General features: G+C 69.3%; 50 protein-coding genes (2 of these 50 running past the window's edge). 33 read left to right on the top strand and 17 right to left on the bottom strand.

The genetic code is table 11. The features are described from left to right. Window positions 1–943: the 3' portion of a glycosyltransferase gene (locus tag PW734_03600; GenBank protein ID MDE1170284.1), read on the top strand. Its footprint begins 284 nt before the window's first position; only the last 943 of its 1,227 coding nucleotides appear in the window; its start codon lies off the left edge, out of view; the stop codon is at window positions 941–943. 50 nt (window positions 944–993) lie between these two features. Then, on the top strand, window positions 994–1,725 hold the full coding sequence (locus PW734_03595) for a hypothetical protein (protein MDE1170283.1): 732 nt from the start codon (window positions 994–996) through the stop codon (window positions 1,723–1,725). Here PW734_03595 and PW734_03590 read toward each other — a convergent pair. Together PW734_03590 and uvrA are read right to left on the bottom strand one after the other, a co-directional pair. Beyond that, entirely contained in the window at window positions 1,722–4,349 is a 2,628-nt protein-coding gene (locus PW734_03590; protein ID MDE1170282.1) for a tetratricopeptide repeat protein, read from the bottom strand. The genes PW734_03595 and PW734_03590 overlap by 4 nt on opposite strands. A 550-nt stretch (window positions 4,350–4,899) precedes the next feature. Further along, window positions 4,900–7,752, bottom strand: coding sequence for an excinuclease ABC subunit UvrA (uvrA, locus tag PW734_03585; GenBank protein ID MDE1170281.1), 2,853 nt, complete (start codon window positions 7,750–7,752; stop codon window positions 4,900–4,902). A gap of 93 nt (window positions 7,753–7,845) precedes the next feature. On the opposite strand from uvrA, the gene trpE reads away from it, so the two are divergent. Genes trpE through PW734_03560 form a run of 5 tightly spaced genes read left to right on the top strand, consistent with a single transcriptional unit; the run spans window position 7,846 to window position 12,632 of the window. Continuing rightward, window positions 7,846–9,336 carry an anthranilate synthase component I gene (gene trpE, locus PW734_03580; GenBank protein ID MDE1170280.1) on the top strand — a complete coding sequence of 497 codons (1,491 nt, stop codon included), beginning with the start codon at window positions 7,846–7,848 and terminating at the stop codon, window positions 9,334–9,336. Next, a complete protein-coding gene (locus tag PW734_03575) occupies window positions 9,333–9,896 on the top strand; it encodes an aminodeoxychorismate/anthranilate synthase component II (GenBank protein ID MDE1170279.1) in 564 nt (187 codons plus the stop codon). Before trpE ends, PW734_03575 begins: the two co-directional genes overlap by 4 nt. Before the next feature lie 3 nt (window positions 9,897–9,899). Then, entirely contained in the window at window positions 9,900–11,153 is a 1,254-nt protein-coding gene (locus tag PW734_03570; GenBank protein MDE1170278.1) for a Glu/Leu/Phe/Val dehydrogenase, read from the top strand. Between the two features lie 7 nt (window positions 11,154–11,160). Then, complete coding sequence (locus PW734_03565) at window positions 11,161–11,973, top strand: dienelactone hydrolase family protein (protein MDE1170277.1); 813 nt, start codon at window positions 11,161–11,163, stop codon at window positions 11,971–11,973. Beyond that, the gene (locus PW734_03560) at window positions 11,970–12,632 is read left to right on the top strand and encodes a biotin/lipoate A/B protein ligase family protein (protein ID MDE1170276.1); all 663 of its coding nucleotides are present in this window, start codon (window positions 11,970–11,972) and stop codon (window positions 12,630–12,632) included. The genes PW734_03565 and PW734_03560 overlap by 4 nt, the downstream gene beginning before the upstream one ends. Before the next feature lie 12 nt (window positions 12,633–12,644). Here PW734_03560 and PW734_03555 read toward each other — a convergent pair whose 3' ends face one another. Further along, complete coding sequence (locus tag PW734_03555; GenBank protein MDE1170275.1) at window positions 12,645–13,439, bottom strand: OmpA family protein; 795 nt, start codon at window positions 13,437–13,439, stop codon at window positions 12,645–12,647. A 71-nt stretch (window positions 13,440–13,510) separates the two neighbouring features. Here PW734_03555 and PW734_03550 point away from each other — a divergent pair, with 71 nt between their 5' ends. Beyond that, on the top strand, window positions 13,511–16,114 hold the full coding sequence (locus tag PW734_03550; protein ID MDE1170274.1) for a valine--tRNA ligase: 2,604 nt from the start codon (window positions 13,511–13,513) through the stop codon (window positions 16,112–16,114). On the opposite strand, the gene cimA is transcribed toward PW734_03550, so the two are convergent. Continuing rightward, on the bottom strand, window positions 16,111–17,682 hold the full coding sequence (gene cimA / locus PW734_03545; protein ID MDE1170273.1) for a citramalate synthase: 1,572 nt from the start codon (window positions 17,680–17,682) through the stop codon (window positions 16,111–16,113). The genes PW734_03550 and cimA overlap by 4 nt on opposite strands. A gap of 91 nt (window positions 17,683–17,773) precedes the next feature. Here cimA and raiA point away from each other — a divergent pair, with 91 nt between their 5' ends. The 5 genes from raiA to PW734_03520 all read left to right on the top strand — a co-directional run bounded on the left by raiA (window position 17,774) and on the right by PW734_03520 (window position 24,311). Then, window positions 17,774–18,127: a ribosome-associated translation inhibitor RaiA gene (gene raiA, locus PW734_03540; GenBank protein ID MDE1170272.1), complete on the top strand. Its 354-nt coding sequence runs from the start codon at window positions 17,774–17,776 to the stop codon at window positions 18,125–18,127. A 4-nt stretch (window positions 18,128–18,131) separates the two neighbouring features. Beyond that, entirely contained in the window at window positions 18,132–18,707 is a 576-nt protein-coding gene (locus PW734_03535) for a Maf family protein (protein MDE1170271.1), read from the top strand. Between the two features lie 100 nt (window positions 18,708–18,807). Beyond that, entirely contained in the window at window positions 18,808–22,410 is a 3,603-nt protein-coding gene (locus tag PW734_03530) for a DUF1800 family protein (protein MDE1170270.1), read from the top strand. A gap of 14 nt (window positions 22,411–22,424) precedes the next feature. Continuing rightward, complete coding sequence (locus tag PW734_03525; GenBank protein MDE1170269.1) at window positions 22,425–23,705, top strand: DUF1501 domain-containing protein; 1,281 nt, start codon at window positions 22,425–22,427, stop codon at window positions 23,703–23,705. Window positions 23,706–23,759: 54 nt separating this feature from the next. Continuing rightward, complete coding sequence (locus PW734_03520) at window positions 23,760–24,311, top strand: hypothetical protein (protein MDE1170268.1); 552 nt, start codon at window positions 23,760–23,762, stop codon at window positions 24,309–24,311. Here PW734_03520 and PW734_03515 read toward each other — a convergent pair. Then, window positions 24,308–25,393 (bottom strand): Gfo/Idh/MocA family oxidoreductase, encoded by a 1,086-nt coding sequence (locus tag PW734_03515; protein MDE1170267.1) that lies wholly within the window; start codon window positions 25,391–25,393, stop codon window positions 24,308–24,310. The genes PW734_03520 and PW734_03515 overlap by 4 nt on opposite strands. Window positions 25,394–25,493: 100 nt before the next feature. Here PW734_03515 and PW734_03510 point away from each other — a divergent pair, with 100 nt between their 5' ends. From PW734_03510 to PW734_03480, 7 genes are read left to right on the top strand one after another with little or no spacing between them, the layout of a single operon-like run. After that, a complete protein-coding gene (locus PW734_03510) occupies window positions 25,494–25,985 on the top strand; it encodes an adenylyltransferase/cytidyltransferase family protein (GenBank protein MDE1170266.1) in 492 nt (163 codons plus the stop codon). Next, on the top strand, window positions 25,982–26,956 hold the full coding sequence (gene rfaD / locus PW734_03505; GenBank protein ID MDE1170265.1) for an ADP-glyceromanno-heptose 6-epimerase: 975 nt from the start codon (window positions 25,982–25,984) through the stop codon (window positions 26,954–26,956). Before PW734_03510 ends, rfaD begins: the two co-directional genes overlap by 4 nt. Window positions 26,957–26,974: 18 nt before the next feature. Then, window positions 26,975–29,353, top strand: a complete 2,379-nt coding sequence (locus tag PW734_03500) for a S8 family serine peptidase (protein ID MDE1170264.1) — start codon at window positions 26,975–26,977, stop codon at window positions 29,351–29,353. A gap of 52 nt (window positions 29,354–29,405) precedes the next feature. Next, window positions 29,406–30,065 carry a LemA family protein gene (locus PW734_03495; GenBank protein ID MDE1170263.1) on the top strand — a complete coding sequence of 220 codons (660 nt, stop codon included), beginning with the start codon at window positions 29,406–29,408 and terminating at the stop codon, window positions 30,063–30,065. A 14-nt stretch (window positions 30,066–30,079) separates the two neighbouring features. After that, window positions 30,080–30,835: a TPM domain-containing protein gene (locus PW734_03490; GenBank protein MDE1170262.1), complete on the top strand. Its 756-nt coding sequence runs from the start codon at window positions 30,080–30,082 to the stop codon at window positions 30,833–30,835. A 1-nt stretch (window position 30,836) separates the two neighbouring features. Then, window positions 30,837–31,241 (top strand): TPM domain-containing protein, encoded by a 405-nt coding sequence (locus tag PW734_03485; GenBank protein MDE1170261.1) that lies wholly within the window; start codon window positions 30,837–30,839, stop codon window positions 31,239–31,241. After that, on the top strand, window positions 31,238–31,585 hold the full coding sequence (locus PW734_03480; GenBank protein MDE1170260.1) for a hypothetical protein: 348 nt from the start codon (window positions 31,238–31,240) through the stop codon (window positions 31,583–31,585). The genes PW734_03485 and PW734_03480 overlap by 4 nt, the downstream gene beginning before the upstream one ends. A gap of 68 nt (window positions 31,586–31,653) precedes the next feature. Here the strand turns inward: PW734_03480 and glnA are convergent, their stop codons facing one another. Beyond that, window positions 31,654–33,084 carry a type I glutamate--ammonia ligase gene (gene glnA, locus PW734_03475; GenBank protein ID MDE1170259.1) on the bottom strand — a complete coding sequence of 477 codons (1,431 nt, stop codon included), beginning with the start codon at window positions 33,082–33,084 and terminating at the stop codon, window positions 31,654–31,656. A gap of 125 nt (window positions 33,085–33,209) precedes the next feature. On the opposite strand from glnA, the gene PW734_03470 reads away from it, so the two are divergent. The 4 genes from PW734_03470 to PW734_03455 all read left to right on the top strand — a co-directional run bounded on the left by PW734_03470 (window position 33,210) and on the right by PW734_03455 (window position 37,714). Next, window positions 33,210–34,265, top strand: a complete 1,056-nt coding sequence (locus PW734_03470) for a phosphate acyltransferase (protein ID MDE1170258.1) — start codon at window positions 33,210–33,212, stop codon at window positions 34,263–34,265. Further along, a complete protein-coding gene (locus PW734_03465; protein MDE1170257.1) occupies window positions 34,266–35,390 on the top strand; it encodes an AAA family ATPase in 1,125 nt (374 codons plus the stop codon). It abuts the gene before it with no gap. Beyond that, a complete protein-coding gene (locus PW734_03460) occupies window positions 35,387–36,640 on the top strand; it encodes an SGNH/GDSL hydrolase family protein (protein ID MDE1170256.1) in 1,254 nt (417 codons plus the stop codon). The genes PW734_03465 and PW734_03460 overlap by 4 nt, the downstream gene beginning before the upstream one ends. Before the next feature lie 264 nt (window positions 36,641–36,904). Continuing rightward, on the top strand, window positions 36,905–37,714 hold the full coding sequence (locus PW734_03455) for a hypothetical protein (protein ID MDE1170255.1): 810 nt from the start codon (window positions 36,905–36,907) through the stop codon (window positions 37,712–37,714). Between the two features lie 3 nt (window positions 37,715–37,717). On the opposite strand, the gene recF is transcribed toward PW734_03455, so the two are convergent. Beyond that, window positions 37,718–38,767 carry a DNA replication and repair protein RecF gene (gene recF, locus PW734_03450; GenBank protein ID MDE1170254.1) on the bottom strand — a complete coding sequence of 350 codons (1,050 nt, stop codon included), beginning with the start codon at window positions 38,765–38,767 and terminating at the stop codon, window positions 37,718–37,720. 65 nt (window positions 38,768–38,832) lie between these two features. Here recF and PW734_03445 point away from each other — a divergent pair, with 65 nt between their 5' ends. Further along, on the top strand, window positions 38,833–39,525 hold the full coding sequence (locus PW734_03445) for a type 1 glutamine amidotransferase (GenBank protein ID MDE1170253.1): 693 nt from the start codon (window positions 38,833–38,835) through the stop codon (window positions 39,523–39,525). Here the strand turns inward: PW734_03445 and PW734_03440 are convergent. The 9 genes from PW734_03440 to PW734_03400 all read right to left on the bottom strand — a co-directional run bounded on the left by PW734_03440 (window position 39,515) and on the right by PW734_03400 (window position 48,603). After that, on the bottom strand, window positions 39,515–40,210 hold the full coding sequence (locus PW734_03440) for a histidine phosphatase family protein (GenBank protein MDE1170252.1): 696 nt from the start codon (window positions 40,208–40,210) through the stop codon (window positions 39,515–39,517). The genes PW734_03445 and PW734_03440 overlap by 11 nt on opposite strands. 36 nt (window positions 40,211–40,246) lie before the next feature. Beyond that, on the bottom strand, window positions 40,247–41,221 hold the full coding sequence (locus PW734_03435) for an aldo/keto reductase (GenBank protein ID MDE1170251.1): 975 nt from the start codon (window positions 41,219–41,221) through the stop codon (window positions 40,247–40,249). 12 nt (window positions 41,222–41,233) lie between these two features. After that, complete coding sequence (gene dnaN, locus PW734_03430) at window positions 41,234–42,328, bottom strand: DNA polymerase III subunit beta (GenBank protein ID MDE1170250.1); 1,095 nt, start codon at window positions 42,326–42,328, stop codon at window positions 41,234–41,236. 491 nt (window positions 42,329–42,819) lie between these two features. Beyond that, on the bottom strand, window positions 42,820–44,235 hold the full coding sequence (dnaA, locus tag PW734_03425; protein ID MDE1170249.1) for a chromosomal replication initiator protein DnaA: 1,416 nt from the start codon (window positions 44,233–44,235) through the stop codon (window positions 42,820–42,822). A gap of 23 nt (window positions 44,236–44,258) precedes the next feature. Then, a complete protein-coding gene (locus PW734_03420) occupies window positions 44,259–44,552 on the bottom strand; it encodes a hypothetical protein (GenBank protein MDE1170248.1) in 294 nt (97 codons plus the stop codon). A gap of 156 nt (window positions 44,553–44,708) precedes the next feature. Further along, on the bottom strand, window positions 44,709–45,560 hold the full coding sequence (locus PW734_03415; protein ID MDE1170247.1) for a prepilin peptidase: 852 nt from the start codon (window positions 45,558–45,560) through the stop codon (window positions 44,709–44,711). Continuing rightward, window positions 45,557–46,441, bottom strand: coding sequence for a hypothetical protein (locus tag PW734_03410; GenBank protein MDE1170246.1), 885 nt, complete (start codon window positions 46,439–46,441; stop codon window positions 45,557–45,559). The genes PW734_03415 and PW734_03410 overlap by 4 nt, the downstream gene beginning before the upstream one ends. Then, the gene (locus tag PW734_03405) at window positions 46,428–47,432 is read right to left on the bottom strand and encodes a sugar phosphate isomerase/epimerase (protein ID MDE1170245.1); all 1,005 of its coding nucleotides are present in this window, start codon (window positions 47,430–47,432) and stop codon (window positions 46,428–46,430) included. Before PW734_03405 ends, PW734_03410 begins: the two co-directional genes overlap by 14 nt. A gap of 7 nt (window positions 47,433–47,439) precedes the next feature. Next, window positions 47,440–48,603, bottom strand: coding sequence for a Gfo/Idh/MocA family oxidoreductase (locus PW734_03400; GenBank protein MDE1170244.1), 1,164 nt, complete (start codon window positions 48,601–48,603; stop codon window positions 47,440–47,442). A gap of 154 nt (window positions 48,604–48,757) precedes the next feature. On the opposite strand from PW734_03400, the gene PW734_03395 reads away from it, so the two are divergent. The 6 genes from PW734_03395 (at window position 48,758) to PW734_03370 (ending at window position 52,539) form a co-directional block, all read left to right on the top strand. Then, entirely contained in the window at window positions 48,758–49,513 is a 756-nt protein-coding gene (locus PW734_03395; GenBank protein ID MDE1170243.1) for a hypothetical protein, read from the top strand. 21 nt (window positions 49,514–49,534) lie between these two features. After that, window positions 49,535–50,020: a hypothetical protein gene (locus tag PW734_03390; protein MDE1170242.1), complete on the top strand. Its 486-nt coding sequence runs from the start codon at window positions 49,535–49,537 to the stop codon at window positions 50,018–50,020. Window positions 50,021–50,124: 104 nt separating this feature from the next. Then, window positions 50,125–50,604, top strand: coding sequence for a hypothetical protein (locus PW734_03385; protein MDE1170241.1), 480 nt, complete (start codon window positions 50,125–50,127; stop codon window positions 50,602–50,604). 127 nt (window positions 50,605–50,731) lie between these two features. Further along, window positions 50,732–51,133, top strand: a complete 402-nt coding sequence (locus PW734_03380; protein ID MDE1170240.1) for a hypothetical protein — start codon at window positions 50,732–50,734, stop codon at window positions 51,131–51,133. A gap of 63 nt (window positions 51,134–51,196) precedes the next feature. Continuing rightward, the gene (locus PW734_03375) at window positions 51,197–51,610 is read left to right on the top strand and encodes a hypothetical protein (GenBank protein MDE1170239.1); all 414 of its coding nucleotides are present in this window, start codon (window positions 51,197–51,199) and stop codon (window positions 51,608–51,610) included. A gap of 245 nt (window positions 51,611–51,855) precedes the next feature. Then, window positions 51,856–52,539, top strand: a complete 684-nt coding sequence (locus tag PW734_03370) for a hypothetical protein (protein ID MDE1170238.1) — start codon at window positions 51,856–51,858, stop codon at window positions 52,537–52,539. Window positions 52,540–52,895: 356 nt separating this feature from the next. Here the strand turns inward: PW734_03370 and PW734_03365 are convergent, their stop codons facing one another. Beyond that, window positions 52,896–54,008 carry a PAS domain S-box protein gene (locus PW734_03365; protein ID MDE1170237.1) on the bottom strand — a complete coding sequence of 371 codons (1,113 nt, stop codon included), beginning with the start codon at window positions 54,006–54,008 and terminating at the stop codon, window positions 52,896–52,898. Between the two features lie 416 nt (window positions 54,009–54,424). On the opposite strand from PW734_03365, the gene PW734_03360 reads away from it, so the two are divergent. Together PW734_03360 and smc are read left to right on the top strand one after the other, a co-directional pair. Continuing rightward, window positions 54,425–54,547, top strand: a complete 123-nt coding sequence (locus PW734_03360; protein MDE1170236.1) for a hypothetical protein — start codon at window positions 54,425–54,427, stop codon at window positions 54,545–54,547. Between the two features lie 314 nt (window positions 54,548–54,861). Then, window positions 54,862–56,336, top strand: the 5' portion of a protein-coding gene (gene smc / locus PW734_03355; GenBank protein MDE1170235.1) for a chromosome segregation protein SMC. The gene runs 2,257 nt beyond the window's last position; the window shows 1,475 of its 3,732 coding nt (coding positions 1–1,475); its start codon is at window positions 54,862–54,864; its stop codon lies beyond the right edge, outside the window.

The following is a 56,336-nucleotide window of genomic DNA, read 5'->3' as shown; positions in this document are numbered from 1 at the left end:
AAGGGAAGCCCCCGCGCACGACGCCGTCGTCGCCCACCATTTCGCCTTCCCCGCCGCGCTCGGCGCGGAGGCCCTGGACAAGCCCTGGGCCTGCGTCGCCCTGGCCCCCGGCGTCACCCCGTCCGCGGAGGGGCTGCCCGCCGCCTTCCCCTTTGCCGGGCTGCCCGGTCCCCTGGGGCGCCTCTTCAGCCGGATGGTGTGGGGAATCGGCCGCCAGACCATCGCCCCCTTCGTCGACCGCCCGCTCAACGCCCTGCGCGGCCGCCTGGGCCTGCCGCCCGCGCGCGACCACATGTTCTCCCCCCGCGCCGCGCAGCGGATCCTCCACCTCTACAGCCCCCACTTCGCGCCGCGGCCCGCCGACTGGGACGCGCGCCACGCGGTGACCGGCTTTTGCTTCGATCCCGCGCCCCCCGCGCCGCTCCCGCCGGAGGTGGAGGCCTTCCTGGACGCGGGACCGGAGCCGTGGCTCTTCACCCTGGGCACCGCCGTCGTCGGCCGTCCCGGGAATTTCTACCGGGCCGCCGCCGCCGCGCTGGAGGGGACGGAGCGGCGCGCGCTCCTCCTCGTCGGCGATTCCGACCCCGGCCCGCTGCCGGAAAACGTCCTGGCCTGGCCCGCCCTGCCGCTGGCCGACCTCCTGCCCCGCTGCGCCGCCGCCGCCCACCACGCGGGAATCGGCACCCTGGCCGCCGCGTTGCGGGCGGGGCTTCCCGCGCTGGCCTGCCCCGTCGCCTTCGACCAGCCGAACAACGCCGCCCGGCTGCAAAAGCTCGGCGCGGGCCGCCTCCTCCACGCGGCGCGGCGGACGGCGCAGGGCTTCCGCTGGGAGATGGGGCGGCTGGCGAGCGGCGCATACGCCGACCGCGCGGAGGACCTGGCCGACCGGCTGGAAGAGGAGGACGGCCCCGGCAACGCCTGCGTGGCGCTGGAACAATTATAGTTCAGCAAAAAGCTCGCCCGTCCGAGACGCGCTTATTATATCGATTTCTCATGAAACAAGGGCTGCTTGGGGTGGGCTTTATTGCCTGGTGGATTTTCGGGGGCATGGCGCTGGCCGAAGATCACCTTGATTCAATCACCACCACGGATGGGAAAACGTATACGGACGTCGTCGTTAAACGATCTGACCCCTCAGGCTTGGACATCACTCATTCTGGGGGTGCGGCTCATTTGCTCTTCGAGAAACTTCCCGCTGACATCGAGCAAAAATATGGCTACGACCCGGCAAAAAGCGCAGCCTTCAAAGCCGCGCAACAGCAAGAACGGGAAGCAGGAGCCAAAGAACTGGCAGCCGAGTTGGATGCCAAAGCGATTGCCACCGCCTTAGCTAAGTCTGAAAAATATGGTTCAGGCAACGTGTTTCAGACCACGGAAAACGGCCTTTTAATCAAAGGGTCTTATTACAAAACGACGGTCGGCTCGCACATCACGGAGGTGGTGATCGATCAAAATAAAAACACCGCGTTTCCCAGCAAAATCATCGAGCGCCAAACCGTCGAAACCACTAATACGGAAGCCTATCATTTAGGCCCCAAGGGAGGCCTGGTTTTCATCGAGTGCGATCCTTCGGGCTGGGTCGATGAGGAGGAATGGACGGGGATCATCTACCCCATCGGAACTTACAGCTACACCAATGTGATGGGGGCTAAAGTCAGCATTCCGAGATTCACCACGGACGTTCAAAGGGCAGCCGCTTATTTGCGGCGCACCCACCAATATTAAGGCTTCGCCGGGACGTTCGTCGCGGGCGCAGGCGCGGGCTGAGGAACGGCCGCCGCGGCGGGGGCGCCGGTTTCCTCGTCGAAGAGGAAGTGGTCGCGGCGCAGGCGGTTGAGCGCGTCGCGGAAATCGTTCGCGTTCGGGCCGCCCAGGGCCTCCAGCCGCCGGTAGACTTCCGCCGCGCCCGCCCAGTCCTGGGTGGCCTGCCGCAGCGCCGCCGCGTCGAGGCCCGCCTTCACCCGCCAGAGCATCTCCGGCGGCGGCGGGTTTTTCTCGTCGAAGGGGGCGGGGGCCTCGCGCCCGTTGAGGACGTCGAGGTAAAGGGCCAGCGCGTCGGCGGCGCGGCCCAGCTTCTCGAAGCATTTGGCGCGCATGTAGGCGGCCTCGTTCCGCTCGGCGAAGCTGCCCTGGCCGGTGGAAAGGAGGGTGCCGTAGGTGTTCGCGGCCAGCTCGTAGCGGGTCGGATCGGCGCCGCCCTGGGCAAAGAGGGCGTTGCCCTTCCGCAGCGTGGCGGCGACGAAGCGCGGGCCGCTCTTTTCCCCCGCCAGAACGGAGTCGAAAAGGGCGACGGCGTCGGCGAAGCGGCCCTGCAGGTGGTAGATGAGGCCCTGGAGGAGCCGCGCGTCGGTCTTCAGGCCGCCCGGGGCGTCGGCGGGGACCTTTTCCAGGATCTTCAGCGCGGCGGCGTAGTCCTTCCGCTGCGTCGCCGCCTGGCCCGCGTAGTAGAGGGCGCGGGGGACCAGGTCGCTCTGCGGGAAGCCGGAGGCGACTTTCTCGAAGTAGGTCTGCGCGCCGACGTAGTCCTGCGCCTCGAAGCAGAACTCGCCCAGGTTGAAGTCGATCCGCGCGCCCAAGGGCCCCTTCTCGAAGCGCTGGGCCAGGCCGGTCAGGGCGTCGCGGGCCTGCTCCTTCGTGTATTTTCCGGCCAGGAAGCTGACCCAGACGAAGTCGTAGGCCGCCTCGGCCACGCGCGGGTCCTCGGGGAACTCGGTCGCCACCTCGTTGTAGTATTTCAGGGCGTCGTCGTAGTGCTGCGCGCCGCGTTCCAGGTCGGCCAGGCGGAGGAGGAGGAGCGCCTTCTGCGCGGCGTCCGGGTTGCGCTGGAGGGCGGCCTGGTAGGCGGCGCGGGCCTGGTCGGGCTGGTTCGCCTTCTCGTAGAGGCGGGCCTTTTCCAGGGCGATGCGCGGGAGGAGCGGGCTCTGCGGGAAGGCCTTGGCGAAATCGGCCTCCGTCTTGAGGAAGGGGTCGATGGCCCCCTGCGCGGCCTGGGCCAGGAGGAGGTTGAAGAGGGCCTTCTCCGTCAGCGGGCCGCCGCCGGGCGCGGCCTTCTCGAACTCGGCCGCCGCCTTCGCGTAGGCGCCCTTGGCGAAGTCGATCTCCGCCAGGCGGAAGGAGGCCTCCCGCGCCATCCCGGCAGGCGGGTTGGCCTCCAGGCAGTTTTGCAGCGCGGTGCGGGCCTCGTCCGGCTTGCCCTGGTCGGTGTAGAGCTGGCCCAGCTGGAAGAGGGCGGCGGGCTTCCAGTCGGTCTGCGGGTAGGCGGTAAGGAGGGCTTCCAGCGTGCCGATCGCCTCGTCGGTGTCGCCGTGGTCGGCCTGGCTGGAGGCGATGGCCAGGAGCGCCGCGGCGGCGGTGACGGCGGCGTTGTCGTGCTTGGCGTAGTCCCGCAGGCGGGCCTGGGCGGCGGGCAGGCGGTTGAGCCCGGCGGCGCTTTGCAGGTAGAGGCGGAAGCTGGCCAGCTTCATCTGCTCGCTGGCGCTTCGGGTGTAGGCCTGTTCCAGCGCCTGCATCGCCTTCTCCCCGTCGTTCGTCTTGAGGTAGGCGCTCCCCAGGCCGAACCAGGCCTTGGCGACGAGGGGGCCGGGGAAGGCCTTCGCGTCGTCGGTCACCTTGCGGTAGGCGGCGATCGCGTCGGCGGGGCGGTCCTGCTGCTGGGCGATCTCCCCGCGCCAGTAGGCGGCCTCGAAGGCGACGCCGGGCGTCACCTTCCGCTGGACCAGGCCGTCGAGGGTCTTGGCCGCCGCGTCGGGCTCGCCGCGCGCCAGGTCGATCTTGGCCAGGATGAGCGCGGCCTTGTCGCCGGCCTCGGTGGGGAGCTTCGCCTCGATGAGGGAGTTGAGGAGGGCGCGCGCGTCGGGCTCGTTCCCCTCGTGGAAAAGGGCCCAGCCCAGGCCCAGCTGGGCGCGGGCCTCGTAGGGATTCGGCGGCGGCTGGGAAAGGGCGGCGCGGTAACGTTTCTCCGCCTCGGCCCAATTCTCCTGGCCGGTGAGCGCCTCGCCCTGCCAGAAGAGGACCTCGGCCTGCCTCTCGGGCGCATCGGCGGCGGGGACCGCCTCAAAGGCGGCCTGGGCGGGCCCGAACTGGCCCAAATAATAAAAGGCCTGCCCTTGAAGGAGCCGGGCCGCCGCCTTTTGTTGGGCGGACGCGGCGGGGATCTTCACCAGCGCCTTGGCGGCGGCGTCGACTTTCTCGAAGAGGCCTTCGTCGAAATAGGTCTGGAGGCGTTCCAGTTCCCGCGCGGCGCGCGCGGCTTCCTTGGCGTCCTTCGCCGCGGCGGGCGGCGCGGGCGGAGCCTCGGCGGCGCGCAGGGGCGCTGCCAGGAGGAGCAGGAAGGTGACGGAACGCCGCATGGAAGCCGCCACGCTAGCCGACCGATTGGCCATCGCGCAAGGGACCTTCCTTCCGGGGTGGATCCACGCCACCCCGAAAGGAGCGGGGATCCAAGGGGGGCTGCGCCCCCCTTGCGTCTGTAAGCGTTTTGTTCGGTGGGCGGCGCGCTGGCGCTGGCGCGTAAAATTTGGGCCCCTGGGTCGTTTCCTGTCCTGGGGCGCGGCTTGGCCCTCCCGCTCCATCTCCGGTCTGCGGGTCGGGGCCCGCCGGTCCGGCAGGGGATGAGTCCGCCCTGGCAGCGGCCCGCCGGGCGAAGAGGAAGCCGGAAGGACGACATCTACTTCGGGGGAAGCCTCGACGCACTCAACTGAGCCGGAACGGAACCGGGCGGCCATAAGTCACGTTCCTGGGCAGGTAGCCATCAGAGGGACTCCCATTTAACGCACCAGCGCCAGCGCGCCGCCCACCGGAAGCGGGGTGTTTACAGACGCATGAGGGGGCGGGCGCCCCCTCCTGGACCTCCCCGCCTCGTCGGCCCGGCCTTTGCGCGATGGCCAATCGGTCCGCGTTCTACAACACCGTCTTCAAATACCGCCCCGTGAGGCTCTGCGGGCTCGCCGCCACCTCCTCCGGCGTGCCTTGCGCCACGATCCTTCCCCCGGCCTCCCCGCCCTCCGGCCCGAGGTCGAGGACGTAATCGGCGCACTTGATGAGGTGGAGGTTGTGCTCGATGCAGATGAGGGTGCTGCCCTGGTCGCGCAATTTAAGCAGGACGCGCAGGAGCAGCTCGATGTCGGCCCAGTGGAGGCCGGTCGTCGGCTCGTCCAGGAGATAGACGGTCCGCTCCGTCGCCCGCTTGGCCAGCTCGGCGGCCAGTTTCACGCGCTGCGCCTCGCCGCCGGAGAGGGTCGTGCCGGGCTGGCCCAGCTTCAGGTAGCCGAGGCCGACCGCCGCCAAGGCCTCCAGCTTGTCGCTCACCGCCGGGATGTTGCGGAAGAAGGAGAGCCCGTCGTCGACGGTCAGTTCCAGCACGTCGTAGATGTTCCGGCCCTTGTAGGTGATTTCCAGCGTCTCCCGGTTGAAGCGCTTGCCCTGGCAGGCCTCGCAGGTCACGTAGACGGCGGGCAGGAAGTTCATCTCGATGGCCAGGACGCCCGCCCCCTCGCAATGCTCGCAGCGGCCCCCCTTCACGTTGAAGGAGAAGCGCCCCGGCCCGTAGCCGCGCACGCGGGCGGAGGGGAGCTGGGCGAAGAGGTCCCGGATGCCGTTGAAGGCGCCCGTGTAGGTCAAAGGGTTGGAGCGCGGCGTCCGGCCGATGGGGGACTGGTCGATGACGACGGCCTTGTCGACGAGCTGCAGGCCGTCGATCCGGCCGTGCGCGCCGGGCTTTTCCTTTGAGTTGTAGAAATAGCGGAAGAGGGCGCGGCAGAGGACGTCGTTCACCAGCGTGCTCTTGCCCGATCCGGAGACGCCCGTGACGCAGGTGAAGAGGCCGATGGGGAAGGCGGCATCGACGTCCTTCAGGTTGTTCTCCCGCGCTCCGTGGACGGTGAGCCAGCCGCGCGAGGGCTCCGTGCGGGCGCGGGGCACGGGGATCTTCTCCCGGCCGGAGAGGTAGCGGCCGGTGAGGGAGCGCTCGTCCGCCGCCACCTGGGCGGGCGTCCCGGCGGCGACGAGGTGGCCGCCGCGCAGGCCCGCGCCGGGCCCCAGGTCGACGAGGTAGTCGGCGGCGCGGATGGTGTCCTCGTCATGCTCGACGACGATGACGCTGTTCCCCAAGTCGCGCAGGGCGCGGAGAACTTCCAAGAGCCGGTCGTTGTCCCGCTGGTGGAGGCCGATGGAAGGCTCGTCCAGGATGTAGAGGACGCCGGTGAGCCGCGCGCCGAGCTGGGCGGCCAGCCGGATGCGCTGCGCCTCCCCGCCGGAAAGGGTGCCGCTCTCCCGGGAAAGGGTGAGGTAGCCCAGGCCGGTCTGGACGAGGAAGCCGAGGCGGCCGCGCAACTCCCGCAGGACGTCGCCCGCGATCTTCCGCCGCGTCTCGTCGAGGGAGGGGGCGAGCTTTTCCACGAAGTCGAGTGCCGCCGCGACGGGGAGGCGGCAGAACTGGTCGATGTTCAGCGGGGAGAGGCCCGGGACGTCCTCCCCCAGCGTGACGGCCAGGATCTCCGGCTTGAGCCGCGCCCCGGCGCAGACCGGGCAGGGCTCCGCCGTCATAAAGCCCGCCAGCCGCTGGCGCGTCAGCTCGCTCTGGCTTTCCTCGTAGAGGTTGCGCAGCTGCGGCAGGACGCCCGCCCAGGGGCGGCGGACCATCGCCCCCTTGCCGCCGGGCAGGGGCATCGGCTCGTCGCCGGAGCCGTGGAGGAGGACTTGGCGGAATTCTTCCGAGGTCTTGTCCCACGGCGTCTCGAGCGGCTGGCCGTAGTGGGCGGCGACGGCGGCCAGCTGCTGCCGGTAGAGCGCGGCCAGGCCCGCGTTGCTCCGCCGCCACGGGGCGACGGGCATTTCCGAAAGGGCCTTCTCCCCGTCCGGCACGATCAGGGCGGGGTCGAAGACCGGCGCGGTCCCCAGGCCGTGGCAGGCCGGGCAGGCGCCCTGCGGGCTGTTGAAGGAGAAGTGGCGCGGCGTCAGCTCGCCGAAGTGGAAGCCGGTCTCCGGGTCGAAGTTCTGCGTGCTGGCGCGCCACTCGCGGCTCTTGCCCGCCGCGTCCCGGTAGAGGAACCCGGCCACGCCGCGCCCCGCGCGCAGGGCGATCTCCAGGGAGTCGGTCAGCCGGGAACGGACGTCGGGGGCGACTTTCAGCCGGTCGACGACCGCCTCGATCGTGTGCGGCTGCTTCTTGTCGAGGCCGGTCAGGTTCTCCACCTCGGTCACCACGCCGTCGATCCGGGCGCGGATGAAGCCCTCCCGCTTCATCCGCTCGATGACGTCGCGGAACTCCCCCTTCTCCCCGGCGACGAGGGGCGCCAGGAGGTGGACGGGCGTCCCCTCCGGCCAGGCCAGGACGTGGTCGACGATCTGCTGCGTGGAGAGGCGGCGGAGCGGCTTGCCCGTCTTCGGGTGGTGGGGCACGCCCAGGTGGGCGAAGAGGAGGCGCAGGAAATCGTAGACCTCCGTGGTGGTGGCCACGGTGGAGCGGGGGTTGCCCGCGCTGGTCCGCTGCTCGATGGCGATGGCGGGGGAGAGGCCCTCCAGGTAGTCGCAGTCCGGCTTCTCCATCTGGTCCAGGAACTGCCGGGCGTAGACGGAGAGGCTCTCCACGTAGCGCCGCTGCCCCTCCGCGTAGAGAGTGTCGAAGGCCAGGGACGACTTCCCCGAGCCGGAGACGCCGGTGAAGACGACCAGCTTCCCCCGCGGGATGGAGAGGGTCAGGTTCTTGAGGTTGTGCGTGCGCGCGCCGCCGATGCGGATTTCTTCCGTGGACAAGCCCTCAAGGTAACCCGAAACCGCCGTCCGGTCCAGGCTTGCCACCCCGGCCCGGAAAGGCGTAGCGTTTCCTTCCCCCGGCACGCGCCCGCCATGCTTACCCCCTCCCGCGAGACCTTCCGCGCGCTGGCGCGCCAGGGCAACCTAATCCCCGTCTACCGGGAAATCGTCGCCGACCTCGACACCCCCGTCTCCGCCTACCTCAAGCTGGACGGGGCGGTCGGCGCCCCCTCCTTCCTCCTGGAATCGGCGGAGCACAACGGCCGCTTCAGCCGCTACTCCTTCCTGGGCGCCTCCCCGCGCCTCGTCTTCACCATGCGGGGGGAGGAGGTCACCCTGGAGGAGCGCGGCGAGGTCCGCCGCTACAAGACCCAGGCCGATCCCCTGGCGGAGCTCCAGCGCCTCATGGCCCCCTACCGGCCCGTCCCCGTGGAGGGGCTGCCCCTCTTCTCCGGCGGCGCCGTCGGCTACCTGGCCTACGAGGCCGCCACCCATTTCGAGAAGACCGTCCCCCGCGCCAAGAAGGACGACCTCCAAGTGCCCGACGCCTGCTTCCTGGTCGCCGACACGCTGGTCATCTTCGACCACCTGGAACGGCGGATGAAGCTGCTGGCCCACGCCTACGTGGAGGGCGATCCCGACCGCGCCTACGACGAGGCCGCCGCCCGCATCGAGGCCCTGTCCCGCCACCTGGAACGGCCGATCCACCAACAGCTCCTCCAGCCCGGCGCGCCGCTGCCGGAGAATGCCCCCGCGATCAACATGACGCGGGACGAATACCTTTCCATGACCGCGCGGATGCAGGAATTCATCCGCTCCGGGGACATCTTCCAGATTGTCCCCTCCCAGCGGTTCGAGATCCCCTTCCCCGGCGATCCCGCCGACCTCTACCGCGCCCTGCGCCTCATCAACCCCTCCCCCTACATGTTCTGCCTCAAGCTGGGGGGCTTTTCCCTGGTCGGCTGCTCGCCGGAGGTCCACGTCCGCGCGGAGGAGGGGCAGATCACCATCCGCCCCATCGCCGGGACGCGCCCCCGCCGGGAGGACCCCGCCGAGGACGAGGCGATGGCCCAGGAACTCCTGGCCGATCCCAAGGAGCGGGCGGAGCACGTCATGCTCGTCGACCTGGCGCGCAACGACGTGGGCCGCGTCTGCGACTTTTCCTCCGTCAAGGTGACCGACTTCATGACCATCGAGCGCTACTCGCACGTCATGCACATCGTCTCCAACGTGACGGGGGAGCTGAAGCCCGGCCACAGCGCCTACGACGTGATGCGCGCCACCTTCCCCGCCGGCACCCTGACCGGCGCGCCGAAGATCCGCGCCATGCAGATCATCGCGGAGGAGGAGCCCACCTGCCGCGGCAGCTACGGCGGGGCGGTCGGCTACTTCGGCTTCTCCGGCAACCTCGACTCCTGCATCGCCATCCGCACCGCGCTGCTCAAGGACGGCAAGGCCTATCTGCAGGCCGGCGGCGGCCTGGTGGCCGACTCGACGCCGGAAGGCGAATACCAGGAGAGCCTCAACAAGGCCAAGGCCGTCCTCAAGGCGCTGGCCCTGGCCCAGCACGTCGCCCGCCCATGATCCTCCTCATCGATAACTACGACTCCTTCACCTACAACCTCGTCCAATACTTCGGGGAGATGGGGGAGGAAGTCGTCGTGAAACGGCACGACGAGGTGACCCTGGACGAGATCGCCGCCCTCAAGCCCGGCCGCATCGTCATCTCCCCCGGCCCGAAGGCCCCGCGCGACGCGGGCGTCTCCTGCGGCGTCATCGAGCGCTTCGGACCCGCCATTCCCGTCCTGGGCGTCTGTCTGGGCCACCAGTGCATCGGGGAAGTCTACGGCGGCGTGGTGATGCGCGCCCCGCGCCTCATGCACGGGAAGACCTCCCCCATCCGCCACAACGGCCAGGGCCTCTTCAAAGGCCTGCCCAACCCCTTCGAGGCGACGCGCTACCACTCCCTCATCGTCGAGCGGGCCACCTTGCCCGCCTGCCTGGAGATCACCGCCGACACCGCCGAGGAGGAGATCATGGGCCTCAAGCACAAGGACCACCCCGTCTACGGCGTCCAATTCCACCCGGAGTCGATCCTCACCCAATCCGGCAAGGACCTCCTGCGCAATTTTCTCACCCTCTAACTTATGGACTACCTCCTCCACAATCCGGTGTTCCAGATGGCCTGCCAGCAGTTCGACCGCGCGGCCGATTTCCTCGACCTCCCCCAGGTCACCCGTGAGCGGGCGAAGTGGCCGAAGCGGGTCATCTCCGTCTCCGTCCCCGTCCGCATGGATTCCGGGGAGGTCCGCCTTTTCTCCGGCCACCGCGTCCAGCACCACCTGACCCTGGGGCCGACGAAGGGCGGCATCCGTTTCTCCCCCTCCGTCGACGTCGGCGAGGTGGCCGCGCTGGCCATGTGGATGAGCTGGAAGTGCGCCCTGGTCGACCTCCCCTACGGCGGCGCCAAGGGCGGCGTCACCTGCGATCCGCGCACCCTCTCCCTGCGGGAATTGGAGGCGGTCACCCGCCGCTACACCCAGGAGCTGATCCCCTTCATCGGCCCCCACATCGACGTGCCCGCGCCCGACATGGGCACCAACGAGCAGGTCATGGCCTGGCTCCTGGACACCTACTCCGCCCACGTCGGCCACGCGGTGCCCAGCGTCGTCACCGGCAAGCCGATCGGCCTGGGCGGCTCCGCCGGGCGGAAGGAAGCCACCGGCCGCGGCATCGCCTTTTTGGCCAACCAGGCGGCCAACCTCCTCAAGCTCCCCACCGATTCCCGCGTCATCATCCAGGGCTTCGGCAACGTCGGCACCTACGCCGCGCTGGCCCTGGCCAAGTACGGCTCCCGCATCATCGGCATCAGCGACATCTCCGGCGGCCTCTATAACGAAAAGGGGATCGATCCCCACGACCTCCGCCGCTTCCTGGACGCCGGCGGCACCCTGGCCGAATACAAGGAGGCCGACCAGATCTCCAACGCGGAGATGCTCATCCAGCCGTGCGACATCCTGATCCCCGCCGCCATGGAGCAGGTCATCACCGCGGAAAACGCGGGCAAGCTGAAGTGCCGCGTCCTGGCGGGCGCCAACGGCCCCACCACCCCGGAGGCCGACGCCATCCTGGAGCAGCGCCCGGAGATCCTCCTCATCCCCGACATCCTCTGCAACGCGGGCGGCGTCGTCGTCAGCTACTTTGAGTGGGTGCAGGGCCTGCAGAGCTTCTTTTGGACGGAGGCGGAGGTCATGGACAAGCTCTACCGCCTCCTGGGCCACACCTTCACCACCGTGCTGAAGCTGGCGCAGGAACGGAAGGTTTCCACCCGCACCGCCGCCCTCTCCATCGGCATCAAGAAAGTCTCCGACGCCAAGGCCGCGCGCGGCCTCTTCCCGTAGGACAGCGATGCGCCGCATTCTCTTCCTGCTGCTCCTTACCGCCTGCGCCGCCCGCGCGGAAGACGGCCGCCCCGGCACCCTGCTTAAGCTGAACGACTTCGGCAGCGACGACGTCGCCTACTTCGCCATCCCCGCCCAGGCGCCGCGCGGCGGCGTGGTGGTGATCCACGACAGCCGCGGCCTGGTCGACGCCGACAAGGACCGCGTCGACCGGCTGGCGAAGGAGGGCTACATCGCCGTCGCCCCGGACCTCTTCAACGGCCAGACCGCGCCCGACACCGTCCGCGCGGAGGACCTCCGCCGCCAGCTCGACCCGGAGTCGGCCCAGCGGACCATCGCCGCCGCCGTCAACTTCCTGCGGCAGAGCCCGCGCTTCCGCGCCGCGCGCGTCGGCGTCGCCGGATGGGGCATGGGCGCGCCTTTGGCCGTGGAGGCCGCCCTCCGCGCGGAGGCGGAGAGAGAGCCCCTGGACGCCGTCGCCTGCCTGGGCGGGCCGCTCCCGGAAGGCGCCCAGGACCTCTCCCGCCTCGGCGCGCCGGTCCTCTTCGTCACCTCGGACGCCGCCTCCACCCCGGAGGCGCGGGAGCGCTTCGGCAAATCGCTGGAAACCCTCCACAAGGAAGCGGAGCTCTACCTCCTGCCCGGCGGCTCCGCGGAGGAGGAGGAGGCCCTCTCCTGGCAGAAAGTCCTCGGCTTCCTCACCCACTCCTTCTCCGAAAAGCCGAAGAAAACCGGCCTCATCAAATCGACCTGGCAGAAGCTCTTCCCGTCCAAGGCCTCCGCGCCGCAGGCGGCCAAGGCCGCGCCCGCCAACGGATGAGCCCCTGGCGGCTCCTGCGCGACGGGCCCGGGGAGGCGGCCTGGAACATGGCCCTGGACGAGGCGCTCCTGCGCCACGCCGCGTCCGGCGTCCTGCGGATCTACCAGTGGCGGGACCCGGCGGTCAGCCTCGGCTATTTCCAGGAGGCGGCCGTCGCCCCCGCGGGGCGGCCCTTCGTCCGGCGCTACACGGGCGGCGGCCTCGTCGACCACGCGCGGGACGTCACTTACACCGTCGTCGTTCCCCGGCACGACGCCCTCGGCGGCCTTTCCACCGCGGAGAGCTATTCCCGCATCCATGAGGCGGTCGCCGCCGCGCTCCGCCGCATCGGCGTGGAGGCGGAGCTGGCCGCCTCCTGCGACCCGGAAGAGGCCGACGCCTGCTTCAACCGCGCCGTCCGTTTCGACGTCGTCCACGCGGGCCGGAAAGTCGCCGGGGCGGCCCAGCGCCGCACGCGCGCGGGCATGCTCCAACAGGGCAGCGTCCTGTTGCCGGACCCCGCCCGTAACGAGGCCCTGCGCGCCGCGCTGCCGGAGGCCTTCGCCGCCGCGCTCGGCGTCGCGCTGGAGCCCGGCGCGCCGACGGAGGCGGAGCGGGCGGAGGCCGAAACCCTGGTCCGCGAACGCTACGGGACCGAGGCCTGGAACCGGCAGCGGTAGGGCGAATCTCCCCTACTTGGCCAGCGGGTGCAGCGTCAGCTCGATGCGGCGGTTTTTTCCGTGGTCGGCGGCGGAAAGGGGCTTGGCCGCGCCGTAGGGGCGCAGGCTGACGCGGACGGGATCGGTCGCCTCCGCCAGGGCGCGGGCCACCGCGTTGCCCCGGCGCAGGGAAAGGTCCCAGGGGTTGAACATCGCGGCGGGCTTCCCCTTGGCGGGCGGGGTGTCCATGTAGCTCTCCACCAGGATCTCGGCGGCGGGGGCTTCCTTCGCCACCTCGGCCAATTTGTGCAGGAAGGCCGCGCCCTGCTTGTTCGGGCCCGGGTCGGTCGAGTCGAAGAGGGCTCCGTCCAGGATGCGGACGCGGACCGCGTCCCCTTCCGTCCAGACCGTCACGCCGTCCTGAGAGACGAAGGCCTTGGTCAGCGCCACGTGAAGATCGTTCTGCGCCTGCCTGGCCGCCGCGCTCTGCTGGCCCTGCTGCTCGGTCTGCGCCTGGACGGCCTGGAGCGTCTGCGTGGCCGCCTGGAGGACCTGCTCCCGGCTCTTGAGGAGGTTGCCTTCCTGGGCCAGCTGGCCCTGAAGCTTGTCGATCTGCGCGCGCAGCTGCTGGTTCTCCGCGCCGAGGATCTGCTCCTGGTCCCGCAGGAGGCGGGCCGCCTTTTCCTGGGAAACCCAGCCGCCGTAGCTCCAGACCAGGAGCGCGGCCAGGACGGCGCAGAGCCCGCCCCAGAAGAGGAGCGCGCCGCGGCCTCCGGTGGGCATCCAGATGGGGGGCGCGGGCGGGCGCTTCGGCGCGGCGTCGGTCATGGCGGATATCTAAGAGCGTGAAAATCTTTCTCGCAAGCACCGTGCGGGGAAACGATGATCGCCGTCCTCCCATGCCCGAACTCGCCAAAGCCTACGAGCCCGCCGCCATCCAGGACCGCCTCTACGCCGGATGGCTGGAAAAAGGCCTCTACCACGCCGATCCCGCCCGCGTCTCCCCGGAGCGCCCCGGCTACGCCATCGTCATCCCGCCGCCGAACATCACCGGCGTCCTCACCATGGGCCACGTCCTCAACAACACGCTGCAGGACATCCTCTGCCGCAAGGCCCGCCTGGAGGGGAAGGAAGTTCTCTGGCTCCCCGGCACCGACCACGCCGGCCTGGCCACCCAGACCGCCGTGGAAAAGGCCCTGCGCAAGGAGGAGAAGAAGACCCGGCACGACCTGGGGCGCGAGGAGTTCCTGGCCCGCGTCTGGGCCTGGAAGGAAAAGCACGGCGGCATCATCACCGGCCAGCTCAAGAAGCTCGGCTGCTCCTGCGACTGGGAGCGGGAGCGCTTCACCCTGGACGCCGGTTACAGCCGGGCGGTGCAGGACGTCTTCGTCGCCCTCTACAAGAAGGGCCTCATCCGGCGCGGCAAGCGGATGGTCAACTGGTGCCCCGGCTCGCTCACCGCCATTTCCGACGAGGAGGTCATCCCCAAGCCCCAGCAGGGCAAGCTCTACCACATCCGCTACGAGCTGGCCGGAAAGCCCGGCACGTTCCTGGTCGTCGCCACCACGCGGCCGGAGACGATCCCGGGCGACGTGGCCCTGGCCGTCCACCCGGACGACCCGCGCTATAAGGACCTGGTGGGCCAGACCGCCTTCCGCCCCTTCCCGCGCGCGGAGATCCCCATCGTCGCCGACGACGCCCTCGACCCCAAGTTCGGCACCGGCGTGCTGAAAGTCACCCCGGCGCACGACAAGGTCGACTTCGAGATCGGCCGCCGCCACAATCTGCCCGCCGTCGAAATCCTCACGCCCGAGGCGCGGATCGACTGCCCCGCCGTGCCGGAACTGCACGGCCTGGACCGCTTCGAAGCCCGGGAAAAGGCCGCCCTCCTCCTGGCCGAGCGCGGCCTCCTGGAAAAGGAAGAGCCCTACAGCAACACCGTCGGCTACAGCGAGCGGGCCGACGTGCCCATCGAGCCCCGCCTCTCCGAGCAGTGGTTCCTCGACTATCCCCGGACGGAGGAAGCCCTCCGCGTCGTGCGGGAAAAGCTCGTCCGCTTCTTCCCGGAGCACTGGGAAAAGGTCTACGCGCACTGGCTGGAAAACATCGAGCCGTGGTGCATCTCCCGCCAGGTCTGGTGGGGCCACCGCATCCCCGTTTGGTACAAGGACGGCGAGGAACGCTGTCAGGCGGAGTCCCCCGGCGCGGGCTGGGAGCAGGACCCCGACACCCTCGACACCTGGTTCTCCTCCTGGCTCTGGGCCTACGAGACGATGGACGCCGCCGAGCGGCGGGCCTTCTACCCGACCGACGTCCTCGTCACCGGGCCGGACATCATCTTCCTCTGGGTCGCGCGCATGATCATCGCCGGGCTCGAGTTCCAGCCCGGCGGCGCGCTGCCGCAGGAGAACATCCCCTTCCGCGACGTCTGCTTCACCGGCCTCATCCGCGACCAGAAGGGGCGGAAGATGTCGAAGTCGCTCGGCAACTCCCCCGACCCGCTCGACCTCATCGCCAAGTACGGCGCCGACGGCGTCCGCTTCGGCCTCATGCGCATCGCGCCGCAGGGGCAGGACATCCGCTTCGACGAGAAGCAGATCGAGGAGGGGCGCAACTTCGGCAACAAGCTCTGGAACGCCTGCCGCTTCCGCGCCATGCAGGGCCCCATCGACCCGCAGGCCGATCCGTACGCGCTGGCGCTCTCCCCCTTCGCCCGGCTCCTGCTTCAGCGGCTGGAGGCCGCCACCGCCGTCGTCCGCCGCGCGCTGGAGGAATACCAATTCAGCGTCGCCGCCAACGCGCTCTACGACTTCGTCTGGAACGAGTTCTGCGCCCGCCTGATCGAGGCGGCCAAGGTCGACTTCGCCGACCCCGCCTCCCCCACCCGCGCGGGGACCCTGGCGGCGATCGACTACACCCTGGCCCGCGTCTTAAGACTCCTCCACCCGTTCATGCCCTTCCTCACGGAGGAGCTGTGGCTCGGCCTCGGCTTTGGCACGGAGACGATCCAGTTCGCCGGCTGGCCGGAGTCGCACGCCCCGGCCGCCGGGGAAGAGGAAGCCGCGCTGGCGGAGAAGGTCTACCAGACCGCCGAGAAAGGCCGCGCCCTCCGCAGCCAATACGGGCTGCCCCCCGGCCAGAAGCTCCGCTTCCTATTGTCCTCTCCGGCGCCCGCCGCCGCGCAGAAGGTGCTGGAGACGCTCCTGGGCGCGTCCGAAATCGGCCACGCCGCCGCGTCGGAAAAGGCCCCCTTCGTTCCCACCCCGCTGGGCGACCTCTACCTCCCCCTGGAAGGCCTCATCGACCCCGAGGCGGAGAAGAAGCGCCTGGCGAAGGAGCTGGAAAAGGCCGAAGCCGACATCGCGCAGACGGAGAAGAAACTTTCCAATCCCGACGTGGTGGCGAAGGCCCCCGCGGAGCGGGTGCAGGAGTGGCGCGACCGGCTGGAAACCCTCCAGCGGAACCGCGCCCAGTTCGCCGCGCAGCTGGCGGCGCTAGGTTAGACCGCTTCCCCGCGCAGGAGGAAGTATTCCAGCGCGTCGCGCAGGGCGATCCAGGACGCCTCGATGATGTTCGCCGAGACGCCGACGGTCGTCCACGCCGTCTCGCCGTCGGTCGACTCGATGAGGACGCGGACCTTCGCGCCGGTGCCGGAGGAGGAATCGACGATGCGGACCTTGTAATCGGTCAGCCGCACGGGGGCGATCTGCGGGTAGAACTTCCGCAAGGCCTCGCGCAGCGCGGCGTCGAGCGCGTTGACCGGGCCGTCCCCCTCGGCGACGGTGTAGGTCTTTTCCTCGCCGACGGAGAGCTTCACCGTCGCCTCGCAATCCTCCGGCCCGTCCGGGCGGCGGCGGAAGGAGACGTGGTATTCGATGAGGGAGAAGAAGGCCGGGTGGTGCTGGAGGGCCTTGCGCGCCAAGAGCTCGAAGGAGGCGTCGGCCCCCTCGAATTCGTACCCCTCGTTTTCCAGCCGCTTGATCGTCTCCAGGATCTCGCGGGTCTCCGGCGCCTTCTCGTCCAGGGAGAGGTTCAGCTCCCGCGCCTTCATCATGACGTTGGTGCGGCCGGAAAGCTCGCCCACCAGGATGCGGCGGACATTGCCGACCGTCTCCGGCGCGATGTGCTCGTAGCTGGAGATGAGCTTGTTGACCGCGTTGACGTGGGTCCCCCCTTTGTGGGCGAAGGAGGCCTGGCCGACGAAGGGGGCGCGCGGGTTCGGGCGCTGGTTGGCCGTCTCGTCGATGTAGAGGGAGAGGTCGCGGAGCTGCGCAAGCTTTTCCGGGGGGAGGACGGGGCGTCCCATCTTCAGCTGAAGGTTGGGGATGACGGTGGTCAGGTTGCAGTTGCCGGTCCGCTCCCCGTAGCCGTTGGCGGTGCCCTGGACGTGGACGGCCCCGGCCTCCACGGCGGCCAGCGCGTTGGCGACGCCCAGCCCGGCGTCGTCGTGGGTGTGGATGCCGACGGCCCCGCCGACCTGCGCCACCGCCGCCCGGGTCACCTCGGCGACGAAGCCGGGGAGGGAGCCGCCGTTGGTGTCGCAAAGGACGACGACGTCGGCCCCCGCCCGGCGGGCCGCCTGCAGGCAGGCCATGGCGTAGGCGGGGTCTTCCTTGTAGCCGTCGAAGGCGTGCTCGGCGTCGTAGATGACCTCCCGGCCCTGGGATTTCAGGTAGGAGACGGTGTCGGCGATCATGGCCAGGTTTTCCTCCGGCGTGGTGCGGAGGACTTCCCGGACGTGGAGGAGGGAGGTTTTCCCGTAGATGGTGACGACGGGGGTTTGCGCCTCCAGGAGGAGGCGGACCTGGGGGTCCTCCTCCACGGCGACCCCGGCCCGGCGCGTGCTGCCGAAGGCGGCCAGCCGGGCGTTCTGAAAATGGTGCCCTTTGGCCCGCTCGAAGAACTCGATGTCCTTGGGGTTGGAGCCGGGCCATCCCCCCTCGATATAGTGGACGCCGAAGGCGTCGAGCCGGGCGGCCAGGTGAAGCTTGTCGGCGGTGGAAAAGTGGATTCCCTCCGCCTGGGAGCCGTCCCGCAGGGTCGTGTCATAGAGCTGGACGGCGGCGTTCATGGGCCGGTCAGCCTGCCGTTTTGGCACGGCTAATGCACGCCAATTTGAAGCTCCCTCGACAACGCCGCGCCGGAGTGCGAACGTAGGGCGTATGCAAATCCACATCAGTCCGCGCGACATCAAGCTGACGGCGGCCATCCACGGCCACATCGCCGAGAAACTGGAGCATCTGGAGCACTTCGCCGACGGGATCATCGGCGCCCACGTCGCGATCTTTCACGACACCTCGCGGGCCAACAAGCACGCCTTCGTGGTGAAGGTCCACCTGGCCGTCCCCGGCCCCGACCTGCACGCGGAAGACCGCGGCCACGAGCTCTACCAGGCTGTCGACCTCGTCGCCAAGCGGCTGGAGCAGCAGCTCCGCAAGAAGAAGGGCGCGCGCGCCGACAAGCGCCGCGTGGCGGGCCGCGTGGCCAAGACCAAGCGCGTCGTCGCCCGCGTCTAGCTTCATGGAAATTCCGCCGCTCCTGCTAGCCTCCGGCTCGCCGCAGCGGCGGAAGCTCCTGGGCCTCCTGGGCGTCCCCTTTCAACTGGCCGGCTCGCTCCCGTTCGAGGAGCGGACAGAGCGGGACAACCGGGCCCTTTCCCCGCACGAATTCGCCTGGCACAACGCCCTGGGCAAGGCCCGCGCCGCCGCGCGCCTCTTCCCCCGCCGCCGCATCCTGGCCGCCGACACCACGGTGAGCCTGGGCGGACGCATTTTCGGCAAGCCGCGCGACCGGGCCGACGCCGCGGCCACCCTCCGCACCCTGGCCGGACGGCGGCATACCGTACAGACGGCCGTCGTTCTGGTGTTGCCGGACGGGCGGGAACGGAGCGCCGTCACCTCCAGCCACGTCCTCTTCCACCCCCTTTCGGACGCGCGGATCGCCCGCTACCTCGACGCCGTCGACGTGATGGACAAGGCGGGCAGCTACGCCGTCCAGGAACAGGGGGACTCCCTCATCGCCGATGTCCGGGGCTCCCTGACCAACGTCATCGGCCTGCCCCTGGAAACCGTCGCCGCCGTCCTCCGCGCTGCTTGATTTTTAGCCGCCGCGGCGCAACATTGATATAACACGGCTGGTTGAATCCCTTATGCGGTTCCCTCTCCTTCCACGGGCTTGCGCGTTCGCCTGTGCGCTATTGGGGGCATCCGCGCCTCTCTTTGCCGATCCGGCTGAAAAAGTCCCGGAGCCCCATTTCCTGACCGCCACGCGGGTCTTCCGCACCGGGGCGGCGGAGGTGGTCCCCTTTGCGGTCGCCCACGCGCCGAAGGAAAAGACCGTCTACCCGCTCCGCGTGGAGGGGCCGGACGGAACGCTGGCCGTCCTCCTGCCGCCCACCGTCCTGCCGGGGCGGACTGTGGGCTTCCTGCGGATCGACCCGCGCCAGGCGGGCCAGGCCGCCCTCCTCCTGGACAAGAGCCGCCTGGAGGCCCGCGTCGTGCCGGGCGGCCTTGACCCCGCGCGGCCCCAGGTGGTCAGCCCCACGGCGGGCTGCGACGCGTGGGGGCCGGTCACCGTTTGCGCGGAGCTGTTCAGCGCGCGGCCCGGCGACGATCCGCGCACGGTCTCCCTCCGCCTTCCGGACGGACGGGAACTGCCAGGCCTGGCCGCCCCGCCCCAACCCGGGGAATGCTTCCGCCGCTTCACCTTCCGGGTCGACGCGGACGCGCTTCCTCCCGGCGTCGCGCTCCTCACCCCGGTCCTGCGGGACGGCCAGGCCGCCGTGGAGGGCGACCCGCTCTGGCTGAACATCGTCCGCCCGAAGCCCGGCCAGCTCCTCTCCGGCTCCTGCGCGGCGCGCAACGCGGACCCGCGCGCGCTCCAGGCCGGGGAGAAGCCGCCCGACGTCCAGAAGGATCCGGAGGCCGACGGAGGCCAGCGCCTGGGCGCCTTCAACAACAAGCTCGGCTGGTGCCTGGCGGTCGACGTTCCCACGCCCGGCTATTACCAGCTCATCCTCCGCGCCAAGGGGACGGAAGGCGGCGGCGCGCTTCCCACCATCGGCCTCCGCTTCAACGAGGACCGCACCCCGGTCGCCTCCTCCCGCCTTTCTCCCGGCGATTGGCACCGCGTCCCCATCGGCACGCCGTTCCGGCTGCCGCCGGGGGCCCACATCCTGACCGTCGCCTACATGAACGACTTCCGCGTGGGGCCGGACAAGCGGGATCTCTTCCTGGACCGCTACGAGCTGCTCCGCCTCGACGCGAACGCCGCCGCCCCGCCTTCTCCCGGCATGGCGATGATGGCGGGGGAGGAGCCCCCCATGATGGCCGCCGCGGCGGAACCCTCCATGGGCGGCGGCATGAGCGCGGGCAGCGGCCCGGCGGCCAATCCGAGCGGCGCGGACGACGTCGACATGTCGGTCATCGGCCGTCCCGGCTCCCCGCTGCGCGTCGGCTTTGACCGGATCTTCGACAACCAGCCCGCGGCGGGCCCCGTCCTTCTCCACGCGCGGGCCTGGTGGCAGAACGCGGGCACGGGGGCCGCGCCCGCCCGCACCGAGCTGCTCCTCAACGGCGTCGGCATCGCCTCCCAGCCCGGCGCCGATCTCTGGTTCCGCATCGCCCCCGGCTCCCTCCTGCCGGGCGTGAACACCGTCTCCCTCCGCTCCGTCCTGCCCAGCGGCCTGGCCGCGGAGGCGCCGCCGCAGCGGATCGTCCTAAACGCGCCCGGAGGGCAGGCCGGTCCGCCGCGCCGCTTCCTCCGCTTCACCGCCGGGGAAAAGGGCTGGACCGGCCTCCTGCCCGGGCCCCGCGCGCCGATCGACCGGCCCGCCGTCTTCGCCTCCGCCGCCTCCGCCGCTCTGGAACTGCCCGCGGGGCTGGCCGGGGACTTCCTCGTCTTTGCGGAGACCGCCAAGCCCGATCCCAAGGCGCCGAAGGCGGAGGTCGCCTTCGGCATCCACGCCCCGCACGGGACGGTCCAGCTGGGCCGCGCGCCGGTGACGGGCTATGAGTGCGCCTTGGGCCGCGTCCACCTGGATGGCCGGGCGGGCCAGCGGATTTGGATTGGCCTGGCCTCTCCGGAGCCCTCCTCCTTCTCCCTGCGCGCGCTGCGGCTGGAAGAGATCGGTTCCGCGCCGCCGCCGCCCGCCGTCCAGCTCCTCTACCCCTTTGAGGGGGCCGTCCTGGAAACGGCCGACGCGGTCGTCGCGCGGGGCTTCGCCGCCACCGGCACCGCCTGGGTCGACGTGGTGGCCGATGGCAAGCCGCTGGGCCTCCACCTGCGCCCGCCGCGCAACCTCGGGCCGGTCGTCTTTCCCCTTTCCCTGCGCGGCTGGAAGCCGGGGCCGCACACGCTGGCCGTCGTCGCCCGGGACCGGGACGGGCGGGAGGCGGGGTCCGCCGCCGTCACCGTCACCGTACCCGCGCGGCTCTCCGGGGAGCCCGGCTCCTACGCGCGCGCGGTGCGGCTCTTGGACCGCTTCGCCTACGGGCCGGAGCCGGAGGAGCTGGCCGCCGTCCTCACGGAGGGGGAGGACGTCTGGCTCCGCCGCCGCCTGGCGGAGGATTTTTCCAGCCCCGCCCTCCAGGCCCTCGACAAGGAGACAGGCGTCACCTTTCCCGAGGCGCGCGGCGCGGGCGCCCCGGCGCGGGCCATGCACCAGCTGCTCCTGACCTCCAACCCCGTCCGCGCGCGCTTCGTCCTCTGGACGGAGAACCACTTCTCCACCTGGGTCAGCAAGGTGAAGGAGGGGGCCAAATGGCGGGAGCACCTCCGCTTCTGGCAGGCGGGCGTCGCTCCCTTCCCGGAGCTGCTCCGCCTCTCCGCCACCAGCCCCGCCATGCTCGTCTACCTGGACCAGTTCAACAGCTACGCCGGAAAGCTCAACGAGAACTACGCCCGCGAGATCATGGAGCTGCACACCCTGGGCGTCCACGGCGGCTACACCCAGGCCGACGTGACGACCCTGGCCGGAGTCCTCAACGGCTGGACCCTCTCCAGCGAGGCCGACCTTCAGGGCGTCCCCGGCCCCGAGCTGGACCGCGTCTTCCGCTTCGACCCCCGGCTCAACGACGGCAAGCCGCGCGAGGTCTTCGGCCTGGAACTGCCGCCCTCGGCCCCGGCGGAGCGGTTCGACCGCGTCTCCCTGGCCGTGGAAATGCTGGCGGCCCATCCGGCCACCGCCGCCTTCATCTCCCGCAAACTGGCGGAGCACTACGTCGGCGTCCCCGCGCCGCAGCCGCTCGTCGACCGCCTGGCCAGGATCTACCTGGAGAGCGGCGGAGACATGCAGGCCCTCCTGCGGGAGATCGCCCAGGCGCCGGAATTCTGGAAGGCCCCGCTGCGCCTCGCCCAGCCGGTCGACTACGCCGTCCGCCTCCAGCGCCTGGGCGGCAACGAGCCCGACCCAGACCAGGCGGGCGCCACCGCCACGTTCCTCAAGCAGTCGGGCCAGGGCCTCTTCGACCGGCCCACGCCGGACGGCTACAAGGAGGGGGACCGGGAATACGCCGGCTCCAACGCCCTCCTGCAGCGCTGGCAGTTCGCCCGGCGTCTCGACGCGCGGCTCTCCTCCCTCCTGCCGCCGGAATGGCTCGACCCGAAGGGGAAGTGGGACGCCGCGCGGGACCGCCAGGCCATCGACTTCCTCTCCCTGCGGCTGACCGGCCGCCTCCTTTCCCCCGCCTCCCAGCAGGCGGCGGAGGATCTCCTTTCCAAGAGCCAGGACGCCCCGCCCCAGCGGGCCGCCCTCCTCGCCTCCTTCCTCTGCCAACTGCCGGAGGCCAACCTCCGCTAACCCGGGAGAAATCCATGCACCTGACGCGCCGCTACTTCCTGAAGACCTCCGGCCTCCTGGCCCTCTACTGCGGGATCACCCCCTTCGACCTCCTGGCCCAGGCGGGGCTTTCGCAAAAGGACATTCGCCCCGTCGCGGCGGACCGCACCCTCGTCGTCGTCTTCCTGCGCGGCGGCATGGACGGGCTCAACTTCGTCGTCCCCCATGGCGACGCCGACTACTACAAGCTGCGGCAGTCGATCGCCATCGCCGCGCCCGGATCGGCCGACGGGGCGCTCGACCTGGACGGCCACTTCGGCCTCCATCCGCGCGCGGCGGCCCTCCGGCCCCTCTTCCAGTCCGGCCGGGCCGTGGCGCTCCAGGCCGTCGGCTACGACAAGAACACCCGCTCCCACTTCGAGGAGCAAGACACCTGGGAGACCGGCGTCATCGGCAACACCATCGCCTCCGACGGGTGGCTCAACCGCCACCTCCTGACCTCCGCCGGCCGCGGCCCGATCCGCGCCGTCTCCGTCGGCGACACGCTGCCCCGCATCCTGCGCGGGGAGGCCCCGGCCTACTCCATGCGCGGCGTCGACGACCTGGCCTTCCCCAAGACCGCCGCGCCGCAGGACCAGGCGCTGGTCGGCGCGGCGCTGGAGCACGCCTACTGCTGCGGCCCGCGGGAGGCGGGCCAATACGCCGGGGCGGCGCGCGACCTTTTGGCGGAGACCGCCCAGGCCACCTTCTCCGGGATCGAGCAGCTGAGGGGCGTCGTCTCCGCGCCCTACCAGCCCGGCGCGGCCTATCCGGAAAACGAGTTCGGCCGGAAGCTGCGGGAGGTCGCCCGGCTCATCAAGGCGGGCGTCGGCCTGGAGGTGGCGGAGATCGACTACGGCGGCTGGGACACCCACCAGAACCAGGGCGGCGCGGCGGGCAACTACGGCAACATGGTGGAGGGGCTGGCCCAGGGCCTGGCCGCCTTCAACCAGGACCTGGGCTCCCGGATGGAGAACGTGCTGGTGCTGACGCTCAGCGACTTTGGCCGCACCGCGAAGGAAAACGGAACGAAGGGGACCGACCACGGCTGGGCCAACTGCATGCTGGCCGTCGGCGGCCCGGTCAAGAACCGCCCTCGCCCCGTCCTGGGCAACTGGCCGGGCCTGGGACCGGAACAGCTCCACGAAAGGCGCGACCTCCTGCACACCACCGACTTCCGCGACGTCCTGGGGGAAGTGGTCCGCGTCCACCTGGGAAATCCGAACATCGAGCGGATCCTCCCCGGCCACGCCTTCCAGCCGGTGGGGCTGGTGTAAGAAGAGGGGCTGCCAAGGCCGGGAATAGCCGAATTATTGTTTATGAGCACCTTCATGGATCGTCTTTGGGCGCTGGAAACCGGGATCGAAAAGGCGGTTAAAAACAAAGCGCCGCTGCCGCCCGGGGCGCTGAAAACGATTTCCAAGGCGTTGAACAGCGGAAGCTCCCTCAGCGGCTTCCTCCGCGATTTTAGCATGGGAGACCCCCTTCTAAATTCGGTCTCCCACAACTTGATGCGGGGAGGGCAGGCGTATGCCAACGATCTGAAGGCCTTCGCCGAGGCCCAGATCACCAACCGGAATCGTGAAATCGTCCTGCGCGAGGCGCTGGTCATGTACCGGATCTACAACAAGGAGGAAGAGGGACACCGCGCCGCGCTGCGCCCGGTCATCGCCCATCTCGCCGGCCGCGTCAGCCCCGAGGGCAAGGGCGAGGCCCACGGCGGCTCCTTCGCCGGTTTCTCCCCTTTCAAGGACTCCCTGGAAGAATTCGGCCTGCCCACGCCCGAATCGAACCGCTTCGGCGGGGTCGATTTCAAGAAGGCCGTGCTCCATCCGATCCGCTCGCTGCGCGGCGACTACCGCGAGCCGGTGGCGGAGGCTTAAGGAGCGGGCGCCTGCGGCTCCGCCGCGGCAAAGTCCGGGAGAAGGATCTCCCGGTTCGATTCGCTCGACTTCATGATCGCCTCCAAAATGGCGATGACCAGGAGCGTCTGGTCGATGGGAACGGGGGAGGGGGAGCGCCGGCGGACCGCCTCCGCGAAGGCCAGGATTTCCTCCGTGTGGGCGGGCTTGCGCCCCACGATGGGCAGGACGGTACCGTCGACCAGGGCCCGGTTGACCACCGTATGGAAGCGGCCGTCCGGCCAGCGGACGGAGGCCTTCTTTCCCTGCAGGGTGGCGTTCAGCTCCTCCTTTTCCTGGTGCTGGAGCCAGCTGGCTTCCAGGACCATCGTCGCCCCGTTGGAAAAGTGGATGTAGCCGCCGGCGAAGTCTTCCACGCCGAAGAGGGTGCGGTCCCACTCCCCCCACGCGCCGGGGATCTCGAAGCCTTTGGCGAAGTTGGTGTGGGCCCGCCCGCTCACCCGCACGGGCGTGGGGAAGCCCATCAGCCACAGCGCGGTGTCGAGCGCGTGGACGCCGATGTCCATGCAGGGGCCGCCGCCGGAAAGCTTCGGGTCGATGAAGCCGGGGTTGATGGGAAGGTGGTTGCGCCGGGTGGCGTTGACGCGGGCGTGGTAAAGCTCCCCCAGCGCGCCGGAGTCGACCCACGCCTTGATGGCCAGGGACTCCGGGCTGAAGCGGTGGTGCTGCGCCGTCATGAGGATGCGGTCGGTCTTCCGCAGGACGGCGCGGATCTGCAGGATCTCCTCCACGGAGACAGCCAGCGGCTTTTCGCACAGGACGTCCTTGCCCGCCTCCAGCGCGGCGATGACGGCGGGGGTGTGGACTTTGTTCGGCGTGCAGATGTCGACGGCGTCGAGGTCCGGCATGGCCAGCATCTCGCGGAAATCGGCGAAGACGCGGGGGATGTTGAAATCGTCGGCCAGCTTTTGCGCCGCCTCGGGGTGGATGTCGCAGATCGCGGCCACCTCGCAATCGGGGACGGCCAGCCAGCCGGGTTTGAGGTGGGCCCCCCTCACGATGCCGCCCGCGCCGATGATCCCGACCTTAAGGGGTTTCGCCATACCTGTGGATGTCTGCCGTACAGTAGTATTCCGCGGGGACAATTCAAGCGGGGCTATTGCCAAGGCGGCCCCGCCCCCGATATAAATGCTGCCTTTGCCTATGATCTCCCCCGAAGCCAAGATCATGACCCCCGCCCAGGCCGCCGCCTTCCGGGAGGGGTTGGAAAAGGAGGGCCGGAAGCTGGTCTTCACCAACGGCTGCTTCGACATCCTTCACCGGGGCCACGTCACCTACCTGGGCTTCGCCCGGGAGCAGGGGGACGCCCTGTGCGTCGGCCTGAACACGGACGCCTCCGTCCGCCGGAACAAGGGGGAGAACCGCCCGATCAATAACGAGGGGGACCGGGCCTACGTCCTGGGCGCCCTCCAAGCCGTCGACGCCGTCGTCCTCTTCGGCGAGGAGGAGCCGAAGGAGCTGATCTCCCGGATTCTCCCCCACGTGCTGGTGAAGGGGAAGGACTGGGCCCATTACGTGAGCGGGCGCGAGGTCGTGGAGGCGCGGGGCGGCAAGGTCGTCCTGGCCAACATGGTCGAGGGCCGCTCCACCACCAACACCATCGCCCGCGTCGTCGAGGTCTACGGAAAGAAATGAAGGACAAGCCGATCATCGTCACCGGCGCCGCCGGATTCATCGGGCGCAACGCCGTCGCCGCCCTCAACGCCCGCGGGCGGGAAAACCTCATCCTGGTCGACCACCTGGGCCAGGAGGAGAAGTGGCAGAACCTCGCCGGCCTCCGCTTCGAGGACGTCCTCCTGCCGGAGAAGTTTTTGGGGCAGGTCCGCGCCGGAAAGCTGCCGAAGGCGGAGGCCCTCATCCACCTGGGCGCGTGCAGCGCCACCACGGAAAAGGACGCCGATTACCTGCTGGAAAACAACACCCACCTGACCCAGGAGCTTTGCCAGTGGAGCCTGAAGCGGGGGACCCGCTTCGTCTATGCCTCCAGCGCCGCCACCTACGGGGACGGGGAGCGCGGCTACCGCGACAGCGAGGCCGATCTCGACAGCCTGCGCCCGCTGAACATGTACGGCTACTCCAAGCACCTCTTCGACCTCTGGGCGCGCCGCCACGGCCTCTTCGACCGCATCGTGGGGCTCAAGTATTTCAACGTCTACGGCCCCTTCGAGGACCACAAGGGCTCCATGCGCTCCCTGGTGCAGAAGGCCTACCACCAGGTCCGGGAGCGCGGCTACCTGGAGCTGTTCAAGTCCTACCGGCCCGAATACCAGGACGGCGCGCAGAAGCGGGACTTCATCCACGTGCGGGACGCCGTGGCGGTGACCCTCCACTTCGCCCTCGACTCGCGGGCGGGCGGCCTTTTCAACTGCGGCACCGGCCAGGCGCGGACGTGGGTCGACCTGGCCAACGCCCTCTTCGCCGCCATGAACCGGCCGGCCGACATCCGCTTCGTCGAGATGCCGGAGATCCTGCGGGAAAAATACCAATATTTCACAGAGGCCGACATGGGGAAGCTGCGCCGCGCCGGGTATCTTCATCCCTTCTCCAGCCTGGAGGAAGGCGTCCGCGACTACGTGCAAAGCCACCTAGCCCTGGATTCCCAATAGCCCGCAGGCTCGGACCGGATGGAGGAGGATCTTTTCCGGACCCACCAGGACCGCTCCGCCCTGGGGCGCGGAGAAAGCCTCATCGAAGCGGCGGCCAAGCGGGGTCGCGGCTTCCCCAAACCTCCGCCCCACTCCTACGCGGAGGCCCGCCACCGGCTCATTTCCGGCCTCTCCGGCCTGCGGGAAACGCTGCGCGCCATCCCGCCGCTGGAGGCGCCGCCCGGCCGGCTCGTCCTGGCCCTCCGTCTCCACCCGGATTTTCTCTCCGCCGCCTTCGAGCCCGACCCGCTCCTGCGCCTGCTGCCCGCGGCGGCCAAGGTCGGCGCGCGGGCCTGGCGCGCCCCGCTGGCCGCCGTCATCCCCAGCGCGGAAGTGCGGCGGGAGCTGGAGCAGGGCCGGACGGAGGCCCCCGCCCGGCTCGTCTTTCTGGCCGTCGCGCCCGACCCCTTCGTCGAGGAATTGCTGGCCGTCCTGGACCGGGCGGAGAGCGCGCTCTCCCAAGCCGTCCGGCACGATCTCCAGCGCATCGAGCGGATCGACCTCCTTTCCCCGCAGGAACGCGTCGAGCCCGCCGCCCTGGCCGCCGAGGAGGAAGAGGGCCGCCCCCCCCGGATCGAGCTGGTCCTCCATCCTTCGCCCCTGCCGCTGGAAGCGCAGCGGGAACACCTCTTCGCCCGCCTGGCGGACGCGGGCCTCTTCCCGGATCCGGGGCGCGCGCGCTTCCGGCCCTATCCGGGCGGGCCCACGTTCGTCAGCCTGCCCCAGGGCCGCGCCGCCCTCGCCACGCTGGGCGGCTACAATCCCCTGCGCACCGCCCGCCCGATGACCCTGGGGCTTCCCTTTCCCATGCTGCGCGGCGCGCCCATGCTGGCCGCGCCCCAGCCGCCGCCCGCCCGCACGCCGCGCGCCGCCGTCACCGTGGCGGTCTTCGACGGCGGCTTCGACCCGGAGCTGCCCCTCCTGGCCGGCCACGCCCGGATGGAGGAGGAGGGAACGCCCGTGCCGCCCCACCCGGACTGCGTCGCCCACGGCACCGCCGTGGCCGGGGCGCTTCTCCACGGGCCGCTCAACCCCCACGCCGCCGAGGCGGCCCTGCCGCCGCCGCCCGTCTCCCTCCTCGGCTTCCGCGTCTTCCCCCTCTCCAACCCGACCGACTTCGATCTTTACGAGGCGATCGACACCCTGGAGCGCGTCGTGCCGAAGCTGGAGCGGGTCAAGCTCCTCAACCTGAGCTTCGGCCCGCGCGGCCCGATCTCCGACGACAACCTCTCCCGCTTCACCACCGTGCTCGACCGCCTGGCCTACGAGCACGACGTCCTGCCCATCGTCGCCGTGGGCAACGACGGCGCCCTCTCCGAAAGCGGCCGCATCCAGGCCCCCGCCGACTCCGTCAACAGCCTCTCCGTCGGCGCCTTCAGCCATTACGGCGGGGAGCGCTACGCCGTCTCCTACTCCTGCCGCGGGCCGGGCCGGGAAGGGGCCAAGGAAAAGCCCGACCTGGCCGCCTTCGGCGGGTGCGAGCGGACCCCCTTCCACCTCGTCTCCGCGCGGTCCGGCCACCGCGTCCTGGACCACGGCACCAGCTACGCCGCGCCGCTGGTCGCCCGGCGCTGCGGGGAACTCCTGGCCCGCTCCCCCGGCCTCTCCCCGCTCCTCGTCCGCGCGCTCATGATCCACCACAGCCACCCGCCGCACGGGCAGCGCGGCGCGTTCGACTACGCGCTGGGCCACGGCTACTGCCCGGAGGACGCCGACGCCATGCTCGGCTGCCCGCCGAAGACCGTCTCCATCCTCCTGGACCACGCCGTGCCGCCGAAGAGCGTGGCCCGCTTCCCCCTGCCATTACCCGCCGCCGTCGCCAGCGGCCCGGCGGAAATTTCCTGGACGCTGGCCGTCCTGGCCCCGGTCGACCCCCTCTCCTCCCTCGAATACACCCGCGCCGCCGTGGCCGCCACCTTCTATCCGGACAGCCGCGTCTTCACCTTCACCCCTCCCGCCGGGCTCAAGCCCCGGCCCGCGCCGCGGCGGCTCAACATCGTCCTGGAAGCCTCCGCCGCCGCGCAGCTGGAGCAGGAAGGGTGGACCCGCTCCGAGCTGCCCGTTTCCCGCGCCGCCAACCTCCACCGCCCCCCGGAAGGCCTCCGCGCGGGCGACCTCAAATGGGACACCGTCCTGCGGGCGGGCGTCTCCATGCAGGCCGCCGGGCTGCACGAGCCCTTCCTCCTCCTCCAAGCCACCGCGCGCAACGGGGAAAAGCGGCCCGTCCGCTTCGCCGGCGTCGTCACCCTGCGCCTGCCGAAAGCCAAGGACGACATCTACGACCAAGTCGTCCGCTCCTACCCTTCCCTGCGGAAAATCGCCCAGGAGGGGGACGACGCCCTGCCCCTGGCCGTCTAATCCGTACGCGCGCGGTCTTGTGTAATCGCCGCCAGGGCTTATTTTTCTCCCCATGAACGCCAAGTCCCTCGGGCTCGCTTTTCTCGGCCTCCTCCTTTTCCTCCTCATCGCCGCCGGCGGCGGCCTCGTCCTGGGGTACAACGGCCTGGTCCGCAAGCAGCAGGCCGTCGAGGCCCAGTGGGCGCAGGTGGAAAACGTCTACCAGCGCCGGGCCGACCTGGTGCCGAACCTCGTTTCCACCGTTCAGGGCGCCGCCGATTTCGAGAAGTCGACCCTCACCGCGGTGACCGACGCCCGCGCGCGCGTCGGCCAGGTCACCCTGCCGCCGAGCGGCCCGGAGAACCAGGCCCAGATCGACGCCTTCCGCAACGCGCAGGGCCGCCTGGGCGCCACCCTTTCCCGCCTCCTCGTCGTCGCGGAGCGCTACCCGGAGCTGCGCGCCACCGACGGCTTCCGCGACCTCCAGGTCCAGCTGGAGGGAACGGAAAACCGCATCGCCGTGGAACGCCGCCGCTTCAACGAAGCGGCCCAGGCCTACAACACCTCCCTGCGGACCTTCCCCGCCGTCCTCTACGCCGGGCTGCTCGGCTTCCAGCAAAAGCCCTACTTCACCGCCGAGCCCGGCGCGGAACGGCCCCCCTCCGTCCGGTTCAACTTTGACGGCGGCGCGCACCACACCACCGTCACCGGCCCCGGATCGGCCCCCCGCTAACGCGGCCCCGCGCAATGCGCCTTCTCTCCGTCCTGGCCCTGCTTCTGCCGCTTCTCCTGGGCGGCCTGCCCGCCGCGGCGGCAGGCGCGGACGGCCTTCCGCCCGCGCCGAAGAACTACTGCACGGACACGGTCGGCTTTCTTAGCCCCGCCGCCCGCGCGGAGATCGAGGCCCTCCTTCAGCAGAACGAGAAAGCCACCTCCAACCAAATCCTCGTCGTCATTTATCCGCGCGTGCCCGGCCAGGAAACGGCGGACGAATACGCCGACCGCCTCGCGCAAAAATGGAAGGTGGGGCAGCAGGGGAAGGACAACGGCCTCATCCTTTTCCTCTTCGTCGCCGAGCACCGCATCCGCATCGAAGTCGGCTACGGTTTGGAGGGGGCCGTGACCGACGTGCTATGCAACCGCATCATCGACACGGAAATGCGTCCCCGCCTGCGGGCGAACGACCGCGACGGCGGGGTCCGCGCGGGCGTCCTGGCCCTGATCGCCGCCAGCCGCGGCGAATACAAGGGGACGGGGGAAACCGCCGCCCAGGCCCAGGCCGACCAGGGCTCCTCCCTGGCTTTTTGGATCTTGGTCGCCCTGCTGATCCTGGCTTTCTTCATCCGCCGCCGGGGCGGCGGGGCCTACTACAGCGCGGGCGGCTTCGGCACCGGCTTTGGCACCGGCTACACGCTGGGACGCTGGGGGCGGGGAGACGACGGAGACGGCTTTAGCGGGGGCGGCGGCCGCTTCGGCGGCGGCGGCGCGGGGGGGAGCTGGTAAAATGAAGCCCCTCTTTTCCCGCCACCGGAAATTCCTGGCAAAGATCGACCATGCGGCGGTCCTGGCCGCCCTGGCCGCGGCGGAAGCCGGCACCACCGGCCATGTCCGCGTCTACGTCAGCCCCCGGCCGGAGCCCGACGCCCTGGAAGCCGCGCGGCGGCACTTCCTGCGCTTCGGCCTCTTCCACCACGCCCAGCGCAACGCCGTCCTCCTCTTCGTCGCGCCGCGCTCCCGCACGTACGCCGTCCTGGGGGATGAGGCCGTCCACGCCCAGGCGGGCACGGCGGCCTGGGAGGCGATCGGCGCGGCGGCCGCCGCCCGCTTCCGGGAGGGGGATTTCACCGGCGGCCTCGTCGCCGCCATCGGCAAGGCGGGCGAGGTCCTCAAGGCTCATTTCCCGCAATGAGGCGCCTCCTTGTCCTGGGCCTCTTGCTGGCCTTCCTTCCAGCCGCCCGGGCGGCGAAGGCGGAATTCCCCGTCGTTCAGACGGCGCGCCGGACGGTGACTTTGGAGGGCCTGGGCACCCGCACCTATTGGGTCGGCGGAGAGCACCAATCCGGGGAGGTCAGCGTCCTGAAGGTCCCGCAGGACCACGCGCCGGACAAAATCTATTACCTGCCCGCCTCCTTCCATCCGCACGACTACTTCCGGGCGGGCATCGACACGCCGGTCGTGGTCACCGGCTCCGTCCAGGTGCGGGACGGGAAGAACTACCTCTTCCCCTACTCCGCGTACGAGAAGCGGCCGTAGGGCCCCGCCGCGGCAATAAAAAAGGCGCGCGGTTTCCCGCGCGCCTTTTTTTTCGCAACCGCGACGTCTTAGACGTCGTAGTACATGGAGAACTCGATCGGGTGCGGCCGCAGGCGCAGGGTGTCGTAGTCCTTCCGGCGCAGGTCGAGCAACGTCTCGATCACGTCGGTGGTGAAGACGTCGCCCTTCAGCAGGAAGGCGTGGTCCTCTTCCAGCGCGTGGACGGCGCCGATGAGGGAATCGGGCGCGCTGGGCACCTTCTTCAGCTCCTCGTGGCTCATCTCGTAGAGGTTCTTGTCCAGAGCCGCGCCGGGGTCGATTTTGTTCTGGATGCCGTCAAGGCCCGCCATGAGCTGGGCGGCGCAGGCCAGATAGATGTTGGCCGCCGGGTCCGGGGTGCGGAACTCGATGCGCTTGGCCTTCGGGTTGTCGGAATAGGTCGGGATGCGGATCGCGGCGGAGCGGTTGCGCGCCGAGTAGCAGAAGTTGACCGGCGCCTCGTAGCCCGGGACCAGGCGCTTGAAGCTGTTGGTCGTCGGGTTGGTGATGGCGGTCAGCGCCTTGGCGTGCTTGATGATGCCGCCGATGTAGTAGAGGGCCGTCTGGCTCAGGCCCGCGTAGCCGTCGCCGGCGAAGAGGGGCTTGCCGTCCTTCCAGATGGACTGGTGGGTGTGCATGCCCGAGCCGTTGTCGCCGAAGAGGGGCTTCGGCATGAAGGTGGCGGTCTTGCCGTACTTGCGGGCCACGTTCTTGACGACGTACTTGTAGATCATCATCGCGTCGCCCGTGCGGAGCAGGGTGTCGAAGCGGATGTCGATCTCCGCCTGGCCGGCGGTGGCCACCTCGTGGTGGTGGCGCTCCAGGCGGATGCCCAGGGCTTCCATGACCAGGCACATCTCGTTGCGGAGGTCCTGCTGCGTGTCGGCGGGGGGGACGGGGAGGTAGCCGCCCTTGTAGGGGATCTTGGCGGCCAGGTTCGGCATTTCGTCGCGGCCGCTGTTCCAGACGGCCTCGATGGAGTCCAGAGAGTAAAAGGCGGCGTTCGGCTTGGAGTCGAAGCGGGCGTCGTCAAAGACGAAGAACTCGGCCTCCGGGCCGAAGTAGGCGGTGTCGCCGATGCCGGTATCCTTCAGATATTTCTCGGCGCGGATGGCGATGGCGCGCGGGTCGCGGTTGTAAGTCTGCTTGGAGATGGGGTCGTAGACGGTGCAGGTCAGGGAGAGAACCGGCTCCGTGTTGAAGGGGTCGACGAAGGCGGTGGCCGGATCGGGGACGACCAGCATGTCGGAGGCCTCGATGCCGCGCCAGCCGCGGATGGAGGAGCCGTCGAAGCCCAGGCCTTCGGTGAACATTTCCTCGCTCACCTCGTCCAGGGTGGTGGTGAAGTGCTGCCAGGTGCCCAGGAGGTCGGCGAACTTGAAGTCCACCAGCTTGATGTTGTTTTCCTTAATGTAGGCAAGGACTTCCTTGCCCGACGTACACCGCTTGAATTTGGCCATATTTCTCCGTTGGTTGGGTTAGCGAAAGCGCCCATGCAAGCAATTCACGTGCCGCAAATCCACCTGAAAAACGGCTCCCCGGAAGATGACACCCGCCGAAATAACCTTTAGACTCCGCCCGGGAAATGAAGCTCCTTGAATCGGTCTTTGGCAAGGTGGAGCGCCACCCGAAGCGCATCGTCTTCCCCGACGGCCACGAGCCGCGGGTCCTCCAGGCGGCGGCGGAGTATGTCGCCAGGAAGCTGGGCGTCGCCATCCTATTGGGGGAAAAGGCGGAGATCGCCCGCCAGGCGGAGGCCCACGGCGTCTCCCTCCACCGCATCCACCTGATCGATCCGCGGGAGGCGGAGGACATCCCCCTCTTCCTCAAATCCCTCACCGCGCTGCCCCGCTACAAGTCGATGGCCCAGGCGGAGGCCATGCGCATCGTCACCAACCCGAACTACTTCGCCTCCCTCATGATCGGCCACGGGCAGGCGGACGGCCTCGTCGGCGGGTTGACCACCGCTTCCGGCAGCCTCCTGCGGCCCCTCTTCCAGATCATCCGCCCCCTGCCGGGGACCAAGTCGATCTTCGGCGCCATGCTCCTGCACGTCCCCAACTCGACGTACGGGGAGGAGGGCCTCTTCTGCTTCGCCGACTGCGCGGTGATCCCGCGCCCCAGCGTGGAGCAGCTGGCCCTCATCGCCATCGAGTCCGGCCGCCTCATGCGGCAGCTCACCGGCCGGCCGCCGCGCATCGCCTTCCTCTCCTACTCCACCAAGGGCAGCGCCCAGACGGAGGAGGCGGAGAAGGTCGTCGCCGCCGCCGCGCTGGCGCGGGAGCGGTCGGCCACGGCGGGCCTGGGCTTCGAGATCGACGGGGAGCTGCAGGCGGACGCCGCCCTGGTCCCGGAGGTCGCCCGCGTCAAGGGGCTGGACGGCGCCGTGGCGGGCCGGGCCAACGTCCTGGTCTTCCCGGACCTGGCCAGCGGCAACATCGCCGCCAAGCTCGTCGAGCGGCTGGCCCGCGCCGACGCCTACGGCCAGATCCTCCTGGGCCTGGACAAGCCCGCGGCGGAAGTCTCCCGGGGCGCCACCGTCCAGGACATCCTGGGCGCGGCCGCCATCGTCGCCCTGCAGGCCATCGCCTACCGCAACCTCTATCCCGACCAGGGCGCGCCGGTGCCCACCGCCGACTGAATGTCCCCCGAGGTCCGCAACCACCACACGCCGCGCATCTTCGTCGCCGCCACCCGGCAGGACGACGGGAAGACCACCACCTCCCTGGGCCTCTTCGCCGCGCTGCAAAAGCGTTTCTCCCGCATCGGCTACATCAAGCCCGTCGGCCAGCGCTTCGTGGAGGTGGAGGGGGTGAAGGTCGACGAGGACACCGTCCTCATGAACGACACCTACGGCGTGCGCACCCCGCTGCGCGCCATGAGCCCCATCGCCGTCGAGCCCGACTTCACCCGCCGCTTCCTCAAGAACCGCAACGTGGCCGACCTGCACCAGCGCGTCCGGGAGGCCTTCGACGAGGCGGCCTGGGAAAAGGACTTCGTCATCATCGAGGGCACCGGCCACGCGGGCGTGGGCAGCGTCTTCGAGCTTTCCAACGCGCAGGTGGCCAAGCTCCTCGGCGCGCAGGTCGTCATCGTCAGCCAGGGCGGCATCGGCCGGCCCATCGACGAGATCGCCATGAACCTGGCCCTCTTCGAGAAATTCGGCGTAAAAGTCATCGGCGCGATCATCAACAAGATCGTGCCGGAAAAGGCCGACCTCATCCCCTACGTCCGCGAGGGCCTCGAGCGCATGGGCCTGCCGCTTTTGGGCACCATCCCGCTGCACCAGGAGCTGCGCAGCCCCACCCTGGAGCAGATCTGCCACCAGCTGAAGGGCGAGTTCCTCGCCGGGGCCGACCACCGGCGGCGCCCCGTCGGCAAGGTGGTCATCGGCGCCATGTCCTCCTACCAGGTGGAGAAATACCTGGGGGAGCAGAGCCTCCTCATCACCTCCGGCGACCGGGAGGACATGATCCTCACCGCCGCGCAGATCTACCGCTCGGAAAAGCGCGGCCTCCTGGCGGGCGTCGTCCTGGTCGACGGCATCCTCCCCAGCTCCGGCGTCCTGCGCTTCCTCTGCCAGGCCGATCTCCCCTACATCGCCTGCGCCTGCGACAGCTACACCGCCGCCAGCCAGATCAACCGCATGACGGTGAAGACCGAATCCGCCGACCGGGAAAAGATCTCCCTCATCCAGCGGCTGGTGGAGGAAAACGTCGACGTCGACCGCCTCATCTCCGCCGGGCAGGAAAACCTCGGCGCATGAGGCCGCTTCTTCTCCTCCTTCTCCTTCCGGCCCTGCTTTCCCTGGCCGCAAGGGCGGAGTCTCTCCTCCGCCCGGACGACGTCCTGGCCCTCTGCGGCGACTCGATCACCGAGCAGCGCCTCTACTCCGCCTACGTGGAGGACTACCTCCTCATGTGCCAGCCGGTGCCGGGGCTGCGCGTCGTCCAGCTTGGCTGGAACGGGGAGACCGCCGCCGGCTTCCTGGCCCGCATGGGGACCGACCTCCTGCCCTTCCAGCCCACCGTCCTGACCCTTTGCTACGGCATGAACGACGGCGGCTACCTCCCCGTCCGCCGGAGCGCCGCGGAAGACTACCGCCGCAGCCTGCGCGGCATCATCGACGCGGCGCGGCTGGCGGGCGTCCGCTCCGTGGTCGTCGGCGGCCCCGGCGCGGTCGATCCTGCCGCCTTCCACCGCCCCAACGTCGACGCCGTCGCCTACAACCAGACCCTCGGCGCCCTGGGGGAAATCGCCCGCAACCTCTCCCAGGCGGATGGCCTCTCCTTCGCCGACGTCCACACCCTCATGCTCCAGACCATGGAGAAGGCCAAGGCCGCCTACGGCGCCAATTACTCCCTGGCCGGCGGCGACGGCGTCCATCCCGGGCCCGAGGGCCAACTCGTCATCGCGCAGGCCTTCCTCCAGGCCCTCGGCTGCGACGGGGAGATCGCCACCCTCACCCTCGACTGCGGCACCCAGCAGGCCACCGCCTCCCCCGGGCACCAGATCCTTTCCTTCAAGGACGGCGTCCTGGAGGTCGAAAGCTCCCGCTACCCCTTCCTGGTTCCGCCGGAAGCGGCGGGAGTCCTCAAAGTCCTGCCCTTTACCGCCGACCTGAACCGCTTCGTCCTCGTCGTCCGGGGGCTGGGCGCGCCCCGCGCGCGCGTCACCTGGGGAAGCCAGGCCAAGGACTTCGACGCGGCCTCCCTGGGACGCGGCATCAACCTGGCGCAGGAGTTTCCGGAAAATCCCCTCAGCGCCCCCTTCCGCCGCGTCGACGCCCTCGTCCGCCTGCAGCAGGCCCATGAAGTCTTCCTGGTCAAAGACCTCCTTCATCATTACGCCGCCTACGCGGAGGGCTTCCCGGGGGACGCCGCCAAGCTGGAAGCCATCCGCACCCGCGCCCTGGAAGAGGACCGCGCCCTTTTCGACGCGGCCGCCGCCGCCGTCCAACCCGTCCGCCACCTCCTGCGGATCGAGGCGGCCGCCCCGGCGGTGGCCGGGAATTAACTTCCCCTCTTTAAACCGCCGCCTTTTTCGGGGCATTTCGGGCAGCAATAGGCGAATTACGTACCCACAACCAATTGCTTTATGAGCAACCTTTATCGAGGCAGCGACGGATTTACCTACCAGCGCGTCGGGGGCGGCCCCCCTGAAGGAGGAGGCGGTTCTCCGTTTCAATTCCTTAAAGCCGTGGTCATTACCGGTCTGGCTGGCGTCGGCTTTTTCGCGTTTGCGGGCTGGCTGGGGCAAAACCAACAGAAAAACGAAGCCTTGGCGGAACGAAAAGCGTGGCTGGAACCCCTGCGGAATAGCGATCCGGTCCTGCGTTCAGACGCCCTTTTAAAGGGCAAGCCCCTGGAGGCCGCCCCCTCCCGGCGGGAACGGGAAATCGCGGAGCGCTTCCAGCGCGCCGAAAACGGCGGGCTTCCCTTCACAATCATGCGGGCCGGGGCGCCTCTTTCCGTCATTTGCCGCATCTCTGGAGATTCCGCCACCTGCTATCCCAGCCATGCGGCCGACCCCAAAGTGAGAGCGGAGCTGGAACAAAAGATTCTTTCCGCCGGAGGCTCTTCTTCCACCGCCACGCGCTTAGGCCAGGCGTTTTCCGGCAAAACCGGAAACTCCATTGCGCCCCAAGACCAGCCCCAATTTCAGAAGCCTTTCTTCCTCTCTGCCGACGAAGCGAGGCACGCTCGCTATGAATCGGTCGCCAAAGCTTGGGATGCGGCTCATACCCCCGCGGAACAGCAAGCCGCTGCGAACGACATCACCCCGGTGATTTCGCCCGTGCTCCTCAACCGAGCCGACTTTATCAACAAAGGCGAAACGCCCATCCCCATCGCCGACGAGCGGGAAATCGGCATCGCCCATCTCCTGGGAAAAGCCGAGACGCAGAACAGCCCCGTGACCTGGGAAGACGAAAACGGCAAGGAGTACCAGACCACCTGCTCTCCCGCGGGGCGCGGCAAATATTCCTGCGTGAACGAAGGCTTCGAGCCTTTTACCGTCTCCGCCCTGGAACTCCGCCGCGCGCGGTATGCCAACGCGGAAAACGCGTGGGACGCCGCCCACACCCGCTGATCTTCAGGCCCGCGCGGGCGCGCACCGCCCCGGGCCGACCTCCCAAAAGGCCGCCCCCGCCAGCCCGGCCTCGCCCGGCGCGGCGGTGCCCGCCTGGATCACCTGCGCCTCCGGCGGCAGGAGCATTTCCCACGTCAGCCGCCGCGCGGGATCGAGCGGCGTCAGCGCGTCGTCGATGAGGAAGAGGGGCCACGCCTCCCGGCAAATCTTAAGATGGTGCGCCTCGATCAGGCGCAGAAGGAGGGCGGCCAGCCGCTGCTCCCCTTCTGATCCGAAGCGGCCCGCCGGCTTCCCGTTCCAGAGGATCTCCCACTCGTCCCGGTGCGGCCCCGCCAGACTGCGGCCCAGGCGGCGCTCCTGGTCGGAGGGGGCTTCCTTGTTCGGCCGGTAGCGGAAGGCGCAGGTCCCCTTCCCGCCGAAGAAGGCTTCCAGGAGCGGCTCCGCCAGCCGGGCCGCCGTCTCCGCCGCCGCGCGCCGCCCGGCGACGACCCGCTCCCCCGCCTCCAAAATCTGGGCGGTCAGCACCGCGCCGACTTCCGGGTGGCCCGGCTGGCGCAGCCAGGCGTTGCGCTGGCGCAGGACGGCATTGTACCGCTGGACGGCGGGCAGGTGGGCGGGCGCGGCGAAGCTCTGCAGGCTGTCAAGCCAGGCCTGGCGGCGCGCCGCCGGTCCGCGCAGGAGAACGCCGTCTTCCGCGCTGCAAAGGACGGCGGGCAGGCGTCCCCAAAAATCGGCCAGCGGCACCGTCTCGTCGCCGTCGATGCTCCAGCAGCGCGTCCCGTTCTCCCAGCGGACGGCGAGTTTTTCCACGCGGCCCTCGCGTTCGTGCTCCGCCTCGATGGCGAATCCGGGCGGCTCCCCTTCCCGGAACTGGGCCAGCTCCCGCGGCTGGCCGGTGCGGAAGGAGCGCAGCCGGCCCAGGTAGTGGACGGCCTCCAGGATGGAGGTTTTGCCCCGGCCGTTGGCTCCGCGCAATTCGTTGCGGCCGGGCGCGGGCTCCCAGTCGAGCCGCTCGTGGCAGCGGAAGCGGAGGAGCCGGAGGCGGCGGAGCATCGGCCCGCCACCATGCCCCGGCGCGGGGCGCTTGGCAAACTTGGCCGCGCCGATAGGCTGCCCTCATGCGCCTGGCCGTCCTGACCCACGCCCCGTTCGAGGGGCCCGCGGCGATCGGGGATTGGGCCGCCGCGCGGGGCCACGTTCTCCTGCCCGTGCCGCTCTGGGACGGCGCGCCGCTGCCGGAACCCGGGAGCTTCGACGCCTGCGTCCTCATGGGCGGCCCGCAAAACATCTACCAGCACCGGGACCATCCCTGGCTGGCGGCGGAGACCCGTTTTCTGGAGGGGGAGATCGCCCGGGGCACTCGGCTCCTGGGCGTCTGCCTGGGCGCGCAGCTTTTGGCCGACGCGCTCGGCGCGCGGGTGACGCAAAACCGGGAGCGGGAGATCGGCTGGTTCCCCGTTTCCTTCACGCCGGAAGCGCGCGCCCGCTTTCCCTTTTTGCCCGCGGAGCAGGCCGTCCTTCATTGGCACGGCGACACCTTCTCCCTTCCGCCCGGCGCGCTCCGCCTGGGGAGCAGCGCGGCCTGCGCGGAACAGGGATTCCTTTACGGGGATCGCGTCCTGGGCTGGCAGTTCCACCCGGAGCTGGGCCCGGAAACCCTGGGCGACTTGAGCGGTGCGTGCGGGGCCGAGCTGGCGGGCGGGGGCCGCTACGTTCAGGACGCGGCGGCGCTGAAAGCCCAGGCGGTCCTCCACGCCCCGGCGGCGCGGCGGCTCCTCACGGCGTGGCTCGACGCCTTCCTTAGCTCTTAAGGGAGCTCCACCAGCTGGAGAGGCGGCTCTTCGGAAAGGCCGGGATCGCCCCGCCGGATTCGGCGTAGTGGGAGGTGTCGTTGAAGAGGGTCAGGCGGGAGTGGGCCGGGTCTTTGAAGTCGACGATGTTGAGCGCCGCCGGGCTCTGGTCGAGGTTGTCCCGGTAGCGGCGCGGGTCGAAGCCCAGGAGGGAGCTCAGGAGGAGGCGGATCGTCGCCTTGTGGGAGGCAATGAGGATGACTTTCCCCTGGTGCTCGCGGACGACGTTGATGAGTTCCGGCAGGGCGCGGGCGGTGACGCCCAGGCCGCTTTCTCCGCCCTCCGGGGCGAAGGTGTAGGGGTCCTTTTCCCAATTGGCCATTTCCTCGGGATACTGGTTCTGCGCTTCCCGGCGGGTCAGGCCCTCCCAGCGGCCGTGGGAGATTTCCTTGAAGGCGTCGCGGGGCCGGACTTCAAGCTGGTGCGGCTCGGCCAGGATGCGGGCGGTCTCCATCGTCCGCCCCAGGGGGGAGGCGTAGACGGCGGAGATCTTTTCCCCGGAGAGGCGCTTGGCCAGGCGGCGGACCTGGTGGCGGCCCTCGTCGGAAAGCGGCACGTCGGTCTCCCCGGCGAAGCGGTCCTCGGCGGAAAGCGTCGTCGCGCCGTGGCGGATGAGGAAAACGCGCGTGTGGCCGTGGGGATGCATGGTCTTTATTTTGCCCGAACCGGACGTCCGCGCAGCCTAAAAATTTATTGCGGCCGGGGCGGCCAGCGCCTCGATCTCCGCCAGCTCCGCCGGGGAAAGCGGGGGCTGTTCCGGCACGGCGCAGAGTTCCTCGATTTGGGAGGCCTGGCTCGCCCCGATGAGGACGGAGGTCACCGCCTTCTGGCGGAGGATCCAGCCAACGGCCAGCTGGGCCACGCTTTGGCCCCGGCGGGCGGCCAGCGGCTCCAGCTTCCGGGCAATGGCGACGCGCGCGGCGAGCTGCGCGTCGTCCCGGCGGAGGCTGGCGCTGCCGTGCCCGATGCGGGAGTCGGCGGGGATCCCCTCCCGGTAGCGCCCGCCCAGGACGCCCTGGGCCAGGGGGGAAAAGACGATGCAGCCGATCCCCTCCTCTTCCAGGGTGGAGAAAAGGCCCGCTTCCGGCTCGCGGGAAAAGAGGCTGTAGCGGGGCTGGTGAATCAGGCAGGGGGTGCCCAGACGGCGGAGAATGGCGGACGCGGCGGCAGTCTGCTCCGGGGAATAGTTGGAAATGCCGGCGTAGAGCGCCTTGCCGGAGCGGACGGCGTGGTCGAGCGCCCCCATTGTCTCCTCCAGCGGCGTCTCCGGGTCGGGCCGGTGGGAATAGAAGATGTCGACGTAGTCGAGGCCCAGCCGGGCCAGGCTTTGGTCGAGGCTGGCCAAAAGGTATTTGCGGGAGCCGCCGTCCCCGTAGGGGCCGTCCCACATCCGGTAGCCGGCCTTGGTGGCGATCACCATCCCGTCCCGGCGGCCCGCGAAGTCGAGCTTGAGGATGCGGCCGAAGGCTTCCTCCGCCGCGCCGGGCGGGGGGCCGTAGTTGTTCGCCAGGTCGAAGTGGGTGACGCCCAGCTCAAAGGCCCGCCGGAGCATCGCCCGCCCGTTTTCGAAGGGGTGATGCCGGCCGAAGTTCTGCCACAGGCCCAGGGAAATGCGCGGCAGCCGCAGGCCGCTGCGGCCGCAAAGGGCGTATTCCATGCGCGAAGCCTCCTAGGCGGTCCGCATCGGCATGATCACGTAGAGGAAGGGCTTCTGGTACTTGATGACGCCGGGGGAAAGCTCGTCGATGAAGTCGAAGTAGATCTCGTCCGCGTCGAGGTTCTTCAAGGGATCCAGGAGGAAATAGGGATTGAAGGCGATGGTGAAGTCCTTCCCCTTGTAATTGACGGAGATCGATTCCTTGGCCTCGCCGACGTCGGGCGTGTTCACGCTGATCTCCAGGTTGTTCTTGGAGAAGCCGAATTTCACGGAGGTCGACTTGTCGCTGGCCAACAGGGAGACGCGGTGGACGGCGCCCAGCAGGATTTCCCGGTCCAGGACGATCCGCTCCTTGGCTTCCGCCGGGATGACCTGGCGGTAGTTGGGGTACTTGCCGTCGATCAGCTTGGAGAGAAGGACGATCTTTCCCAGGTCGAAGACGATCTGGTTCTCGGAAAGGTAGACGGTCAGGGGCTCGTCGCCGCCCAGGACGCGCTGCAGCTCGTTGACCGCCTTGGTGGGGAGGATCACCTCGCTCTCATTGCTGGGGGGGAAGTCGAGCTCCTGCTCGACCAGGGCCAGGCGGCGGCCGTCGGTGGCCACCACGGTGAGCTTGTTCTCCTTGAAGGAGAGGAGGACGCCGTTGAGGACGTAGCGGCTCTCGTCCTGGGACATGGCGTAGGAGGTTTTCTTAAGCATCTCCCGGAACACGCCCTGGGTGAGCTTGAAGACCTTGGCCCCGTCCGTCTTGGGAAACGCGGGGTATTCCTCCTCGGGCAGGCCCAGGATGCGGAAGTAGGAGGAGCCGGAGCGGACGAGGGCGTTGTGCTTGGCGTCGACCTCGATGGTCACCTCGGCGGCGGGCAGCTCGCGGACAATGGAAAAGAGGCGGCGGGCGGGGAGGGTGGTGGCGCCGGGCTTTTCGACCGTGGCGTCGACCACCGCGCGGACGCCGACGTCGAGGTCGGTCGCGGCGACGATCAGCTTGCCGTTATCGACCTTCAGCAGGGCGTTGGAGAGAATGGGGAGCGTGGTGCGCGTGGTGACCACGTTCTGGACAACCTGGAGCCCATCCAGGAGAGCCTGCTTGCTGATGATACATTTCATATAAAAAGGGGGAACCTATTCAGAACGGCACACGTTTTAAGAAGAGATTTTGAAATGGTAAAGGGATCTCCTTCTTCTTCACGGTGTGAATGAGTGGCCCAACTGGCCTAACGGACTGCCGATCACGCGGTTAGAGGACACCCGAGATGTGAAAAAGTTGCAAGCGAATAGAGAGGCGCGCGGGAAAGAGGGCGGTTATCGGCCTTATTGGCGCATTCCCGGAGTTCTTCACATCTCCGTGTGCGAGTAACCCGGACCGATTGGCCATCCTGCCAGGGCCGGGCCGACTGGGAGGGGGATCCAAGGGGGGACGCCCGTCCCCCCTTGCGTCTGTAAGCCTTTGTCCGGGAGGCGTTGCGCGCACGCTGGCGCGTGGCTTATGGCCGCCTTATGCCGTTCCGGCTCAGTTGAGTGCGTCGGCACGGGGCCGTGGGATTGATGTCGTCCCTCCCACGTCCTCTTCGCGCGGCGTCCGGCCGCGCCCGGAGAACTCAGGTGGAAAGCTTCGCCACCAGGGCCTCGACCTGCTGGCGCAGGCCCCCGTCGGCGGTGAGCTTGGCGTCGATCGTCTTCTGGGCATGGATGACCGTGCCGTGGTCGCGGCCGCCGAAGGCGTCGCCAATCTCCACCAGGGAGCAGCGGGTCAGCCGGCGGCTCAGATACATGGCGACCATCCGGGGCAGGGCGATGTGGGCGGGCCGCCGCTTGCTGGTCATGTCGGCCAGGCGGATGTCGTAGGCCTCGGCCACGCGGCGCTGGATGGCGTCGATGGTGACGGCGGCGGACGACTCATGCTGGAGAAGGTCTTTCAGGAGCACCTCCGCCTGGGCCAGGGTCAGCGCGCGGCCGTGGAGGGAGGCGTAGGCTCCGACGCGGGTCAGCGCCCCTTCCAGGCGGCGGATGTTCGTCTTCACCCGGTCGGCGATGAAGGTGAGGATCTCGTCCGGCAGGGAGACCTTCATGGAGGCCATCTTGTGCCGGAGGATGGCCAGCCGGGTCTCGATGCCCGGGGTCATGATCTCGGCGGTCAGGCCGGATTCGAAGCGGGAGGAGAGCCGCTTTTCGATATTGGAGATCTCCGAGGGGGGGCTGTCGCAGGTCATGACGATCTGCTTGCTGCCGTCGAAGAGGGAATTGAAGGTGTGGAAGAACTCTTCCTGGGAGCGGTCCTTGCCGGCCAGGAACTGGACGTCGTCGATCAGGAGGGCGTCGACCTGCCGGTAGCGCTTGCGGAACTTCGCCAGGTCGCCGTGCTGGATGGCGGCGATGAACTCGTTGGTGAACTGTTCCGAGGTGACGTACTTGATCTTAAAGTGCTTCTTCTTCTGGGAGAGCTGGTTGCCGATGGCCTGCATCAGGTGCGTCTTGCCCAGGCCCACGCTGCCGTGGATGAAGAGGGGGTTGAAGTTCCGCGCCGGGGCGTCGGCGACGGCCTTGGCGGCGGCGGCGGCGAACTCGTTGTTCGGCCCCACGACGAAGAGGTCGAAGGTGTGGCGGGGGTTCAGGCCGGTCGGCGCGGCCGATTCGGCCAGGGCCAGGGGGGACTCGGCGGGAGTCTTGCCGTCGTCGGGGAAAAGGGAGCCGGTCAAGGGGACCGACTCGACGGGGCCCGCCGGGGAGGCCTTGGGCGCGGCGGACTCCGCGGGGGCGGCGAACTTGATCTTAAGATTTTTCTGCTGAAGAAGCCGCCCGGCGACCGACTTGAGCTGGGGCAGGTAGTTCTCCTCGACCCAGTATTGGTAAATGCTGTTGGTGGCGCGGAGGGTGAGCGTCGCGCCGGAGACGGCCTCCACGTGGAGGGGGGCAAACCAGCGGGTGACGGCGTCGGCCGAAACCAGCTCCGCAAGCTCGGCGCAGATGGCGGCCCATAACTCCTTGGGCGGCAGGACGGGAGACGATTTACTCACAACTTATTCGCGACCGGGATTCTTTACCAAGCAAGGCGGATGCCGTTTTCGGCCTGCCGCGCCAACTCGGAAAAGCTTTCAGAACCCATTTTCCGAAAGAGACTTCCAATTAAATTTCCGCAAGCCGCCCCCAAAAAGGCGATCGGCGTGATGCGGTTTTCCGACAAGGCGGCCATCGCGCGGCGGGAAAAGCCCGAGTTATTCACACCCTTTGTTTTTATGTACTTTTCGTGAAAAATCGGGGCGCGGGAAGAGGGAGGGAGGCTGTCCTTTTCGGACCGAACTGCGCGCGAAACCTCGACTCCAAAAACCATCATGAGCAGGAGGGGAGACCCTAAGGATCGTACGGGACCCCGCAAGAAAATTGAGCCCGCCGCCGCGTACTTTTTTTCGGCAAAACCCTTGACCCCCCGGTACCCCCGGAAATCGCGGGGTACGATGCGTCGGGGGGCCGTTTGGACCGCTCCCCTGGCCTAGCGGACCGTCCAGCCCCGCCACAGGGCCGTTGCCAGCTCCTTCCCGCCGAAAAGCCAGAGCGCGGCGGCGAGCGCCAGGAACGGGCCGTAGGGGATGCGCGTTCCCCAGATGGAGCGGCGCCGCAGGAGCATGAGGAGGCCGTAGAGGGAGCCGAGGATCGAGGAGACCGCGACGACAAAGAAGACGCTCCGCCAGCCGAGGAACGCGCCGATGGCGGCCAGGAACTTCACGTCGCCCAGGCCCATCGCCTCTTTCTTGAACGCCTTCGCGCCTGCCAGGACGACGAGCCACAGGACCGCGCCGCCCCAGAACGCCCCGCGCAGCGCCGCGTTGAAGCCGCCCAGCGCGGACGCCTCCCCGTGGAGGGAGGGAAGCAGCGCGCCCAGGGCCACGCCCGCCGCCATGCCGCCCCAGCTGATCCGGTCGGGGATCAGGAAATGGTCCAGGTCGATGAGGCTGGCCGCCGCCAGGAGGAAGAAGAAGAAGCCGTAAGCCAGGGCCTCCGGCCAGGCGTAGCGCAGGAAGAGGGCGGGGAGGACGAGCGCGGAAAGGAGCTCCACCCAGAAATAGCGGGCGTCGATCGGCGTCCGGCAGCAGGCGCTTTGGCCCCGGAGCCAAAGCCAGCCGAAGATGGGGATGTTGTAGCGGATCGGGATCGGCCGCCCGCAGGCGGCGCAGGAGGAGGGCGGGCGGAGGACGGAGAGGCCCAGCGGGATCCGATAGACGCAGACGTTGAGGAAGGAGCCGAGGCAGGCGCCGACGGCGGCGTAATAGAGAAGGAGGATGGGGAGGGCGGCGGCGTGCGCCTCGGCCAGCCGGGGAAAGAGGAAGAGGAGGGGGTCGTTCATGAAGAGAGGGCGCGGCGCATGGTTTCCAGGGGGGCGGGGCGGCCGGTCCAAAGCTCCCAGGCCAGGGCCCCCTGGTGAAGGAGCATCGAGCGGCCGTCGGCCGTCCGCGCCCCGGCGGCGTCGGCGGCGCGCAGGAAGGGCGTCGGCGCCGCGCCGTAGACGATGTCGTAATAGGCGGGCCCGGCGGGAAAGGCGGCCAGGGGGGGCGCCTCTTCCGCTCCGCCAAGGCCGAGGGTGGTGGTCTGGACGACCAGCGCGCTGGCCGCGGCGGCGTCCGCCAGGGCGCCGGGCTCCCAGGGCACAGCCTCGAAGGAAAGACCGCGCAGGGCGTCGAGCCGCTCCGGGTTCCGGTTGGCGACGCGCAGCGTCCGGCACCCGGCGGCGGCGGCCCGGCGGGCCAGGGTGAGGCCGGAGCCGCCCGCGCCGAGGAGAAGGAGGTCGAGGCCCCGCAGCTCCAGGCCGAAGGCTTCCCGGACGGCCCGCTCCCAGCCCGCGCCGTCCGTGCTGTGGCCGGTGAGCCGGTCCCCCGCCTCCGCGCGCGCGACGGTGTTCACCGCGCCCGCCTCCACGGCGGAGGGGGCGAGCGTGCCGCGCGCCGCCAGCCAGGCGTGGACGGCCTGCTTGTGGGGGACGGTGACGTTCCAGCCCCGGAAGCCTTTTTCGACGAGGAGTTCCAACGCTTCCTCCAGCCGTTCCGGCGGGGCGTCGAGGGCGGCGTAGCGGGCGGCGATCCCCGCCTCCGCGAAGGCGGCGGCGTGCATGCGGGGGGAAAGGGAGTGGCCGACGGGGTGGCCCAGGACGGCGTAATCGGCCCGGCCCTGGCTGGAGCCGGGCGTTTCGGCCCGCAGCGCGTCGAGAGTCAGGAGGCTACCGCTTGGCATTCTTTTCGAAGGCGGCGTCGAAGGCCTGGGCGGCGGGCGGGAAATCGAGCCGCCGGACGAAGGCGGCGGCCTCCGCCGCGCCGTGCTCCCGGTCCATGCCGGGATCTTCCCACTCGACGGAGAGCGGCCCGGCGTAGCCCATCCGGTTGAGGCGCCGCAGGATCGCCTCGAAGTCGACGCCGCCCCGGCCCGGCGAGCGGAAGTCCCAGGCGCGCCGCGCGTCGCCGAAGGGGAGGTGGCCGCCGAAGACGCCCGCCTCGTTCGGCGCGCCCCAGGCCACGTCCTTCACGTGGACGTGGAAGATCCGGCCGGCGAAGCGGTCGAGGAAGCCGAGGTAGTCGACGCCCTGGTAGGCCAGGTGGCTCGGGTCGTAGTTGAAGCCGAAGGCGGGATGGCCGCCGAGGGCGTCGAGGAAGCGGGCCGCGCTGGCGGTGTCGAAGGCGATCTCCGTCGGGTGGACTTCCAGGGCGAAGCGGATCCCCTCCGCCTGGAAGGCGTCGAGGACCGGCTTCCACGCGCGGGCCGTCTCCGCGAAGCCCTCCTCCAGCGCGGCGGGCGGGACGGGGGGGAAGGAATAGAGGAGGTGCCAGATCGGGCTGCCGGTGAAGCCGTTGACCACCGGGACGTCCAGGAGGCGGGCCGCCCGGGCGGTGGCGATCATTTCCTCCGCCGCGCGGCGGCGGACGCCCGCCGGGTCGCCGTCGCCCCAGACGTGGGGCGGCAGGATCGCCTGGTGCCGGGCGTCGATCCGGTCGGCCACCGCCTGGCCGACGAGGTGGTTGGAAAGCGCGTGGACTTGGAGGCCGTGCCGGGCCAGGAGCGCCCGCTGCCCGGCGGCGTAGCCCGGCTCGCGCAGGGCGCGGCCCACGTTGAAGTGGTCGCCCCAGCAGGCCAGCTCCAGCCCGTCGTAGCCGAAGGCCTTCGCCTTGGCGGCCAGGGTTTCCAGCGGCAGGTCGGCCCACTGGCCGGTGAAGAGGGTGACGGGGCGCATGGGTTCTCTAGCTAAGCGGATCGGCGACCGGTTGCCACTTCTTCTCGCCGAGGGAGGAGGCGACGACGGCTTCCAGGAAGGCCATGCCGCGCACCCCGTCCGCCACGCCGGGGAAGTCGAGCGCGGGATCGGGCGCCTCTCCCGCCGCGCGCGCGCGGAGCGCGGCGGCGAAGTTGCGATAAAGGTTGGCGAAGGCTTCCAGGAATCCCTCCGGATGGCCGGCGGGCAGCCGCGTGTGGCGGCGGGCCGCCTCGCTGAGCGGGCCCGCGCCCGCGCGGACGATCTCCCGGGGCCGGTCGGGCCAGAGGAGGGTGAGGCTATTCGGCTCCTCGTGCCGCCAGTGGAGGGAGCCTTTCTCCCCGTAGACCTGGAGGGAAAGGCCGTTCTCCTCCCCCGCCGCCACCTGGGTGGCGTGGAGGACGCCGCGCGCGCTGCCGCGGAAGCGGAGAAGCACGCTGCCGTCGTCGTCCAGCGGGCGGCCGGGGACGAAGGTGGCGAGGTCGGCGCAGACCGCCTCCAGCCGGAGGCCGGTGACGTATTCGGCCAGGTTCTCCGCGTGGGTGCCGATGTCGCCCATGCAGCAGCTCAGGCCCGCGCGCGCGGGGTCGGTGCGCCAGTCGGCCTGCTTTTGGCCGCCGGCTTCGATCCGCGCGGCCAGCCAGCCCTGCGGATAGGCGGCGACGACTTTCCGCACCGCGCCCAAGTCCCCGGCGGCGACGCGGGCGCGCGCCTCCTTCACCATCGGATAGCCGGTGTAATTGTGCGTGAGGCCGAAGGGGAGCCCCGTCTCCCGCACCAGCGCGGCCAGGCGGACGGCCTCGTCCAGCGTGAGGGTCAGCGGCTTGTCGCAGAGGACGGGGAAGCCGTGGCGCAGCGCGGCTTCGGCGACGGGGAAGTGGAGGAAATTCGGCGTGACGATGGAGACGAATTCGATCCGCTCCGCCGCGGGCCGCGCGGCCTCCGCGGCGAACATCTCCGCGTGGGAGCCGTAGCACCGCTCTTCCGGCAGGAAGAGCGCGCGGCCCGAGGCGCGGGAGCGGGCCGGATCGGAGCTGAACGCGCCCGCGACCAATTCGATCTGGCCGTCCAGCGCGGCGGCCATCCGGTGAACGGCACCGATGAAGGCGCCCTCCCCTCCCCCCACCATTCCCATGCGGATCTTTTTGGTCATAAGGTAATTGGGCCCAAATGTGCGATTCTTACAGGAAAAACCCTAAATTCATCAGGATTTGGTTGGTACGGCAAAGAGTAATAATACGAAAGGGCGTATCCGTCAAAATACTCATCCGGGATAGACGAATTACTTAATAAGCACCAACCCCCCTATGGTTCTTAATCCCCCCATCCCCACGACAGGTCTCTTCTTCGGCAACCTTATACCCGACCGGGCCGGCTCCCCTGCCGCCCCGCGGCGGCTGGCGGCGCCTGCCGCCGCGCCGGAGCCCGAACCCGGCTCCGAAAAGAAGGAGGAACCGGCTCAAGGCGAAACGAAGGCCGAAACCGGCATCGGCGGCGCGCTGCTGAAGTGCGTGCCGCTGGTCGGCGGGCTCACCGGCGTGACGCACGGGATGATCAACATGGGCCAGGCGGCGGTCGCCGCCCGCAAGCGGCAGTGGGGCATCGTCGGCATGCGCGCCCTGCAGGGCTTCGTCCGCGCGGGGGCGGGCGCCTTCAACGTGGCGATCTACGCCAGCCTTCCCTTCCACCACGGGGTTTCCGAATACATCCTGCCCAGCTGGGGCATCTCGCTGACGGCCGAGCGGCAGATGGAAAACTTCGACAAGCGGATCAAGAACGCCGAGCGGCTCTACGCGGAGGGCAAGTCGAAGGAAGCCCACGCCGCCGCCCGCCTGGCGGAGAAGGAAGTCCTGGGCTCCCTCCTGGAAGACGTCCCCGGCCTGGGCGACGCCATGAAGGGCCTGGGCGCTCCCAAGGCCGTCGGCAAGGCGCTGGAAGCGGGCCGCACGCTCCAGCACGGCAAGGCTCTCTTCGAGCGGATCCGGCCTTCCCGCCACAAGAACGGCGGCCTGATCCAGCTGGGCCTCCACCCGAGCACCAGCGGCGCGCACGACCTCAACTAACTTCAACCGGGAACCCAAGGGATGTCTTTTTTTCTTAGCGACGACGATAACGCGGCCGAAACGCTCGAAACCGGCGTGCCCCGCCTGACCTCCGGCGAGATCGCCGGACAGATCGGGCTCAAGTGCCTGCCGGTTTACAGCTGCCTCAAGGCCCTCTCCCAGCGGCGGGAGTGCCTGGCCAAGGCGGCCGAGGCCCAGGCCGAGGGTCACGCCGCCCTGCAGGAGCTCTACGCCGACCAAGGCAAATCGAAGGGCCGCCAGGCCCTGGAATTGGTGATCCCCCTGGCGGCCGCCGCGGCGGCCTGGGCGCTGGGCGGCCCCGGGGAGGCGGCTACCGTCCTCGTGGGCGCCCAGGCGGCGCAGGCCATCGTGAGCGAGGGGGCGGACGCCTTCCTCTACGAAGGGCCGATCCGCCGGGAGGAATCCCGCCTCGACCTGGAGGGGGCCTCCCGGTCTCTGCCGGAAGTGGCGGCGCCGCTGCCCGCCATCTTGGAACGGACGCGCTAAACGCCGTTTAAGCGGGTTTTTTCACGGTCGGCCCCGCCACATGGCGGGGCTGGCCCGGTACTTGCTTGTTCCCGGGCTCTTTTCAACCCAGAGCCAAGGATCACATGAGCACCACCGCCCCCGTCCAGGAACCGACGCCGACTCACTTCCAGCAGTACGCGCCCTACTACCACGCGCTGCTCAAGGCGGTCCCCGTCGTCGGCACGGTGACGGCCCTGGCCCAGTCCGTCCACGCCCACATCGAGTCCTCCCGTCTCCGCGCGCAGGGCAAGACGGAGGAAGCTGACGCCAAGAAGCTGGAGGGCCAGGTCCGGCTCAATCAGACCATGGCCACGGTGACGGGCCTGGGCCTGGTGTGGGCCGGGGTCACGATGAAGGCGCATAACACGCGCGAGTTTGTCGCCATGGGCGTCTCCCTGGGCTTGGGCGCTCTTTTGGACGCTGTCGGCGTCGCGCGGGAAATGGACACCCGGATCGCGGCGACCCGCCGGGCCAATGAAGCCGGGGACATCGTCCTGCGCCGCGCCTACGACGCGGGAACGCTCCAGCTCTCCCCCCGGTCCGAGCGGGGCCGCGAGCGGTAGATCTTTTCCCCTCTCTTTAAAACGCGAAAAACGCCGGGCTTTCCCGGCGTTTTTTACGTACCGGCGCGTACCTGGCATTGCCGATGCTCATTGAGGTTTAGAAACCCAAAGAACCAGGACCAAGACCATGAGCCAACCCTCTCTTACCACGGAAATCGCAGGAACCCTCGGCAAGGCCGTCTTGGCCGAAGTGCCGGTCGCCGGCCGCGGTTTCGAGGGCCTTGCGGCGCTGAACAACTTCCGCCACGCCTACCAGGATTTCCAGCATGGCGACAAGGGCCACGCCGCCATGGAGCTGCTGGAGGGCGGCCTCCGCGCCCGCGCCGCGATCACCGGCCGGGCCGCCGGGAAGACCGAGCTGCTCGTCGGCATCCTGAACGTGGCCGAGGACCGGGTCTTCACGACCAAGGCGCAAGACGCCGCCCGCGGCCGCGCGCCCCGCTACGGCAATGTGCCGTTCCAATTCGCCAATCCCCTTCAGGCGCTCACCAGCGCCCTGGAAAATCGCATCCCCGGCCTGGAGCAGTAAGCCGCCTGGCACTCCTTCTGCTCTTCCTTTCTTAACCCCCCTCAGGAGATTTTTATGAGCTTCATGGGCAGCTTCCTCAAGACACAAGGCAAGGCGCTTTTGGCCGGTTCCCCGATCGGCGGATACTGGGAAAAGGCGGCGGCGGTCGTCGACGGCGCGGAAGCGGCCAACGCCCTCGTCCACGGCAATTTCCGCGAGGCGCTGAAGGACGGCGCCCTGGCCGTCGCGCGCTGGAAGCTGGCGAAAGCCTCCCCCATGCAGCGCGTCATGGCGGAGGAAGCCATCGGCATCCTTCAGCCCCTGGCGGACAAGCTCCTCAATCCCCAGGCGGCCCCGCAGCCGTCCGCCACCCAGCAGACGCTCCGGAACGGCGCGGGCGACATGACCCGCTCGCAGGCTCCCAGCGCCAATCCCTTCGCGGGCATCTCGCAGGCCCTTTCCGGTTTCCGGATTCCCGAAGGCGCCGAGGTGGGCTGATTTGACGGCCTCCGGTTCTGGATTAGGTTTCGATCCCTTTTGATGCATCAAACCGCGGCGGCGACGCCGCGGCCATACGTGCCAGGGGCTGCGGAGAACCCGCAGCCCCTGGATAATTTTAGGGGGGAAAGCCGCCGGGCACCGATCCTTTTTCCCTTGCATCCCAGAGAGGGACAGCCATAAGAGAAGGGCAATGCGGTGGGAAAGGGTCCCCCGCCCAATTTTCTCGAGGTAAATCATTATCCATGAGCGCCGAGCCGGTCCAACCTCCCCCGCTTCCTCCCGAGCAGCCCCCCGCCGACGACAGCGGCTTTTCCGCCCTACTGGATTGGAACGCTTCCGTTCCCAAGTTTGACCAGGCGGGCGACGCCGTCTTCTTCCTTTATCCCGACACCTCTCTCCTCCGCGCGGAGCGCGCCCGCTTCAGCCGGGATGCGGTGGAGGCCTTTGACCTGGTCCTGCGCCAGTTCCAGTGCCTGCGGGACCATTGGGGCCTGCATGACATCATCGTCCAGCAGGTCGAGATCCTGGCCGCCGGGGAGCCCACGGCGGGCCTCCAGCACCATGTGAAGGCCTGGTATTCCACCGCCCTCATCGCGGGCGGCATGGAGATCTTCGGCATGAACCTGACGCTTTCCCTGCGCGGGCTGCCGGCGGACCAGTCCGCCATCGAGCTGGCGCTTTCCCCCCTTCACCGTTACGGCCTTTGGTTCTGCGCCGAGGGGCTGCGGGACCATCTCCTGCGCGTGGCCCAGGACCATCCGGAATGGATGTTCGAGGAGCCCGCGATCATCGAGAAGGCCTGCGCCCGCGTGGTGGACGAGATGCTGGGCATCGAGGAGCGCTTCAGCGGGGCCAACGCTCCGGCGGAGCACCTCCTGACGCTTCAGGAAATGGAGCGCCTCTCCAAGCAGCAGGCCCCGGCCTGATCCCCCTATGAAGTCGGCCTATGAGCTGGCCATGGAGCGCCTGGCCAAGAAGGAGCCCAGCCGGCCCCTGACCCCGGACCAGAAGGCCCGCCTGGCCGAGATCAATTCCCTCTACCAAGCCCGCCTGGCGGAGCGGGAGACGTTCCTGCAGGGCCTCCTGGCCCAGGCGGAGCTTTCCGGCAATCCGGCGGAAGCGGAGGAAGTCCGCCGCCATGATCAGCCGCGACCTTCCGGCAATTCGGGAGGAGTGGGAGACCAAAAAAGAACGGGTCTGGAACGAGGGCTGACCGGGGGTTCCGGCGGCTTTTCTTTTCCTTTTGCCTCCGCCCCTTTCGCGCGGCGGGGCTTTTTCCCGCTCACGCGCTCTCCGGGGTCCGCGCCAGGAGGCAGTGGTAGTCCCTCCCGTTGTGCCGCAGGTGGAGGACTTCCGCCTCCACGGCCAGGCTGTCCCCCTCTTTCCGCTTGAGGCGGGTGGTGAGGAGAAAGCGCCCCCGCGCCTTCACCTCCTCCCAATGCAGAGGCCAGAGTCCCGCTCCGAAGCCGGGGTCGATTTCCGCCAGGGGCCGGCCCAGAAGTTCTTCCGGCCGGTAGCCCAGGAGGCGGCAGGCCGCCTCGTTCAGGTGGCAGATGAGCCCGTCGGCTTCCGTCCAAAGCAGCGGGTCGAGGCAGCGGGCGGCGCTGTGGCCGTTCCAAAAGGCCTGCCGCTCCAGGGATTCCCGCGCTTCCGCGTCGTGAAGGGTCACCAGGATCGCCTGCGTTTGGCCCCAGGCGACGATTTCCGCCGTCACGTCGAGGGGGCGGACGCTGCCGTCGACGCAAAGGAAGCGCTGCCCCTCGAAGACGCCGCCCCGCACCCGGAAGCGGGCCATCAGGTCGCCCACGGCGGGCTCGTTTTCCAGGGGGAAGAGGGCGGAGAAATGGCGCCCGGCCAGCTCCTCCTCTTGGTAGCCCAGGAGATTCTGGACGGCGCGGTTGGCCCGCAGGATGGTGCCGGTCACCGCCTGGATCACCAGCAGGATGTCGGGATTGTGGTCGAGGACCGTTTGCAGCCGCCGCTCCGCGCCCGCCCGGGCGGCATCCGCCCGTTGATGGGCCTCTTCCAGGCGGCCGAGGCGGAGGGCGCGTTCGATGACGCAGGGCAGCCGGTCCCAGTCTTCCGGCAGCAGGTAGTCGGCGGCTCCGGCGCGGAGCGCCTCCGCCTGCCGGGCGGGGGAGGGGGTCTTTCCCCCGCGCTCCCCGGCGCGAACGAAATAGAGGAGGGGAGCCGGGACGCCGGCCTCCCGGACCAACGCGGCCGGGTCTTCTCCCAGGAAAGCGTCGGCGCAAAGCAGCAGTTCCCACCCGCTTGACGTCAGCAGCTTTTGGAATTCCGGCTTTGTGGCGGCGTGGGCCGTCTTGCAGCGGAATCCGGCCGCTTCCAGCCGGGCCGCGCAGCGCCGGGCGCTGGCGGGACGATCGTCCCAAATCAAGACCCGCAGCGGGCGGGTTTTTTCCGGCCAAATAGGCGTTTCCTTGCGTGGTCGACGGGCCGGAGTGGCCCGGGGGGCGACGCGCCGCGTGGGCAATCGACTCATTCAAAAGTAGGTTAATCTATGTTTCAAAAATGTCCAACATATAGAAAACATACGTAAAGCATTGCGGAGTACCTTTCGGTTTGTGAAATAGATTGCAACTTGCAATAAAACCGCTGGGGGGTGGAAAAGAAATAAAACCGCATCTTGTTTATGGAGAAGGGCTTGATTCGTTGGAAGAAGGGTTGGCATGGAACCGGTTCCTCCTCCCGTACCACCATGAATACGACCCATCTGAAGCGCCGCTGGCTGCCTGGCCCGATTAGCCGGTCCCCCCGCCGGAATCCCTTTTACCAAGCCTAACCCACCCCATCATGATCACCTATCAAATCGTCGGCTCCAACGGAAAGGCCCTGCGCCAGATCTCCCATCGGGCTCCGTTGACTCTTGCGGAAATCGCCCTTTCGCTGGCTCCCCGGCGGAGGAAGCGGAAATAAGAAAGGAGAAGCCATGATTCCTCGTCGTTTTTCGGCGCACGGCGGTCGGTGGGGCACCTTGCTCTGGCCCCGCCGCACGTACGGCCACAGTGATTTGGTCAGCAAAGCCTACGGGTACACCCCGGCCGATCCCGTGGCGGCCATCGGGTTCGCCCCCTTTGTACACGCTTTTAAGGGGATGGCGTTGCTCAATCGGGATACCTCCTCTCCCCGGGAAGACCCACAATCCATAGATTAACCGTAAAAACGTTACCCCATTAGTGGGGTAATTTACCTTGAAGGGGAGGGGACCCCCTCTGTACTCTGACGGGCGCATGTATCTGAAAGCGCTCAACGTCGTCGGCTTCAAGTCGTTTGCCGACAAGACCGAAGTCCAATTCCACCGCGGGGTGACCGCCATCGTCGGCCCCAACGGGTGCGGCAAGAGCAACGTCCTCGACTCGATCCGCTGGGTGCTGGGCGAGCAGTCGGCCAAGGCGCTGCGCGGCGGCCAGATGCAGGACGTTATTTTCAGCGGCAGCGACACCCGCAAGCCTCTGGGCATGGCGGAGGTCTCCCTGACCTTCGGCGACTGCGAGCACCAGCTGGGCACCGCCTTCAACGAGGTGACGATCACCCGCCGCCTCTTCCGCGACGGCAACAGCGAGTACGAGATCAACCAGACCCCCTGCCGCCTGCGGGACATCCACCAGCTCTTCATGGACACCGGCATCGGCCGGACCGCCTACTCCATCATGGAGCAGGGGAAGATCGACCAGATTCTCTCCGCCCGCCCGGAGGACCGCCGCGCCATCTTCGAGGAAGCCGCCGGCATCACGAAGTACAAGAGCCAGAAGAAGGAGGCGATGCGGAAGCTGGAGCAGACGGAGGCCAACCTCCTGCGCCTGGTCGACGTCATCGGCGAGGTGCGCCGCCAGATCGGCTCCCTCCAGCGCCAGGCCAGCAAGGCCCGCCGCTACCAGGAGCTCCACGCCGCCCTGCAGGAGGGGGAGCTGCGCTTTGCGCGCTACCAGTTCGGCCAGCTCACGTCGGAAATCAACGCGCTGCAGACGCAGGCCGATTCCGCCCAGGAGAGCGGACAGGCCCTGGCCGTCGCCGTGGAGGAGGAGGAGTACGCCCTGGCCTCCCTGCGCGGGGAGCTTGAAATTTTGGAGCAGGAAACCGGCACGATCCGCGAGGCCCTCAACCAGGCCCGCAACGCGGGCGAGCGCGCCGCGCAGCGCGTCGGCACCGCCCAGACCCGCGTGGAGGAGTTCACCATCCTGCGCGAGCATTGCCGCCTGGAGATCGCCGGGACGGAGGAGAAGGTCCGCATCCAGGAGGAGCAGGCCCGCTCCCTGGCCGCCCGCCTCGAGTCCCAGTCCGCCTCCCGCGCGGACGCCGCGGCGGTCCACCGCCAGCGGGAGGAGGCCGTCCAGTCCCGCCAGGAGCTGGCCGCCGAGAAGAACGCCCTCCGCGGCGAGCGCCAGTCCGAGCTGGGCCGCCGCCAGTCCGAGCTGGCCAACCTCCGCCACCAGCGCGTGGCCTTGGAGGCCCAGCAGCACAATTTGATGGCCCGCGCCGAGGCGCTGCGGGAGGAAGTCGCCGCCGTCGCCGGACGCCGCGACGTGGCGGAGGCCGAGCGCGCCGCGCAGGAAATGGAGAGCCTGGAGGCGGAGGCCGCCTGGGAGGCCGCCCGCGCCGCCCTCTCCGCCGCGCAGGAGAGCCTGGCCGCCGCCCAGCCCCGGGCCAAGGACGCCGAGCGCGCCGAGCGGGAGGCCGCTTCCGCGCAGAGCCGCCTGCAGGCCAA

The sequence above is a fragment of the Verrucomicrobium sp. genome, from assembly GCA_028283855.1.
GTDB lineage: Bacteria > Verrucomicrobiota > Verrucomicrobiia > Methylacidiphilales > GAS474 > GAS474.
The sequence above is the reverse complement of the archived record's forward strand: the minus strand, read 5'-3'. Positions and strand labels throughout refer to the sequence as shown.

Excerpts from the sequence above, each read along its gene's own strand:
- PW734_03595 (MDE1170283.1), top strand. The coding sequence starts at position 994 with ATGAAACAAGGGCTGCTTGGGGTGGGCTTTATTGCCTGGTGGATTTTC.
- PW734_03590 (MDE1170282.1), bottom strand. The coding sequence starts at position 4,349 with ATGCGGCGTTCCGTCACCTTCCTGCTCCTCCTGGCAGCGCCCCTGCGC.
- trpE (MDE1170280.1), top strand. The coding sequence starts at position 7,846 with ATGCTTACCCCCTCCCGCGAGACCTTCCGCGCGCTGGCGCGCCAGGGC.
- PW734_03575 (MDE1170279.1), top strand. The coding sequence starts at position 9,333 with ATGATCCTCCTCATCGATAACTACGACTCCTTCACCTACAACCTCGTC.
- PW734_03570 (MDE1170278.1), top strand. The coding sequence starts at position 9,900 with ATGGACTACCTCCTCCACAATCCGGTGTTCCAGATGGCCTGCCAGCAG.
- PW734_03565 (MDE1170277.1), top strand. The coding sequence starts at position 11,161 with ATGCGCCGCATTCTCTTCCTGCTGCTCCTTACCGCCTGCGCCGCCCGC.
- PW734_03560 (MDE1170276.1), top strand. The coding sequence starts at position 11,970 with ATGAGCCCCTGGCGGCTCCTGCGCGACGGGCCCGGGGAGGCGGCCTGG.
- PW734_03555 (MDE1170275.1), bottom strand. The coding sequence starts at position 13,439 with ATGACCGACGCCGCGCCGAAGCGCCCGCCCGCGCCCCCCATCTGGATG.
- PW734_03550 (MDE1170274.1), top strand. The coding sequence starts at position 13,511 with ATGCCCGAACTCGCCAAAGCCTACGAGCCCGCCGCCATCCAGGACCGC.
- cimA (MDE1170273.1), bottom strand. The coding sequence starts at position 17,682 with ATGAACGCCGCCGTCCAGCTCTATGACACGACCCTGCGGGACGGCTCC.
- raiA (MDE1170272.1), top strand. The coding sequence starts at position 17,774 with ATGCAAATCCACATCAGTCCGCGCGACATCAAGCTGACGGCGGCCATC.
- PW734_03535 (MDE1170271.1), top strand. The coding sequence starts at position 18,132 with ATGGAAATTCCGCCGCTCCTGCTAGCCTCCGGCTCGCCGCAGCGGCGG.
- PW734_03525 (MDE1170269.1), top strand. The coding sequence starts at position 22,425 with ATGCACCTGACGCGCCGCTACTTCCTGAAGACCTCCGGCCTCCTGGCC.
- PW734_03520 (MDE1170268.1), top strand. The coding sequence starts at position 23,760 with ATGGATCGTCTTTGGGCGCTGGAAACCGGGATCGAAAAGGCGGTTAAA.
- PW734_03515 (MDE1170267.1), bottom strand. The coding sequence starts at position 25,393 with ATGGCGAAACCCCTTAAGGTCGGGATCATCGGCGCGGGCGGCATCGTG.
- PW734_03510 (MDE1170266.1), top strand. The coding sequence starts at position 25,494 with ATGATCTCCCCCGAAGCCAAGATCATGACCCCCGCCCAGGCCGCCGCC.
- rfaD (MDE1170265.1), top strand. The coding sequence starts at position 25,982 with ATGAAGGACAAGCCGATCATCGTCACCGGCGCCGCCGGATTCATCGGG.
- PW734_03500 (MDE1170264.1), top strand. The coding sequence starts at position 26,975 with ATGGAGGAGGATCTTTTCCGGACCCACCAGGACCGCTCCGCCCTGGGG.
- PW734_03495 (MDE1170263.1), top strand. The coding sequence starts at position 29,406 with ATGAACGCCAAGTCCCTCGGGCTCGCTTTTCTCGGCCTCCTCCTTTTC.
- PW734_03490 (MDE1170262.1), top strand. The coding sequence starts at position 30,080 with ATGCGCCTTCTCTCCGTCCTGGCCCTGCTTCTGCCGCTTCTCCTGGGC.
- PW734_03485 (MDE1170261.1), top strand. The coding sequence starts at position 30,837 with ATGAAGCCCCTCTTTTCCCGCCACCGGAAATTCCTGGCAAAGATCGAC.
- PW734_03480 (MDE1170260.1), top strand. The coding sequence starts at position 31,238 with ATGAGGCGCCTCCTTGTCCTGGGCCTCTTGCTGGCCTTCCTTCCAGCC.
- glnA (MDE1170259.1), bottom strand. The coding sequence starts at position 33,084 with ATGGCCAAATTCAAGCGGTGTACGTCGGGCAAGGAAGTCCTTGCCTAC.
- PW734_03470 (MDE1170258.1), top strand. The coding sequence starts at position 33,210 with ATGAAGCTCCTTGAATCGGTCTTTGGCAAGGTGGAGCGCCACCCGAAG.
- PW734_03465 (MDE1170257.1), top strand. The coding sequence starts at position 34,266 with ATGTCCCCCGAGGTCCGCAACCACCACACGCCGCGCATCTTCGTCGCC.
- PW734_03460 (MDE1170256.1), top strand. The coding sequence starts at position 35,387 with ATGAGGCCGCTTCTTCTCCTCCTTCTCCTTCCGGCCCTGCTTTCCCTG.
- recF (MDE1170254.1), bottom strand. The coding sequence starts at position 38,767 with ATGCTCCGCCGCCTCCGGCTCCTCCGCTTCCGCTGCCACGAGCGGCTC.
- PW734_03445 (MDE1170253.1), top strand. The coding sequence starts at position 38,833 with ATGCGCCTGGCCGTCCTGACCCACGCCCCGTTCGAGGGGCCCGCGGCG.
- PW734_03440 (MDE1170252.1), bottom strand. The coding sequence starts at position 40,210 with ATGCATCCCCACGGCCACACGCGCGTTTTCCTCATCCGCCACGGCGCG.
- PW734_03435 (MDE1170251.1), bottom strand. The coding sequence starts at position 41,221 with ATGGAATACGCCCTTTGCGGCCGCAGCGGCCTGCGGCTGCCGCGCATT.
- dnaN (MDE1170250.1), bottom strand. The coding sequence starts at position 42,328 with ATGAAATGTATCATCAGCAAGCAGGCTCTCCTGGATGGGCTCCAGGTT.
- PW734_03420 (MDE1170248.1), bottom strand. The coding sequence starts at position 44,552 with ATGATGGTTTTTGGAGTCGAGGTTTCGCGCGCAGTTCGGTCCGAAAAG.
- PW734_03415 (MDE1170247.1), bottom strand. The coding sequence starts at position 45,560 with ATGAACGACCCCCTCCTCTTCCTCTTTCCCCGGCTGGCCGAGGCGCAC.
- PW734_03410 (MDE1170246.1), bottom strand. The coding sequence starts at position 46,441 with ATGCCAAGCGGTAGCCTCCTGACTCTCGACGCGCTGCGGGCCGAAACG.
- PW734_03405 (MDE1170245.1), bottom strand. The coding sequence starts at position 47,432 with ATGCGCCCCGTCACCCTCTTCACCGGCCAGTGGGCCGACCTGCCGCTG.
- PW734_03400 (MDE1170244.1), bottom strand. The coding sequence starts at position 48,603 with ATGACCAAAAAGATCCGCATGGGAATGGTGGGGGGAGGGGAGGGCGCC.
- PW734_03395 (MDE1170243.1), top strand. The coding sequence starts at position 48,758 with ATGGTTCTTAATCCCCCCATCCCCACGACAGGTCTCTTCTTCGGCAAC.
- PW734_03390 (MDE1170242.1), top strand. The coding sequence starts at position 49,535 with ATGTCTTTTTTTCTTAGCGACGACGATAACGCGGCCGAAACGCTCGAA.
- PW734_03385 (MDE1170241.1), top strand. The coding sequence starts at position 50,125 with ATGAGCACCACCGCCCCCGTCCAGGAACCGACGCCGACTCACTTCCAG.
- PW734_03380 (MDE1170240.1), top strand. The coding sequence starts at position 50,732 with ATGAGCCAACCCTCTCTTACCACGGAAATCGCAGGAACCCTCGGCAAG.
- PW734_03375 (MDE1170239.1), top strand. The coding sequence starts at position 51,197 with ATGGGCAGCTTCCTCAAGACACAAGGCAAGGCGCTTTTGGCCGGTTCC.
- PW734_03370 (MDE1170238.1), top strand. The coding sequence starts at position 51,856 with ATGAGCGCCGAGCCGGTCCAACCTCCCCCGCTTCCTCCCGAGCAGCCC.
- PW734_03360 (MDE1170236.1), top strand. The coding sequence starts at position 54,425 with ATGATCACCTATCAAATCGTCGGCTCCAACGGAAAGGCCCTGCGCCAG.